Here is a 49,236-nt window from a genome sequence, read left to right on the forward strand (position 1 = left end):
GGCCGTGTTCCGGCTGGGACCAACGGGCTTGTTATATGTCCCAAAAGTGTCCGCGACACCATCGATCACGGAGCTGACGCGGATTTCTCGGTTGCAGATGTGCTGGGATTCCGTTTTCCGGGTCCCGACATGGTGGCCTCGGCGGCGACATTGTTTGAGCCCGCGCAGCCGTGGGCTTCTGGCCGGGATCGGCTTGGCCTGGAACCCGAATCCGGTCGGTTCCGAATCACTATCGGGCCTGGTGTCGTTCGGCTGGGCTGGACCCGGCCCGTTCGCGCCGAGAAGGCATCCGAGCGGTCGGTCGAACGGCACCGACTCGATGTGGCCAACGAAGAGGACCGCTTGAAGGCTGGCCGGGACGCGCCCGCTCCGCCTGTGCGCACGATCACCGAATGGTCCCGCAAATCACGAGCCGCGATGTGCCGTACGTTTGCCGAGCTCGATTACACGCCGCTGGTGGAAAGCGGGCGTGTGCCCGCGATGGTCACGCTGACCTATCCCGGCGACTGGGAATGCGTGGCGCCTGACGGGGCTAGCGTAAAGCGGCACATGGTTTTGTGGCGCAAGCGGTTTCAGCGGGAGTGGGGTGAACCGGCTCGCTACATCTGGAAGCTGGAATTTCAACGTCGCGGCGCACCGCATATTCACTTGTGGATGGCTCCGCCAAATGGCCTCGGTCGATCGGGCCGCAAATTCCGGGACTGGCTATCGCAGGAATGGGCCGACATCGTTGGCCATCCCGACGCCGAGCAACGATCGCGCCACCGGCTCGCTGGCACAGCTGTCGACATTCTGAAGGGATTGCGGGCCTTCGACCCTAAACGTCTCGCTGTTTATTTCACAAAACATTCCTCACCGAATATGTTGAGCGACAAGGAATATCAGCACATAGTTCCACAAGCGTGGCAAGAGCCGGGCCGGGGGCCAGGGCGCTACTGGGGAGTCCATGGGCTACAAAAGGCAATCGCAGTCGTAGAGATCTCCCAAGATGCCTACCTGATGGCCCGCAGGATCATCCGCCGCTGGTCACGCTCACAGATCGTCTACGGCAACGGCAACTTAACTCTTTCCTCCACGGCCGCGGCAAGAACCGCCCCACGCTCGGTTCGACGCCTGAGAATCACTACGGGAAACCTACGTCGCCGAACCGTCCGGCGACGACGTCTTCTGTGCGACCAAGGAGGACTAACCGGTGGGTACGCCCTCTTGAACAGCGGACCGGCATTCGCACTACAGCTTGCGGCGGCGTTGTACGGGCGGTCGCGAGCGCTACCTCGTTAGCGCTCGATGCGATAACGAGGTAGCGAACTTGTCAAGCTTTCAGCTTGTGGTCCTTCCTTCTCTGCGGTTCGGCGGCCGGCCACTCGGAAGTGGGCACACTCGCGCCTGCAATCAACCTCACCGATACGTTTGGCGCGTCGCTAGGCGATACCGGGTTCAGTTCCCAATCACCGGCACCCGAGTCGTTCTGGTCGCTTAACTCGGGCTTGGGCGGCGGGCGGCACGCTTGCGGGCATTGGGCTGCGCTGGCGGCTTATCAGCAGTGCGACGGTGGGCGGCAAGAAAGTCATCTACGATGCGTTCACAGTCCTGACGCTCGATTGCACGCAATCCGGTGAGGCGTGCGAACGCCACAGGACCTACGAGTTGGCACATCACGAGATCTACGTCGAAGTTGTCGAGTTCCGCTCGGGCGTTGGAGCTTTGGAGTAAAAGATCAAAGGGATGGCGATAGTGATCGACGATTCGCGTTCGTAACGCGTGCCGGTCAGAGGTGCCGCCGTCGGATGTCGGCCCCAGTGCGACCCAGGCCAGTGTGGTGACATGCAGCGGGGCTTCCTGGAACAGGGTGGCCTGTCGACTAAGCAGTTCAATGAGTTGATCACGTAGGGCTCCCGTGGCTGGTGCCGGCGTGACCTGTGGCAGCAATCTTTCGAATGTGGCGGCGAGTAGCTGCGTAGAGCTGCTGAAATGCCGATAGAGCGTGGTTCGCGCGACTTTGGAGGCTTTCGTGACCGCGTCTACGGTCACTGCTTCAATGCCCCCTGCGGTGAGCAGTTTCGTCGCGGCGTCTAGAAGTCGGGTCCGCGACCGCAGCAGGCGCGGGTCAGCCTCGTCGTCGGCCCGGAGTTCAACAACATCACGCTCCACGTAGGTCACCGTAACCCCACCGGCACCGCAGAGACGGCGAATCACCTTTGATCCCGCCAACAGTCCCTGTAGTATCGCTACGATACTGTTAGTATCGTAGCGATACCGTAAGTTTTGTTATCGGTTCGAGATCGACCTAAGGGGGACGAATGACAAGGCACTATCGGCCAGCAGAAAGTGGTGATGAGCGATGAATCTCCTGCACCCTTTGACTGGGAATCGAACATGGATCCGCGCTGTGGAGCGGTTCAATTCCGCCTTGCGCCACACGCTGGTGCGTAGGGACCAAACACACAGCACCAAGGGAGACCTCGTCGAACCGCGCCATTACCCGCGCCGGTCGTACTCGTTCTTAGATGACGACCTGATGAACCGGGAGATGTACAACCACGTCCACGAAGAACCGATAAGGCTGAGCTCGCGTATAGCGTTTCGCCTTCGTCGTTCGTGAGTTGTCGAAGCTGCTCATTCGTCAACTAGGGCTTCTTCCTGTACAGCCACGAGGTGTGGCGCATCTAGCTTATTTCGTTCGCAACATGCCGGCGCCGGCCTTCGCTGAGTGGATGGAGGCCAAATCCCGTTTCTGGCGCGTTTGACGTGAACCACGAACGGGTACGACCCGACGCAAACGGTACTCATAGTTTCGCTGAGATACCGTTGGTTTTGTTAGTAAATGGGGGGGACAGGGGATGGTAGACACCGGGTGGCTCACTTCGGGCGTGGCCACACTGAGCCGTCCCGTCCGACGGCAACTCCGCAAAGTTGCCGCAGGCGACGGCGCTTACAGCGAACGGCTGGCCCGGCTGGCGGAATTCAGCATCCGGCATAAGGCACTTGTCATCGGGGCCTGGGTGATGATGGCAGCAACCTTGGCTCTGTTGTTCCCACAGTTGGAGACCGTCGTTCGGCAACAGTCGGTGACCCTAATACCGCGGGATGCTCCGTCGCTGCAAACAGTGGAGCGCATGAGCGCAGCATTTGGTGAGCGCGGGTCGAAGACGAGCATATTTATCGCGATGGAAAATCCGGCGGGGCTGACTCCGCCAGTGCGCCAACGCTACAACTCGATGGTTTCGCGGTTGCGGGCCGACACTACCCATGTGCGCCTAGTCCAAGATCTATTAGCCGACCCGTTAACCTCCGCACAAGCCATCAGCGCGGATGGCAAGGCTTGGTACCTGCCGGTCGGGGTGGCGGGAACACTGGGCGATCCCAAAGCCGCGGAATCCGTGAAGGCGGTACGGGCCATCGCCGGCCAGGCATTCAACGACTCCCCCACTACCGTTCGTGTGACCGGACCACCGGCTACCTTCAGCGACCAAATCGATTCTGCTGAAAAGGATCTCGTATTCATCTCTGTGGTTACCGCTGGCCTGATCGCCTTAATCTTGCTGGTCATCTATCGATCCATATTTACCGCAGTGCTGCCGCTGCTGGTCATCGGGATCAGCCTGGCGGTCGGGCGCGGAGTGTTGTCGGCTCTCGGCGAATCAGGCATGCCGGTTTCGCAATTCACCATCGCCTTCATGACTGTGATCTTGCTAGGTGCGGGCACCGACTACTCGGTCTTCTTAATCAGTCGGTATCACGAGAAGCGCCGACAGGACATCTCACCGGATCGCGCGGTCGTTGACGCAACCGCCACCATCGGACGAGTGATTCTGGCGTCAGCCGCAACCGTGGCCTTTGCGTTCTTAGCCATGTTCTTCTCAAAGCTGAGCGTGTTCGGTGCACTCGGGCCAGCCTGCGCGATCGCAGTTTTCATCGGAGTGGCGGCCACAGTGACGTTGTTTCCCCCAGTGCTGGCTATGGCCGCTACACACGGCATCGGAGAACCTAAAGCCGACCGCACGCGTCGGTACTGGAACTGGATCGCCGTCGCCGTCGTTCGGCGACCCGCTCCTCTACTGATTGCCAGCTTGGCGTTAGTCGTAGGTCTAGCGGCCATCGCACTCACCATGCGCATCAGCTACGACGACCGCCAAGGACAGCCCGCCACGACCGCCAGCAACGAAGGCTATCAACTTCTGGACAGACACTTTCCTAAGGACACTGTCATCTCCCAATTCATGGTTGTTGAGTCGCCCACCGATCTGCGCACCAGCCGGGCACTGGCCGACTTGGATGAGATGGCTTCACGGGTATCGCAACTACCGGGCGTTACCAAGGTTTCCGGCGTCACCCGCCCCACCGGCGCGCGCATGGACCAGGCTCAGCTGTCATGGCAGAACGGCCAGATTGGCAACAAGATGGCTGGTGCGGTCGCCGACGGAGACGCTCATAGAGACGACCTGACCAAACTCACCGACGGTGCCGACCAGCTCGCCGGGGCGCTGGCAGAACTTGATACCACCGTACGCACAGCGTTGACGCCTCTGACGAGCCTCCTGACGCAAACCCAAGCCAGCGGCTCTCACGTACAGCGGTTGCGCCCGATGCTTCAACAACTTTCGGCTACCGCGCCAGCCGTGGATCAGGCCATCCGGGCGGGGCCCGGGCTACGACAACAAGCTGAGCAGGCCCAAAGCGCGATTACCACCATCGACCCTCTCGTTGGTGCACTCAACAACTCACCGTGGTGCGCGACTACGCCGGAATGCTCCCAGATCCGCGACCAGGTACAGATTCTGAGTTCCCTGCGCGATAACGGCTTCTTCAGTCAGCTCGCCACTCTCGGCGACTACTACCGTCCTGGCGCCGATACAGCGACCGGAACCTTGGCCGATCTGCAAAGCACCCTTAATGCGCTCGATAGAGCGTTCGGAGCACTAGGTGAGCCCGCCGACATAGCTGGCAATATCCGTCGTCTCCAAAGTGGCATCAGCCAACTCACGTCCGGCGCACAGGCACTAGCTACGGGCGTGCACACCCTTGCCGACAGCAACATCGAGATGCTGTCCGGCATGAGTCGAATCGCGACACAACTGCAAAATTCGGCGCGTGCTAGCGCTGGCTCAGATAACGCCAGTGGCTTCTATCTCCCACCTAACGCCTTTGAAGACCGCCAATTCGCGGGCATGGCAAGACATTTTCTTTCTGCTGATGGGAAAACCGCGCGCTTTGCCATCGAATCCCGCTTTGACCCCTATAGCAGCAAAGCGATGGACCTTGCCCATCAAATCACTGAAACAGCAAACGGCGCGCGACCAAACACTTCCCTAGCTGGCGCCACAATATCGATGGCGGGATTCCCCGCGGTCAACTCCGATATCCAACGCTTACTCTCGGCCGACTTTCACCTTCTGGCCATCGCCACCCTCGTTATCGTCGGTCTGATCTTGGTCGTTCTACTGCGGGCACTGGTCGCGCCGCTCTATTTGCTAGGAACCGTGATTCTCAATTACGGCGCCGCCTTGGGCATCGGAACCCTCGTCTTCCAATACGGCCTTGGCAAGGAGATCGCTTGGCCCGTACCACTTCTGGCGTTCATCATCCTGGTCGCCGTTGGCGCTGACTACAACATGCTGCTGATCTCGCGACTGCGCGAGGAATCCGCCAATAACATCCGAGTTGGCGTCCTGCGAACGGTCGCTAACACCGGTTCAGTGATCACCTCAGCTGGACTCATCTTCGCCGCCAGCATGTTCGGCCTCATGGTCGGATCGGTAGGCATCATGATCCAGACCGGTTTCATAATCGGCTGCGGTTTGCTCCTTGACACCTTCGTCGTTCGCACCCTCACTGTTCCCGCGATTGCTACGCTCATCCGCGACGCGAGCTGGTGGCCACAACGAACGGACTCGCGTTCTTTCCGCGGGGCCCATTGAAAATGATGTCGGGGTCTGAGGAGCAGCACATTCGTGGCGATGACGGCGTTACGCTGGTGGCAGATTATTATCGCCATCCCACTCCTAGTCCGGTCGTATTGCTGCTACATGGCGGCGGCCAGAACCGTCACGCGTGGACTGCCACAGCACGGCGGCTCCATCGCCACGGCTATACCGTCGTCGCCTACGATGCGCGCGGACACGGTGACAGCGACTGGGATCCGAGCGGACAGTACGACGTCGCACGATTGGTCGCCGATCTCATCGCAGTTCGAGGACATTTCACCGCCGAGAGTCGTCCCGCCGTCGTTGGCGCATCATTGGGCGGCATGGTCATTCTCGCTAGCCACCTGACACATTCGCCCAACCTCTGGACTGCTGTCGCACTCGTCGATGTCACCCCGCGACTTGAATTTCAGGGGGCTCACCGAGTTGTGTCCTTCATGTCCGCCCACCCAGCCGGATTTGACACCCTCGACGATGCTGCCGACGTGATCGCCGAATACAACCCGCACCGCCCGCGGTCCGGGAACCTCGAAGGCTTGCGCAAAGTTCTTCGTCAGCAAGCCGACGGCCGATGGACGTGGCGCTGGGACCCGGCGTTTATTAATTCCAATTTCAATGTCACGCAGGGAGAGCTCACGACGAGCTCCGAGCAGTTCGACGTCATTAGCGATTTGCTGTCTCAAGGAGCACGCCGAATCACTGCCCCCACGCTGCTGATTCGCGGCGCACTTTCAGATGTCGTGTCCGAGGACACAGTTCAAGAATTCTTAGAACTCGTACCTCATGCCGAAACAACGGATGTCAGCGGAACCGGGCACATGGTTGCCGGCGACGACAACGACGCCTTTACCGCCGCGCTGATCAACTTTCTCGACCGCACCCTGGGGGCTCCAACGTGAAGCGCCTGCCCTCTTAGTAGCCCAACTTGTCCGCTCGACGGCTAGAGGCCTGCGGTAATCCGACAATTCGCGCTAACCGCTTGGCATCAATACGCCCGCCAGGAGAACAGCCTGAAGAATCTCGCACCGATACGGCCGGTTTCGCTACGCTACTTCACGTACCATAGTGGTGAGCGCACTCGAAAAGCGATGCGGCGGGGGTGGTTGCATGCGATCGGTTACTAGTAGCCCATTGCAGACCAGGCGCCGCGCGCACCTTCTCTCACAGATCGAGGGCAACGCATATAAATTGTTCGCCGAACACGGCTTTTCTGCTGTGACGACCGAGGACATCGCCGTCGCGACAGGCATCTCGATTAGCACGTACTTTCGCCACGTGCCCGCCAAAGAAGATTTGCTCATCGCCCCGGTCCGGCAAACTATCGTTGAAATCGTTGAGTCGTATGAGGCAGGGCCAGACGGTGAATCGGCAGCAGAAACCTTGATCCGCCAGACTGTTGCAAGCGCTCGGCAGCGAACACAACATAGCGGCCTGACGCAATGGCGACAGGGCATCTTGACGGCTCCCCACCTATTAACGAAAGCGGTGCTGATTAGCGAAGACGTCGAACGGCGATTCACCGAAATGGTCGCCGCTCGTATGGGTGTTGACGCTCGTAGCGATATGCGCCCCAGTTTGCTGATCGCGACGAGTCTGGCGACTTCCAAGTTCGTCCTGATGAACTGGCTGAACACCGACCACTGGACGGCTATATCCCCACTGCACCTTCGGTTGGAACAAGCCTTGAGGATCACGCTGGCCGGCTTCGACTGAGACTCTGATGCTTCCAAGGCGCAGTCTGTCATCGATCAGTGGGCCGCAGTCGAGCCCGAGGGGAAGCAGTAGCTACCGTCAGATCAATACGATCCATCTATACGCCTTCGATCGACAGATCGCCGTGCCTAGCTAAAGGCCGAATCCGCTTGGAGCCGAGAATCTTCGAATCACACCAGACGCGAGGGCATCTTCGCGATCGAGGCCTTCCCAGCTAGCGGCGACCAACCCCAACAGCCGTTTCGTGCAGTCTTACACCGTACGTGCTGTGCGCGTACTGCTTTCGACGCTGAGAGCGCGCAGTCGACGTTTGTGACACTGCGAAGGCTGCTTCACCGATCTTCCCGGATACGAGTCGCCGCGCGGTGCGCAGATTTCTTCAAATTGATCCTGCTCGACCGTCGCGTAACTCCGGAACGCCATGTGAGAATCGGCATGGCTAAGAGCAGCAGACTTTCAAGAAAGGGTAGTGAATGGCAGTGCCCAAGTGGCTCAGTGTTTCTCACGCACAGGTGTTTCCGCACCGGGCGTTCGTCGTGTCCGACGTGACGGCGGTGATCGACTATGAGCGGTCGACAAAGGACAACAAAGTCCAGGCGGCCGACCGTGAGTCAGGATATCCGTTATGGCAGGTCGAAGTCCTCGACGGCGATCCGGCAGCGAGCAAACGGACTCGTACCCTCACCGTCAAGTTTGCAACGCCGACACCGCCTGAATGCCCGCCAAATGCCAACGGTATGCCTTTTGCCCCAGTAATTCTCGATGAATTGTGCATATTGCCCTATGTTGACCGTTCGAGTGAAGGCGGTCGCATTGCTTGGTCATTCCGAGCGTCGGGCATGACTGCTGACACAGGCAAGGCAACTTCGTCGGCGTCGGGCCGCGCATCGGCATGAGCCAGTTTGACGACCCCTATCCTGCAATACCCGATGACCCGTATTCGGTACCAGATGCTGATGTGGGTATTGACCTCGACTACCTTGCACACCTGTTAAAGCTCTGCACCGCATGGCTCTTCGGGACGATCGTCGCATTAGGTATCGGGCTCTTCATCTGGCGATTGCGATCCCCTGTCACATACGACCGCTACTTTGGCGTGCATGCACGACAGGCACGCTGGATGGTTTGGAGCTTGACCGCCTGGCCGCGAATCGCCAGGGACTGCGGTTTGTCAACTTCAAGGAGCGTCACTCGAAAAGACATCCAGGGCAAGCCAACCACGAAGACCGTCTGGACTCACCCCGAGATCCTCGGACTACGGATGGCCGATCACTGTCTACGCATGACTATCCGCACGCGGTCAGGCCAGACCGTCGACGACCTCGAAAGGGCGGTCCCCGCAATCCGCGATGCCGTCGGGGCACATTCCGGTCGGTCGACGGTCGTCGCACCTGGCACAGTGCGCATGGAGTTCGTTATGAACGAACAACTTTCGGCGATTGCGACAGCCAAAAGGCCAATCGGAACCGACGCAACTTCCGTCGACATCGGCCGACGCGAGAACGGATCGACCTGGCGTCTTCCCATAGCTGGGCTGCACACCCTGACGGTCGGGTGCTCCGGCGCGGGCAAGGGCTCTATCTTCTGGGGCATCGCCGGTGGACTGGGCCCTGCCGTCAAATCCGGCAGTGCCCTACTGTGCGCAATAGATCTCAAGTACGGGATCGAGGTGTCTGTCGGGTCTTCCCTCTTCGCCAGAGTCGCCACCACAGAATCTCAAGCCGCCAAACTCCTGGCCAAATTGGAAGAGATACTCGACATGCGTGGGCGAGCGATGGCCGGCCACACACGCTCTCACACACCAACCCGCACTGATCCGCTCGTCGTCCTGCTCATCGATGAACTGGCCGGTTTGACCGCTTACATCACGGACGCCGCGCTCAAGAAACAAGTCGCGGCTTCGCTTTCGCGCATCCTGACAAAGGGGCGTGCCGTCGGAGTCGTAGTCGCCGCATTCATGCAAGACCCGCGCAAGGAAATCCTGCCCATGCGCGGACTGTTCACCCAGACCGTCGCCTTAAGGCTTCGGTCACGCGACGAGGTCACGATGGTCCTCGGCGATGGGATGGCCGACCGCGCGCCAGCGCACCGCATCAGCCCCAACGAGCCGGGCACCGGATACGTCGTCACCGAAGACGGTTCAACGACGCGGGTTCGCGCCGACTACTGGCCGGACTCACTGATCCGTTCCGTCGCAAACGAATACAGCAACAAACGTCCAAGCAGCACCACTCCGGCTAAGAACTAAGGATCTTGACATGAGAACTTCCAATACCGCCGATACCGGGGCAGCAGCGTTTCCAACGCTTCTGACTGCAGAGCAGGTGGCCGACCTGTTCGGCGTATCCGCCGCGACGGTGAGCCGATGGGGCGCATTGCGCGATCAGGGAGTAGAAGTGGGGCCACCCTGCTACCCGCTGTCGGACCGCGTAAGACGTTGGGATGCAGCGGAAGTCCGTGCGTGGCTCAGCCAGGTGCGCCGCTGAATGGCCGGCTCGGTACCGCGCGGTATTCGAAAGCGGATCAATTCAGCGGGCCAGGCGCGCTATCAAGTGCGCTACTTGGTGCGTGATCCAGACTCTCCCTCGGGATGGGTTGAAACGTCATCGACATTCGCCACCATGCGAGAAGCGCGGGCCTTTAAAGCCGAGCGCGATGGCGAGGCGGCGATCGGCGCCAGACGTTTCGACCCAAGACTCGGCCGCGCAAGCCTTTCGGCTATCTGGAAGCAATTCACCGCATCGAAACACCCGGCCGTATCACCCAAGACGTGGAGCGGCTACACCCAACATTGGGAACTCCGCATCGGTCCGCGCTTCGGCCATGTCCCGGTCGACGAGATCACCCGCGAAGATGTCCAGCAGTTCATCGGCAGCCTCGCCGTTGGGCCGTGGGCCAAAGTCGCGACGCTGCGCCTGCTGCGGTCAATTCTCGACATGGCTCGCGAAGACGGCCGAATTCACACCAACCCGGCCCAGGGAGTGTCTTCCGGGCGGATGCCGGTGCGAGAACGCCACCGCTATCTCACGGCCGGCGAAGTCGTCGCCCTGGCAGCGGCATGCGGCGACCAGGGCGACATCGTCACGATCTTGGCCTTCACCGGACTTCGCTGGTCCGAACTGGTCGGCCTCCGCGTCGGCGACATCAACCTCGAGACGGGTCGGCTTGAAGTTCGCCAGGCCGCACCGGAAGTAGAAGGCCGAATAATTGTCGGACCGCCAAAGACACGCGCTGCGGTTCGAACCGTCCCACTCCCCCAGGTCGTCATCGACGCCCTCAAGCCACGAATTGCCGGCCGCGGGCCCCGGGAACAAGCGATTACCTCACCCAACGGCGGCTACCTCAGATCCAACAACTGGCGCAGACACACCCACTGGAACGAAGCCCTCAACAAAACCGAACTAGCGCCCCTGACGATTCACGACCTACGCCACACCTACGCCAGCCTGGCCCGGGCATCAGGCGCCGATCTTCGCTACGTACAGAAAACGATGGGGCATTCGACACCGACCGTCACCGCGAATATCTACAGCGACCTCTACTCAGACGAACTCGATCACGTAGCCGCGAATCTCGACCGGCTCTGCAGCACCGTCGCCAACCAGGTGAACGGACAGGAACCGGACAAGACAATCAATCCAAAGAGTGCTGTCACCGCATACAAGCAGGTCAGAGATGGTGGCCAGGGGCGGGATCGAACCGCCGACCTTCCGCTTTTCAGGCGGACGCTCGTACCGACTGAGCTACCTGGCCGGAAGCCGGCAGGCAGCGTGTGCCTCGCCGTGCTGGCGACCCTGACGGGACTCGAACCCGCGACCTCCGCCGTGACAGGGCGGCGCGCTAACCAACTGCGCCACAGGGCCTTGCTCTGCTCCACGGTAGCCCGCGTTGCAAGTACCCCCTACGGGATTCGAACCCGCGCTACCGCCTTGAAAGGGCGGCGTCCTAGGCCGCTAGACGAAGGGGGCCAGAACCGAATCTCTCCGGGGCACTCGCAACGTGATCATCGTTGGGAGCCAGGCCAGCTTAGGTCACCCCGGGCCCAATCCTCAAACGAGGCTCAGACCGGCACACAGTATCCTGAGTCTCCGCTGCCCCTATAGCTCAGTTGGTAGAGCTACGGACTTTTAATCCGCAGGTCGTAGGTTCGAGTCCTACTGGGGGCACCAAGCAAATTTGGGCGGTCCGTTTGAATGCTGCCCGCTTCGATATGCTCGCGGCTATGCTTCCGGACGTGAATCCCGCTGAGGTCCAACCCAACGCCCCCGTCGCCCTGGTAACCCTGGAAATCCGCCACCCGGCCACCGAGGCGCTCACTGAATCTGCAGCCCGCGAACTCAAGCGACAGCTGGTGACCGACCTGCCGATCGAACGCCAGGCCCAGGATGTCCAGTGGGGAATGGCTGCGCCCGGCCAGCCTCCCCAGCCCGTCGCTGACCGCTTCGTTCGCTTCTCCAACCGGGAGAACACCACCGCCGCGTCGCTGAAGAACCAGGCGATCGTGGTCGAGACCAGCGCCTACACAAACTTCGACACCTTCCTCGACGTCGCGATGCGGGTAGTCGACGCACGCTCCGGGGTCTCCTCCCTGGTGGGCATCGAGCGCATCGGCCTGCGGTACGTACTGGAGATCCGGGTGCCGGCCGGCGTCGATGGCCGCATCGAGTGGACCAACTGGATCGACGAAAGCCTGCTCGGGCCGCAACGACTGGCTCCTGGCGGCCTGAGCCTGACCGAATGGCAGGGCGCCGCGGTTTACCGCGAGGCACAACCCGGTCGTTCCCTGATCGTGCGTTACGGCCCCGGCGTCGGCCAGGCGCTCGACGCCAGCTACCACCTGCGCCGGGTGACTCCGGCTCAGACCGGCCAGTTCTTCCTGATGGACATCGACAGCTTCTGGACTCCGCCGACCGGCGCGATCCCGGAGTACAACCGGGACGCGCTGCTGTCCACGTTCCGGGAGCTGTACTCGCCGGCGCAGACGGTGTTCCAGGACATGCTCACCGCGCGACTGAAGGACGAGCTGCTCCGCAACCAGTAGGACCCTACGGGTTCAGTACCGCGCTGGTGTAGGTCACGTCGGCGAATGCCGTCGCAAGTTCGTCGTCGGGGTAGGCGAAGCCGTTGGCTTCGTGCAGCTCGGCGACGGTCATGGGAGACGTCCGCCAGCCGCGGCCGGACAGATAGTCCAGGATGTGGCTTCGCTCGGCGTGGTAGACGAGGTCGTTGAAGTCGATCTCGAATCCGAGCTCGCTCATCCGTTCGTGGTGTGACCGCCAGCGTTCGTCCTGGAAGATCCGCGTGTCCGGAACGAATTCGAAGGCCAGCCGGCTGCCGGTCGCGCTCAGCGCGGTGACGTTGTCGAACAGCGCATCCTGGGCATCGTCCGGCAGGTAGACGAGCAACCCCTCGGCACTCCAGGCCGACGGCGCCTGGGTGTCGAACCCGGCGGCTTTCAGCGCCGAGGCCCAGTCGTCGCGCAGGTCGACGGATACCGTCCGGCGCTCGGCGGTCGGTTCGGCGCCCAACTCGCCCAGCGTCACAGTCTTGAACTCGATGACCTCAGGCATATCGACCTCGTACACGACGGTGCCTGCCGGCCACGGCAACCGGTAGGCGCGCGCGTCCAGGCCGGCTGCCAGGATGACCGCTTGCCCGACACCGTTGCGGGCGGCTTCGAGGAAGAACTCGTCGTAAAACCGGGTGCGGCAGGCCATTCCCTGGGCCATTCGCTGAGGATCGAACTCGGACTCCTCCTCGACAGGAATCTGGCCGTTGACCAGCCGCGTGTAGACGTCGATGCCCACCGCACGTACCAGTGGCGCGGCGAACGGATCGTCGATCAGCGCGAACTGCGGATCGGAAGCCAACGCGCGCTGAGCGGCAACCATGGTTGCCGTCGCACCGACGCTCGTCGCGAGGTCCCAGCGATCCCGATCGGTACGCACCATTTGCTCCCTATGCTGTTTGAGAAAAATATAGACAATCTAGTTAGTATCACGGGCGTGACCGACTTCGCCCAGCGGACCATCGACCTCGCACGCCAGAACGTCGCCGAAGGCGGACGCCCGTTCGCAACTGTCATCGTCAAGGACGGGCAAGTGCTGGCCGAGAGCGCCAACAAAGTGGCGCAGACCAACGATCCGACCGCCCACGCCGAAATCCTCGCGATCAGGGCGGCGTGCACAAAACTCGGCACCGAGCACTTGGTCGGCACCACCATCTACGTGCTGGCCCATCCCTGCCCGATGTGTCTGGGTTCGCTCTACTACTGCTCCCCCGATCAGGTGGTCTTCCTGACCGCGCGCGACGCCTACGAACCGCACTACGTCGACGATCGCAAGTACTTCGAACTCGCCACGTTCTACGACGAATTCGCCAAGGACTGGCAGGACCGTCGACTTCCTATGCGCTACGAGCCTCGAGAGGCCGCAGTAGAGGTGTACCGGTTTTGGCAGGAGCGCAACGGCGGCGACCGTCGCGCGACCGCCGTTCCAGCCGGCTGAGGGGCGAGAGCCCTGCGACGCCGAGTGTGCGTCTCACGACGCGACACGCGGGCTGAGCGTCGCACGATGCACACTCGGCGCGTGGAGTTAGGCCTGGATTTAGGCCCGGATTTAGGCCTGGATTTAGACGACGGGGCAGTAGTGCTTGGGGTTGCCGCGCTCTGCCACTGGCGGCAGGTTACGCGCCGGCGTCTGTGGCAGCGGCGCGTCGGCCGGTAGGCGTCCAGTCGCGCGGTCGAGACCGGCCCGGGCGCGTGGATGCTTGCGGTACCTGGGCGGGACGAACGCGAAGATCACCCGCACCAGATTGCCGAACCGCCGGTGCACCCACTCATCACGGCTGGACCAGGTGTAGCCCAACCGCTCGCGAACGGCAGGGTGATAGAAACCCACGGTCAACCAGATGAACAGCGGCCGCGACAGCCTGGTCAGGCCGCCCCACAACCAGCGCGGCAGCCACGGAGCGATGGGCAGCTTGTCATACAGCGTCAGGTCCAGAACTGCCCGCGTCGCGTAATTGTCCTCTAACACGTTGCGGCACATGTGATCCCAGTAAGCCTGGAAATCCTCCCAGGTCTCCGGCACCGGCCGCATGCTCATTCCGTACATCCGGTACCACTGGACGTGTTCGTCGAAGAGTTGGCGCTTCTCCGCTTCGGTGAGACCACCGCCGAACCGTTCCGCCACCAGGATGGTTCCCATGAAGAATGTGGAGTGCGCCCAGTAGAAGACGTCGGGGTTCAACGCGTGATAGCGGCGCCCCTGGTCGTCGATGCCCTTGATGTCGGTGTGGTAATCACGCACCTGAGCACCGGTGACCGGGGCACGGTCACCGTCGAAGACGACCCCGCCGATCGGGTACAGCGACCGCATCACCCGCGGCAAGGGTTCCCGGAAGAAGGTCGAGTGTTGCTCGACCGCCGCGCCCAACTGGGGGTGCATGTTCTGCATGGATCCCGCGAACGGACCCTGCAGCATGCCGCGCCAGTCGCCGAAGTACTTCCAGGTCAGAGAATCCGGGCCCAGCGGTGTCGGCGGCACTTCATAGCCAGATTGCGAGACCGGGCACCCGCTGGCCAGGCGGGCAGAATCATCGGTTTCTGCATCGTCAGCGCTGGTCACTGGGCAGCCTGCGGACGTATCTTGAGTCACTGGTGATTTCCCTCGGTTATCAGCAAAACTGACTACGTACGTTGTCAGAATCAAGTCTAGGAGTGAAGTGCAGCCGGGTCAACGACAGGGCCGGTGGTCGGGCGTCCCCTTGGCGGACCGCCACGCCCTACGCCGGGACAAACTTGTCGCCGCCGGCGTGCACCTGCTCGGCAGCGAAGGTGGTCCTGCGCTCACCGTCCGCGCGGCGTGTCGCCACGCCGGTCTCACCGAACGCTATTTCTACGAGAGCTTCACCGACCGCGAGCACTTCGTCCGCGCTGTCTATGACGACGTCTGCACGCGGGCGATGGCAGCACTCACCTCGGCCAAGACCCCCCGGGAAGCCGTCGAGCAATTCGTCGCCCTGATGGTCGATGACCCGGTTCGCGGACGCGTGTTGTTGCTGGCGCCCGCTGTCGAGCCGGTTCTCACCCAGTCCGGTGCGGAGTGGATGCCCAACTTCATCGAGTTGCTCCAGCACAAGCTGTCCCGGATCGCCGACCCGGTGATGCAGAAGTTGGTGGCCACCAGCCTGGTAGGGGCCCTGACCGGCCTTTTCACTGCTTATCTGAACGGACGACTGGGCGCCACGCGCGGACAATTCATCGACTACTGCGTCGACATGCTGCTCAGCACAGTCGCGGCCCACGTGCCTTCGCTCGACCACCACTGAGAGCGGTTAGCCCGCGCCGGCATCGGGCACCCGATTGACTGGCGACAGTGCCCTAATCGTGATGCGCCACACCGCCGACAAACTTGAATGCTACTGACCGACACAGATATATTGACTGCAACTACGAGACACAGATAACTGGAGGGACCATGTCAGCTGAGCTGACCAACCTGCAGCTGCTTCAGGAACTTGAACCAGTCGTGGAGAAGTGCTTGAACCGGCACGAATCCATGCACAAGAACTGGAACCCGCACGACTACATCCCATGGTCGGACGGCAAGAACTTCTACGCGCTCGGCGGGCAGGACTGGGAGCCCGGACAGTCGCAGTTATCCGACGTAGCCCAGGTCGCGATGGTGCAAAACCTCATGACCGAAGACAACCTGCCGTCCTACCACCGCGAGATCGCGATGAACTTCGGCCTGGACGGCGCTTGGGGCACCTGGGTGAACCGCTGGACCGCCGAAGAGAACCGGCACGGGATCGCGTTGCGCGACTACTTGGTGGTGACCCGCGCGGTCGACCCGTACGAACTGGAGAAGCTGCGTATCGAGGTGGTGAACCGGGGCTTCAGCCCGGGTCAGAATCACCAGGTTCGCGCCGATCTGTTCGCCGAGAGTCTGTTCGACTCGGTCATCTATGTCACGTTCCAGGAGCTGGCAACCCGGATCTCGCACCGCAACACCGGCAGGGCGTGCGAGGAGCCGATCGCCGATCAGTTGCTGGCCAAGATCTCGGCGGACGAGAACCTGCACATGATCTTCTACCGCGACGTGACGGCGGCCGGGTTGGACGCTTCGCCGAATCAGGCGATGCGGTCGCTGCACAAGGTGCTGCGCAACTTCCAGATGCCGGGTTACCAAGTTCCCGAGTTCCGCCGCAAGGCCGTCATGATCGCCGTCGGCGGGGTGTACGACCCCCGCATCCACCTTGACGACGTGGTGATGCCAGTACTCAAGAAGTGGCGCATCTTCGAGCGCGAGGACTTCACCGGTGAAGCGGCCGCGCTCCGTGATGACCTGGGCAAGCTGGTCGAAGAGCTGGAAGAGTCCTGCGAGAAGTTCGAGATCTCCAAGCGGCGCCAACTCGAGCGGGAAGAGCGCACAGGTAAGCGGGTCTCCGCGGCCGAGCTGCACAAGACGGCCGGCAAGCTGGTGATGAGCGGGCGGTAATCGTTGCGTATCGGCGCCATTCAGCTGGCCAGCCCGGTGGTGCTGGCCCCGATGGCCGGAGTGACGAACGTCGCGTTCCGCACGCTGTGCCGCGAGCTCGAACAGTCCAAGGTCGGCACGATCAGCGGACTCTATGTCTGTGAGATGGTGACCGCGCGGGCGCTCGTCGAGCGTCACCCGGTCACCATGCACATGACCACGTTCTCCCCGGACGAGACGCCCCGCTCACTGCAGCTCTACACCGTGGATCCGGACACCACCTATGCGGCCGCCAAGATGGTCGCGGACGAGGGATTGGCCGATCACATCGACATGAACTTCGGCTGTCCGGTGCCCAAGGTGACCAAGCGCGGTGGTGGCGCGGCGCTGCCCTACAAGCGCCGGTTGTTCGGCCGGATCGTGGCCGCCGCCGTGCGGGCTACGGAAGGCACGGACATCCCGGTGACGGTCAAATTCCGGATCGGCATCGACGATGACCATCACACCCATCTGGACGCCGGACGCATCGCCGAAGCCGAGGGTGCAGCTGCGGTCGCACTGCACGCGCGCACCGCCGCTCAGCGTTACTCCGGCACCGCTGACTGGGATCAAATCGCGTGCCTGAAGCAGCAGGTCCGCACCATCCCGGTACTGGGCAACGGTGACATCTACGACGCCAGCGACGCCTTGGCCATGATGGCCAGCACCGGGTGCGACGGGGTGGTGATCGGACGCGGTTGCCTTGGTAGGCCCTGGCTTTTCGCGGAATTGTCGGCCGCCTTCACCGGCAGGCCGGCGCCTACCCCCCCGACGCTCGGTGAGGTTGCCGACATCATCCGCCGGCATGGTGAGCTGCTCGCCGCGCATTTCGGCGAGGACAAAGGCATGCGCGACATGCGTAAGCACATCGCCTGGTACCTGCACGGATTTCCGGCGGGCTCTGACCTGCGACGGGCATTGGCGCTGGTCAAAACACTCGATGAGCTTGACGCGCTGCTGCGTCGGTTGGACGGCAGCGTGCCGTTTCCCGAGTCCGGAAGCGGTCCGCGGGGGCGCCAAGGCTCGCCGGCGCGGGTGGCGCTGCCCGAGGGCTGGTTGGCCGACCCGGACGACTGCCGGGTGCCCGATGGTGCTGACATGATGCACTCCGGCGGGTAAGCCGCAAGTCAGGGTGGCCGAACCGAGACGCTCTTGAAATCGCGTCTCAGCCGATAAAAAAGTACGATATGGGCTTAATGCAGTTACGCGGCGTCAGCTATGGCGGCGCTGCGTTGACGTTTGCGCGTAAACCGCACGCAACCTCGCGGACGTCCAGCTAGACCCTCGGAGGCCGGTAGGACATGAGTGACGGCGGCAAAGACGCCACTCCTGCCCGGCGGCGCGCCTCCAGCGCCGACGGCGGTGATGATTTCAATACCTCAAACTCGCAGCCGATGCCAGGCGCCGCGCCGTGGGAGCGCTTTTCTGACACAGATCGCCCGCACGAGTTGCATCGCTGGTCACCCGGTCCGATTGGGAAATCGCAGGCGCCAGACGGTGACGGCAATAAGAACGACGGCGGCAATAAGAACGGTGACGGCAATAAGGACGGTGACGAGGCCGCGGCCGGAAACCGTAACGGTGGCGCGCTGAGCGTCGCTGAGCTGATTGCCCGGCTCGGTGCGACTGTCTCTGAGCGACCCGCCAATCATCACGTCGCCGAGGACTCCGACGACGACGCCGAGTTAGAACACCAGTCCCCGCCCGCCGACGAGGCCCACTCAGAACACCAGTCCCCGCCCATCGACGAGGCCGACTTCGAGATCGACGAGAAGCTCGACACGCAGGTCCTCCCGATTCCGGCGTACTCCCTACAACTGCTTTCCGAGTTGCCCGATCTGGGCGATGCCAATTACCCGCACGATCCTTCGGAGGACGAGGACGAGGACGAGGACGGGGAAACCCCGACGACCCGGAAACTGCGCAAGCGGCGTCGCAAAACCGCTGAACCCAGCGCCCGGGCCCCCAAGAACCGGCAGTCCAAAAAGCCCAAAGAAAAGCCCAGAGAAGAGCGCAACGAGAAGCCCCGCCGACGCCCGGTACTGATTGCGGGCCGCTCGGTACTGACGATCGTGGCGCTGTTGGCGTTGGTAATGACCGGCGGTGCTTGGCAGTGGAGCTCTTCGAAGAACGGCCAGCTCAACGTCGTCAGCGCACTGGACCCGGGTTCGGCCGACATCGTCGACCCCAATGCCCAATACGGCGACGAGAACTTCCTGATCGTCGGGATGGACTCCCGGCTGGGTGCGAACGCCAACGTAGGCGCCGGCGATACCGAGGACGCCGGAGGCGCACGCTCGGACACCGTGATGCTGGTGAACATTCCTGCGGACCGCAAACGCGTGGTCGCCGTTTCATTTCCGCGCGACCTCGCGATCAATCCCATCCAGTGTGAAGCCTGGAACCCCGAAGACGGGAAATACGGACCCATCTACGACCCGAAGACAGGTACGACGGGTCCCCGAATGGTCTACACCGAGACCAAACTGAACTCGGCGTTTTCCTTCGGCGGGCCCAAGTGCCTGGTCAAGGTGGTGCAAAAGCTCTCAGGCCTGAGCGTCAACCGATTCATCGCCGTTGACTTCGTCGGATTCGGCCGCATGGTCGAGGCGCTGGGCGGCGTCGAGGTGTGTAGCACCACGCCACTGAAGGACTACGAATTGGGCACGGTGCTCGCCCACGCCGGACGCCAGATCATCGACGGACCGACCGCGCTTAATTATGTGCGGGCCCGGCAGGTCACCACTGAGAGCAATGGGGACTACGGACGCATCAAGCGCCAGCAACTTTTCCTGTCATCGCTGCTGCGGTCGATGATCTCCGAAGACACGCTGATGAACCTGAACAAACTCAACAACGTCGTCAACATGTTCATCGGCAACAGCTACGTCGACAACGTCAAGACCAAGGATCTGGTCGAACTGGGCCGGTCGTTGCAGCATATGGCCGCCGGACACGTCACCTTCGTCACCGTGCCCACCGGCGTGACCGACCAGGACGGCAACGAGCCTCCCCGCACAGCGGACATGAAAGCGCTTTTCGCCGCGATCATCAACGACGACCCGCTGCCGTTGGAGAACGACCAGAACGCCCAAAGCCTGGGAGCCTCCCGTACGTCCACTACAACGCCGACGACCCCCAAGAAGGCGCCCGAGGCCGCACCCAACAACGAGACACACCACGAGCAGGTGACCACCACCTCCCCGCATGAGGTCACGGTGCAGGTCTCCAATGGGACAAGCACCGCCGGCCTGGCCGCTACAGCAGCCACCCAGCTCAAGGGCCACGGGTTCAACGTGATGACTCCGGATGACTATCCGAATTCGTTGAAGACCACCACCGTGTTCTTCTCCCCCGGCAACGAGCAGGCCGCCGCGACAGTGGCCGCAGCGTTCGGCACCTCGAAGGTCGCGCGGGTCACCGGGATCGGCTCGGTGATTCAGGTCGTGCTCGGACCGGACTTCAGCTCGGTCGGCACGCCGCCGCCCACCGGGTCCTCGATCAGCATGCAGATCAGTCGCAGCCCGAGCAGCACGCCGACCCGGCTGCCCGAGGATCTCACGGTCACCAACGCGGCCGACACCACGTGCGAGTAGCCGCCATGACGCGCGCCGCCTCACCGCATTCCGTATATGGAGAACGTAGGCTTTACCCATGAGGACCGCTTACCATGAGCAGCTCGCGGAACTGTCCGAGCGGCTAGGTGAAATGTGCGGGCTGGCTGGTCTGGCGATGGAGCGGGCCACCCAAGCCCTGCTGCAAGCCGATCTGGTGCTGGCCGAGCAGGTGATCACCGACCACGAGCGGATCTCGGCGCTCAGCAGCCAGGCGGAGGAAAGCGCCTTCGTCCTGCTCGCCTTGCAGGCGCCGGTCGCTGGTGATCTGCGAGCTATCGTCAGCGCGATCCAGATCGTCGCCGACATCGACCGGATGGGTGCGCTCGCGTTGCACGTCGCCAAGATCGCCCGTCGCAGACATCCCCAGCACGCGCTGCCCGAAGAGGTGAATGGCTACTTTGCTGAAATGGGCCGTGTCGCAGTCGAATTGGGCAACGGTGCGCAAGAAGTCCTGCAAACCCGCGACCCGGAGAAGGCCGCGCGGATCCGCGAAGATGACGACGCGATGGACGACCTGCACCGGCACCTGTTCAGCGTTCTGATGGACCGGGAATGGCGGTACGGCGTGGCCGCCGCCGTCGATGTGACGTTGCTCGGACGGTTCTACGAACGCTTCGCCGACCATGCCGTCGAGGTGGCGCGCCGGGTCATCTTCCAAGCCACCGGCACGCACTAACCGAATCGGCCGGAGATGTAGTCCTCGGTGGCTCGCTGGTTGGGGTTCGAGAAGATTTTCTCGGTGTCGTCGATCTCGACCAGACGGCCTGGTTTGCCTACCGCTTCCAGGTTGAAAAACGCCGTCTGATCACTCACCCGGGCGGCCTGCTGCATGTTGTGGGTGACGATGACGATGGTGTACTCCTGCTTCAACTCACTGATCAGTTCTTCGATCGCCATCGTCGAGATCGGGTCCAGCGCGGAGCACGGCTCGTCCATCAGAAGCACGTCTGGTTGGACCGCGATGGCCCGGGCAATACACAACCGCTGTTGTTGCCCGCCGGACAGTCCGCCACCGGGCTTGTCCAGCCTGTTCTTGACCTCGTCCCACAGGTTGGCTCCGCGCAGCGAGTGTTCGGCGGTCTCGTCGAGCACCTGACGTTTGCGCACCCCCTGCAACTTCAGTCCAGCCACCACATTGTCACGAATTGACATGGCCGGGAACGGGTTTGGCCGCTGGAACACCATGCCGATAGCTCGGCGCACACCGACCGGGTCAACGCGGGAGCCGTAGATGTCCTCGTCATCGAGCAGCACGCTGCCTTCCACCCGGGCACCAGGAATCACCTCGTGCATCCGGTTCAGCGTGCGCAACACGGTTGTCTTGCCGCAGCCCGACGGGCCGATGAACGCCGTCACACTGCGAGGCAGAACCGACAGCGACACGTCGGCGACCGCGTGGAACGCTCCGTAGTAGATGTTGACCTCTTTGAGGTCCAACCGTTTAGCCACGAAATACAGCTCCTGCCTTGTTACTGCCTTGCACGGTTCATGTCTTCTTGGGGGCGAAAATCTTCGCGACCACCCTGGCGCCGGTATTGATCATCGCAATGAGCAGGATCAGCGTCAGCGCGGCACCCCACAGCCGGTCCGTCGGAACCGAGTTGGTACCAGCACCGGCCGTAGTCTGGTCATACATCATGCCGGGCAGCGAACCCATGAACCCGCGGAACATGTCGAAGTTCATGTCGTGCGCATACCCGACCAGGATGAGCAGCGGCGACGTCTCTCCCAGCACTCGGGCCAGCGCCAGCAGGATACCGGTGAGGATGCCGGACAGGCCGGTCGGCAGCACCACCCTGGCAATGGTCTTCCACTTCGGAATTCCGAGTGCGTAACTGGCCTCCCGCAGGTCCACCGGAACGATACGCAGCATCTCCTCCGTCGCCCGGGCAATCACCGGGAGCATCAACATCACCAGTGCCAGCGCCACCGCAAACTGGGATCGCGGCAGCCCCAACGCCGCCACCCACACCGCATAGATGAACAACGCGGCCACGATCGAGGGCACTCCGGCCAGGATATCCACCGTGAAGGTGACCAGCCGGGCCAGTGGGCTGCGGCCGCCGTATTCGGCCAGGTAGATGCCTACCAGCACACCGATCGGGATCGAGATCACCGCGCACGCCAGGCCTAACAACAGCGTCCCTACGATCGCGTGGTAGGCCCCCCCTCCTGCCTCCAGGACCGTCATGCCCGCCTGCGAATGCGTCCACCAGTCGCGCGCGGCGAGCACCCGGAACCCCTTGACGACAACCGAGCACAACACCCATACCAGTGGCAGCAATGCGATCCCCATCGCGACGGTAACCAGGATGGTGGCCAAGCTATTGGCTATGCGACGGCGCCAGCCGAGGCCCGAGATAGTCCGCCACTTCAGCGGACGATCCAGCATCGACGTCATCCCTGCGGCCTTCCGGCGCGGGTGCCGGCCACCGCGCTGCGGGCCAGGGCGTTGACGACGAACGTCAGCAGGAAAAGCACCAGACCAGCTGCCACGTAGGCACCCGCTTTGTATTGGTTGTCGAATTCGGTCGTGGTCCCGGCGATCTTGGTGGCGAAAGTGTTACCGCCGTCGAACAGCGACCAGCCGAACGCTTCCTGGGTGCCACGCAGAATGATCAGGAGCGCCATCGTCTCCCCCAGGGCCCGTCCCAATCCCAAGATCGCGCCGCTGAGGAATCCGGATCGACCGAACGGCAGCACGGTCGTCTTGACCACTTCCCAACGGGTGGCGCCCAGCGCCAGCGCGGCTTCGATCTGTCCCTGTGGTGTCTGGACGAACACTTCGCGAGTGACCGCGGTGATGATCGGCAAGATCATCACCGCGAGCACGATCCCGGCGGTGAATATGGTGCCGCCACCGGCCATCGAGGCATTACCCGTGGCGAACAGAAAGCAGTGTCCCAGGTGGGTGTTCAACCAGCCGGCCAGCGGGCGCAGCTGCGGCGCCAGCACGTGCAGACCCCATACCCCGTAGATTATCGACGGCACCGCAGCCAGCAGATCGACCAGATAAGCGAGCAGGCCCGACATCCTCCGTGGCGCGTACTGGGTGAGGTAGATCGCCACCCCGAGGGCCACTGGCGTCGCCAGCAGCAGCGCAAACAACGACACGAAGACGGTCACCTGCAGCAGTTCCAGGATGCCGAACTGCATCGCCGAGGTATCGGTGGTGACCCACGTGCCACCGAAGGTGAAGAAGTTCACCGTATTGCGGGCCATTGCCGGCGCGGCACGCCACGCCAGAAACCCTCCGATGGCGGCGATCAGCAGCACGATCAGAAGGCCGGAGCCTTCCGACAGCCTGCGAAAGATTCGCTCGCCCAGCTGAGGTTTGCCGTAACCCCAGGGACTGATCGGAACGACGGGTGGTTCCGGGAAAGGCGCGGCCACGACCTCGCCCGAACCCGCGTCGGAGGGGTTTGGCGTCGTCACTGTGGGTCCCGTCAATACCGTTACCGCTGGCTCGGCCGAGCCACGGCGGCCCCTGGCGGCTTACTGCAATGCGTTGATCGCGGTGACCAGGCGCTCCTTGACCTTATCCGGCAGCGGGACATACCCGGCGGAGGGAAGACCCGTTTGGCCACGATTGACCGCGGTGTTGAGAAACGCCTTCACCGCCGCGGCGGTGTCTGAGCCGTAACCCTTCGAGCACACAATCTCGTAGGTGGCCATCACCAGGGGGTAGGCCCTGGGATCTGCGGAACCGAACATCGAGCGCAGCTCTAGGACAAGGTCATTGCCGTGGCCGGCGAAAGAGACGGAGTTGGTGGCGTTGCCGGCGCTTTCCTCGGTAAGCGCGACTACGCCGTTACCGGTAGCCAGTTGCGCGAACGGCACCCCGGCGCGATCGGCGAAACCCTTCTCCACATAGCCGATACCGCCGGGGGTGGCTTTCACGCCCTGGATCACGCCGGTAGACCGTTGGGCGCCTTCGCCGATGCCACCGACGAATTCGGTGCCGATCCCGCGTGTCCAACTCTGCGGAGCCGCGGCCGCGAGGTACCGCTGGAAATTGTCCGTCGTTCCCGACGAATCCTTGCGGTAGATCGGCGTGATCTTGCTGTTTGGCAGCGCCACACCGGGATTGAGGGCCTGCAGTATCGGGTCGTTCCACATCCGGATCCCGCCGCTGAAAATCTTGGCCAGCGCATCAGCGTCGACAACCAGTTTGGGCACGTCAGTCAGGTTGTACACCAACGCGATGGCACTGAACACCAGCGGCAGATCCCAGGCAGGATTTCCGTTGCAGCGCTGGGCGGCCGGGTCTATCTGAGCGGCGATCAAAGGTGAGTCGGAGCCGGCGAAGTCGACGTGACCGGCGACGAACTGGGTGCGGCCGGCCCCGGAGCCGGTTGCGTTGTACGCCACCGTTTTTCCGGGACATGACTGGTCCCAAACCTGGTTGAAGATGGCGACCGCGATCTGTTGTGCCGTCGAACCCTCGGCGGTCAGCTTGTTCTTGCCACCGCAGTCAGAGCCGCCGGACGAGGCTCCCTGAGCGGGTGCCGAGACGCGGTTGTCGTCGCTGCCACAGCCCGTCAGCGCTGCACCGCAGGTCGTCGCAGCCAATGCGATAGCCATTGCCCGCTTTACCGAGGCGAGTTTCACAGACTCCACTTCCTGAACGATTTCGACTCACCGTATGCCCGCCAGCGGGTGTCGCTACGCGCATCGATGCGTCCTGGCTCAGTTTTCGGAGGAACCTGCGGCATAGGCGGTGTCGACGCTGTAGACATCGAAACCGGTCTTTTCATAGGTCCGCACGGCGGCCGCGTTGTCGGACTCCACGTACAGCAAGGCGGTGGGATTGGGACGGTCGGCCAGCCGCCGAGCCAGCGATGACAGTCCGATCGACGTCAACAACTGTCCCAGGCCGCTGCCCTGCGCGGCGGGATCGACGCCCAGCACGTAGACCTCACCGAGTCCGGCGGGGTCGGAATGCACCTTGGTCCAGTGGAAGCCCATCAGCCTCTCGGATTCAGCCCCGGTTTCGGAGTTGGAGAACGCCAGGAACAGACCTTCCGGATCGAACCACGGCTCGTCGCGCCGCTCAGCTATGTCGGCCTCCGTCCATCCGCCCTGCTCCGGGTGGTAGGAGAATGCGGCATTGTTGACCCGCAGCAATTCAGCATCGTCGGCAGGGCCCCGGTAGGTTCGGACGTGCACATTCCGCAACCGATCTGGGGTCACCGGTTCGGTGATATCGCGCAGCGGGCGTCGCATCTGCAACAGCTCCCGGACAGGGACCAAGCCCAGTGCGGCGGCGGTCGCCTTGGCGGCCTCCAGCGTGCCATGTGCCCAGAATTGGTTACGCCCATCGGTTTTGGTCATTGCCGCTTGCGCCAGCACGGCGCCGATGCCACGACGCCGGGCCTGCGGGTGAACCACCAATTCGGCCATCCCGGCGGCTCCGTCGCGCGGCGGCGTGAGATTCAGGTAACCGGTCACGGAGTTACCGGCGGATCCATCCAAGACCAACAGGTGCTCGGTGCGATCGTGCGACAACTCCCGCAACACCTGCTCGCCTACCGGCGCCACATTGTCGAATTCCGTTGCTGCAGAGATAAGTTCACGAATGTTCTGTTGCTCTTCGGCGGTGAGTGCCGAGCGCCAGTCCGGCCGGTTCACTGGCTACGCAACGGTTCGTCCAGTGGTTCTGCCAAATCGTCGGCATCGGCGCCGGACTGGTCGCCCTCCGGCTCGGCCGCTGGTGTGCGGCCGCGAGCGGGCCGCACCGCCTTATAGCCGACGTTGCGTACCGTGCCGATCAGAGCCTCGTGCTCCGAGCCGAGTTTGGCGCGCAATCGTCGCACGTGCACGTCGACGGTGCGGGTGCCACCGAAGAAGTCGTATCCCCAGACCTCGTGCAACAACTGCGCTCGGGTGAAGACCCGACCCGCGTGCTGAGCCAGATATTTCAGCAGCTCGAATTCTTTGTAGGTGAGGTCCAACGGTCGACCGCGTAGCCGGACCGTGTAGGTGCCTTCGTCGATGACCAGCTCACCCAGGCTCACTTTGCCGGCGCTTTCCTGGTCCGCCAGGCCGCCACGACGCCCCACCACCAGCCGCAGTCGGGCGTCGATCTCTGCCGGCCCGGTACTGGGCAGCAGAATCTCGTCTAGACCCCAGTCAGCACTGACGGCCACCAGCCCGCCCTCAGTCACCACCGCAAGAACCGGCACCGAACGGCCCGCGGTGCTCAGCAGGCGGCACAGGCCGCGCGCCGCCGACAGGTCGTTGCGCGCGTCGACGAGCACCGCATCCGCATTGCCGGCCTCCAGCAACGAGGAAGCTTCCGCCGGCGCGGTCCGCACGCTGTGGGGAAGCAGCGAGAGGGACGGCAGGACTGGATCGGGATACAGCTCCGAGGTCAGCAGTAACAGGTCCAACAAGCCCCTCCAGCCTCGTGGGTAGGCCTCCCAAATTCATTCGCGCCATGACGTTAGCGGCCAGGTCATCTAACGATAACTTGCCACCTGGGCTTTCGCTCCATGACGAGGCGGTCCGAGATCGACGTCACCATCACGGCACAACCGAACGGCGATGTCACAATGTCCGGATGCGCAGGGTGCTGGTGAGTCTCACCGTCGCGACGATCGCCGTCGGTGTCCTGGCACTCGGTGCTCTCGGCATCGACTATGGCACCAGCATTTATGCCGAGTACCGGCTGTCCACCACCGTGCGCAAAGCCGCGAACCTGCATTCGGACCCGTTCATCGCCATCCTGGCGCTGCCCTTCATTCCGCAGGCGATGCGTGATCACTATGCCGAGCTTGAGATCAAAGCCAACGGCGTGGACCAACCGGAGGTCGGCCGGGCCACGCTGGAGGCCACCATGCACTCGATCGATCTGACCGACGCGTCCTGGCTGATCAGACCGGACGCGAAACTGGTGATCGGCAAGCTGGAGACCCGCATCATCATTGACTCCGTGCATCTGGGCCGGTTCCTGGGCATTACCGACCTCATGGTCGAGGCGCCGCCGCAGGAGTCCAACGATGCCACCGGCGGAACCACCGAATCCGGGATATCCGGCAGTCACGGGCTGGTGTTCAGCGGCACACCGAAATCGGCCGAATTCCACGACCGGGTCAGCATCTCGGTGGACCTCTCCATCGCCCCGGATGACCCGGCCACGCTGGTGATCACCCCCACCGGCGTCCTCACCGGACCGGATACCGCCGACCAGGCCGTTCCCGCCGACAAACTCGACGCGGTACTGAAGGCGTTCAGCGCCAGGTTGCCGCACCAGCGGCTGCCGTTCGGGGTGGCGCCGACGACGGTTGGAGCGCGCGGATCGGACGTCATCATCGAGGGAATCACCCGCAACGCCACCATTACCTTGCGCGATTTCCGCCCATCGTGACGTGTTGATAACCGCACTCGGACCGGCCTTTATCGAAGCCGCCGGGCGCTGTTGGCTTGATCACTATGTCATTGGGTAAGCTGACCGTCGTGTCAACCCGCATCGAGCACTTGCTCATCAACTGCCGCACGGCTCAGCCGTGCCGCAGCGCGGGTTGTTGCTGTTGCTGTAGCTGTTGAGTAGCCGCGCCGATCTGCGCAGCACTCGAAGCAGCCCCGGAGTCCCCACTGTGGCATGTCTTCCCGCGCAACAGGCGTACCTAGGAGTAATCCGTGCCGTGAACAACCACCACCCGCGTGCGTGGCCGGTCACCTTTTGGCACCTGGCTCCCGTCGCCTGAATACCTCAGAGAAAGAAATCGAAAGGATCCCACCATGGCACGCTCCGACGTCCTGGTCTCTGCCGACTGGGCTGAGAGCAATCTGGATGCCGCAGACGTCGTCTTCGTCGAAGTCGACGAAGACACCAGCGCCTACGACGGCGCCCACATCCCCGGCGCGATCAGGCTGGACTGGCGCACCGATCTGCAAGACTCGGTCAAACGCGACTTCGTCGACGCCGAGCAATTCTCCAAGTTGCTGTCCGAACGCGGCGTCTCCAACGACGACACCGTCATCCTCTACGGCGGCAACAACAACTGGTTCGCGGCGTACGCCTACTGGTACTTCAAGCTCTACGGCCACGACAAGGTCAAACTGCTCGACGGCGGTCGCAAGAAGTGGGAGCTTGACGGTCGTCCGCTGTCCAGCGAAGCGGTAAGCCGGCCGGCCACCTCCTACTCCGCGTCACAGCCGGACAACAGCATCCGCGCATTCCGCGACGACGTGATCGCCGCCATCGGCGAAAAGAACCTCGTTGACGTGCGCTCCCCGGACGAGTTCTCGGGCAAGATCCTGGCTCCGGCTCACTTGCCCCAGGAACAGAGCCAGCGGCCCGGCCATGTCCCCACCGCCATCAACGTGCCGTGGAGCAAGGCCGCCAACGAGGACGGCACCTTCAAGTCCGACGAGGAACTGGCCAAGCTGTACGCCGACGCCGGGCTGGACGGCTCCAAGGAAACGATTGCCTACTGTCGAATCGGGGAGCGTTCCTCGCACACCTGGTTCGTCCTGCAGGAATTGCTCGGACACAAAAACGTCAAGAACTACGACGGCAGTTGGACGGAATACGGCTCCCTGGTGGGTGCCCCGATCGAGTTGGGAAGCTGACATGTGCTCTGCACCAAAGCAAGGACTGACGTTGCCGGCCAGCGTCGACCTGGAGAAGGAAACGGTGATCACCGGTCGCGTCGTCGACCGGGACGGTCAAGCCGTCGGGGGTGCGTTCGTCCGCCTGCTGGACTCCTCGGATGAGTTCACCGCCGAGGTCGTCGCGTCAGCCACCGGCGACTTCCGGTTCTTCGCCGCTCCGGGGGCCTGGACACTGCGCGCCTTGTCCAGGGTCGGCAACGGCGACGCAGTGGTGACGCCGTCGGGCGCCGGTATCCACGAGGTGGACATCAAGATCGCCTGACGCACCCGCGCAGGCTGGTCCCCGTTGGCGTGGCGGGAAGAATAGAATCACTGGCGTGGTGCTGTTCTTCGAGATCATGCTCGTCTTGGCGACCGTGGCCATCTCCTGGTTTGCGCTGTATGCGCTGTATCGGCTGATCACCGACGAGTCGTGACCTCCTCCGAAGGCGCGGACGCTAGCGGCGTGTCGCAAGCGGCGGAGCGCGCGAAACTGACCGCGGCCCGCAACATTCCCTCATTCGACGATCTGCCGGTTCCCGCGGATACCGCGAATCTGCGCGAAGGCGCGAACCTCAACGACGCGCTGCTGGCGCTGCTGCCGTTGGTCGGGGTGTGGCGCGGTGAAGGCGAGGGACGCGGCACCGATGGCGACTACCGGTTCGGCCAGCAGATCATCGTGTCGCACGACGGCGGCGACTACCTGAATTGGGAAGCCCGGTCGTGGCGATTGGACGACTCGGGCGAGTACCACGAGACCGGATTGCGGGAAACAGGCTTCTGGCGGTTCGTCCGTGATCCAGACGATCCGAGCGAATCGCAGGCCATCGAGTTGCTGTTGGCACATTCGGCCGGTTACGTCGAGTTGTTCTACGGGCGGCCGCGTAACCAGTCGTCATGGGAACTGGTGACCGATGCCCTGGCGCGCAGCAGGTCCGGCGTGCTGGTTGGCGGCGCCAAGCGGCTGTACGGGATTGTCGAAGGCGGCGACTTGGCCTACGTCGAGGAGCGAGTGGATGCCGACGGCGGGTTGGTCCCGCACTTGTCGGCACGGCTCTCCCGATTCGTCGGCTGACGCGAATACTTCAATAGCACACCGCCCGCGGTACTGCCGAACCCCGGCTAAGCACGGTAACCCTGCAGTTGGGTAAGTGTTGCTGCCAGAAATGGAGCGGCCCCCGAGCCATATTCCGGTTGGACGGACCGGAAGCTCGGGGGCCGGGTGGCTACGGGAGATTCGCCAGCGCGATGGTCGAAGAATCTGCCGAGCCAATGCAGCTAGCTCGCAGCCACCTCACATGTCCATGAAGCTATCAATTTCGCGGACCACCTCCCTTCTTGTGTAAAGCCGACGCTACCGTGACTTCGGCGCGGCGACAACACAATTAAGCGTTCAGCGATCGCTGACTATCGCGGCGTCGACCAGTTCGGCGAACGTATCGGCGAAAGGGGCGCGCGGCAGGTACCGGCCGTCCAGGGTATGCACGCGGGCAGCCAGCGTCATGCTGGAGATAAGCCAGATACCTTGTGCGGCGGATAGATCCGCTACCCGCAACGCGCGGTAGTCGCAGTCATACCCTTTCGCGCGGGCCACGGTGAATAGTGCCTGCTGGGTGGTGCCTCGCAGAATCGGGTACCACGGGGGCGGGGTGAACAGACACGGGTTGCCGTCGCCGTTGTCGGTAGCGATCACCACCGTCGAACGGGGGCCTTCCAGCACGTACCCGTCGGTGCTGACGAAGATCACGTCGCCGGCGTTCTGCCGGGCGGCGTGTCGTAAGACGGCCATGTTGACCGCGTAGGACAGCGTCTTGGCGCCGGCCAGCAACCAAGGCATGGCGTCGATCCCTTGCGCCGGCAACCCCCGGTCGAGCGTGATCGCGGCGATACCGTCGCGGCGAACCGCGGCCACCCGGTCCGGGACGGGACTGACCATTACATATGCCGTTGGGGCAGAACCGCCCTCGCGGCCGCGGCTGTATACCAACCGCATCGCCGCCTCATCGGCGGTGCGTTCAACCCATTGGCGGGTCGCCTGGTCGATGGCGCGCCGCCAACCAGGGAGGTCCGGCTGCGGCAGGTCCATCAGCTTGGCGGAGTGAGTAAGCCTTTGCAGGTGCGACTCGATCAGGCACGCCCGGCCGTTGCGCACCAGCAATGTCTCGAAAATCCCGTCGCCGCGAACCGCTGCCAGGTCATCGGCGGAAAGCAGTGGCGTCGCCGGATCGAGGATCTTGCCGTCCAGCGTGACGACCACACCAGCTTGCTCAGCCATGATCGGCCAGCCTAATAGGGATCATCTCGCGCCGAACGTGAAGCTGCATGCACAGTGGGCGCCGAACGTGAAGCTGGCTTCACGCTGGGTGAAACTGCGCGAGCGCCCGTCGCCGTAGAGTTGACATGTCGCGCTGCGACGATGCAGAGCGAAGCGATGAGGAGAAGCAGCGCAATTGAACCCGCGCTGCGACGATGCAGAGCGAAGCGATGAGGAGAAGCAGCGCAAGTGAACCCAGTCCCTGCTCCCGATCCCGGGCCTGACGTCGGCGCCGTCTGGCATTACGGCGATCCGCTCGGTGAACAGCGCGCGTCCCAGACCGACGCCGTCCTGGTGGACCGCTCGCATCGCCCCGTGCTGGCGCTCACCGGAAACGATCGTCGTTCCTGGCTGCACAACATCTCCACCCAGCACGTCAGTGACCTGCCCGATGGCGCGACCGTGCAGAACCTGAGCCTGGACGGCCAGGGCCGGGTGGAGGACCACTGGCTGCAGACCGAACTCGGGGGAACCACCTATCTGGACACCGAGCCGTGGCGGGGCGAACCCCTGTTCGGTTACCTGCGCAAGATGGTGTTCTGGTCCGACGTGGCGGTGGAGCACGCCGATTTCGCGGTGCTGTCGCTGCTCGGGCCGCGCTTGGCGGACGCCGCGGTTCTTGCTGCGCTGGGCGTAGACGCGTTGCCGGCAGACTGGTCGGCCGTCCCACTGGCCGGTGGTGGATTCGTGCGTCGCCTGCCCAGCACTCCCGGTGGTCCGATCGAGTTGGACTTGGTGGTGCCGCGCGCCGATTCTGCCGCCTGGCGACGGCGCCTGGCCGAAGCGGGTGTGCTTCCCGCGGGTGTGTGGGCGTTCGAAGCACATCGAGTCGCCGGTCTGCGTCCGCGACTGGGCGTCGACACCGACGAGCGCACCATCCCGCATGAAGTGCGTTGGATCGGCGGTCCCGGTGAAGGCGCCGTCCACCTGAACAAGGGCTGCTATCGCGGGCAGGAAACCGTCGCCCGGGTGCACAACCTGGGTAAGCCGCCGCGGATGCTGGTGTTGTTGCACCTCGACGGTTCGGCCGATCGTCCGTCCACCGGTGACCCGGTCCTCGCCGGGGGTCGCGCCGTGGGACGCCTGGGAACGGTTGTCGAGCACGTCGATCTGGGACCGGTGGCGCTGGCGTTGCTGAAGCGAGGTGTGCCCGGGGATACCGCGCTGACCACCGGCGCCGACGGTGAAATAGCGGCTGCGATCGACGCCGATTCGTTGCCTGCCACCGATGAAGTGGGGGCCGGACGGCTCGCGGTGCAGCGGTTACGTGGCGGCGGCCGATAACTGTTGTGACATCCGCCATCTGTTGAGGCCGCGTGGCAGGGCGCGCCAACGTTAGGCGGCCCGGCACGGTAAGCTGTCGACAGGACAAAACGACACTAGAGATCGGAGCCGCCTACTCGTAGGCCGCTCCGTTATTTCGCGAGGGGGTTCCCCCATGGGCCGCGGCCGGGCTAAGGCAAAGCAGACCAAGGTTGCTCGAGAACTGAAATACAGCTCCCCCCAGACCGACTTCACGCGGCTTCAGCGCGAGCTGTCCGGGACGAGCACCGATGAGCCGGACCACTTGGACGGCGACTCGTGGGATGACGATGACAACTGGCGCCGCTGACGGTAGCCCGCTCTTACTTTTTTAAAACCTTGGATGCTGGCCGACGAGCTTGGCTCGCGGCCCTTCCTTTCCGCCCTTCCCGACGCTGCCCAGGACCCAGCAGTTGAGGTGCCTGGCGGTCAGGATCGCTTCGGCGCGGTCGGTGTCCTCGGCGGCGACCACCGCGACCATGCCCACGCCCATGTTGAAGGTCTTCTCCATCTCAGCTCGAGATACCCGACCGCGCTGGGCGATCATGCCGAACACCGGCGCAGGGGTCCAGGTGCCCCGGTCCACCTCGGCGACCAGACCCTGCGGGATGACTCTGGCCAGGTTGCCGGCCAGTCCTCCCCCGGTGACATGGCAGAAGGTGCGGACCTGCGTTTCAGCGGCCAGCGCCAGGCAGTCTTTGGCATAGATGAGCGTGGGCTCCAGCAGTTCCTCGCCCAGCGTGCGACCGAACTCTTCCACATAACCGGCGAGGTTCATCCGGTCGATCTCCAGCAGGATTGAGCGGGCCAGCGAGTACCCGTTGGAGTGCAGGCCCGAAGATCCCATCCCGATGATCACGTCGCCAGGTTTCACTCGGTCTGGTCCCAGGACGTCGTCAGCCTCGACGACTCCCACGCCGGTCGCCGAGATGTCGTAGTGGTCCGGCTCCATCAGACCCGGATGTTCGGCGGTCTCGCCGCCCAACAAGGCGCAACCGGCCCGCACACAACCCTCGGCGATCCCGCTCACGATCGCGGCGACGCGCTCGGGCACCGTGCGGCCCACGGCGATGTAGTCCTGTAGGAACAACGGCTCGGCGCCGCACACCACGAGGTCATCGACCACCATCGCGACCAGGTCGAGCCCGACGGTGTCGTGCTTGTCCATCGCCTGAGCGATCGCCAATTTGGTGCCGACGCCGTCGGTGGATGCGGCCAGCACCGGTTCCCGGTAGTCGCCGCGTATCGCGAACAGCCCAGCGAACCCGCCGAGCCCACCCCGCACCTCGGGTCTGGTGGCCTTGGTCGCCAGCGGCTTGAACAAGTCAACGGCGCGGTCACCGGCTTCAATGTCCACCCCGGCCGATGCGTAGGTGATGCCCTGATTACCCGCGCCTCGTTTGGAGCTCTGTTCAGGATCCGTCATCGCGATAAAGGCTACCGGTCGGCGCCCACCGCCGGTAACGCTTCCCACCGGTGTCGCGCTTCCAGCCGCCGAATAAGCCAGTCGTGTGCGCGGGTACCGCTTTTCAGTGGCTGACGGGGACTTCCGGAGCTTCCTGACCGGTGAGCTCACCGAGCCCGGCACCGCGCGCAGCATTCGCCAGCATGTGCTCGACGACGTTCTTGCCCAGCGCGCTGTCACCAGGCAGCTCGATCGGGTACGTGCCGTCGAAGCAGGCAGTGCACAAGCGCGAGGCGGGTTGCTCGGTGGCAGCGATCAGCCCACGCAGGGAGATATATCCGAGCGTGTCGGCATTGATGGCATGCCGTACCGCCTCGAGTACCTCGCCTTCGTCCTCCACGGCATTGGCGATCAACTCGGCTGGGGACGGGAAGTCGATGCCGTAGAAGCATGGCCACTTCACCGGCGGTGAGGCGATGCGCACGTGCACTTCCACCGCACCGGCTTCGCGCAGCATGCGAACCAACGCCCGTTGGGTGTTGCCCCGAACGATCGAGTCGTCTACGACGATGAGCCGCTTACCACGGATCACCTCTTTGAGCGGGTTCAACTTGAGGCGGATACCGAGCTGACGGATCGTCTGCGACGGCTGGATGAAAGTGCGCCCGACATAGGCATTCTTCATCAGACCCTGCCCGTAGGGTATGCCGGACTCCTGCGCGTACCCCACCGCGGCGGGGGTGCCGGATTCCGGTACCCCGATCACCAGGTCCGCCTCGACCGAGCACTCCCGAGCGAGTTGGCGACCGATGTCCAGCCGCGCACCATGGATGGAGCGGCCCCCGATGGTGCTGTCGGGTCGAGCCAGGTAGACGTACTCGAACACGCACCCCTTCGGCGAGGGATTGGCGAAGCGGGTGGACCGCACTCCGTCGGCATCGATCGCCAGCAATTCTCCTGGCTCGATGTCGCGGACGAAGGAAGCCCCGACGATGTCGAGCGCGGCGGTCTCGGAGGCCACCACCCAGCCCCGATCCAGCCGCCCGAGCGACAACGGCCGCACCCCATGTGGGTCGCGGCAGGCGTAGAGGGTGTTCTCGTCCATGAACGTCAGGCAGAATGCCCCGCGCACGGTCGGCAGGAGTTCCAGCGCCGCCTGCTCCAGGCTGGAGTCGGCCGCGCCGTGCGCCAGCAGCGCGCCGAGGATGTCAGAATCCGTCGTCGCCGGCGCCGGGCAACGTTTAGCAATCAACCCCGCGTCGCGGGCCCGCGCCGCCAACTCTGCGGCGTTGACCAGATTGCCGTTGTGGCCCAACGCAACCCCGGTACCCGCTGCGGTGTTGCGGAATACCGGCTGGGCATTCTCCCAAGTGGTGTCGCCGCTGGTGGAGTATCTGCAGTGTCCGATCGCGACGTGGCCCTCCATGGCCGCCAGCGTCTGCTCGTCGAACACCTGGCTGACCAGGCCTAGGTCCTTGAAAACCAAGACCTGCGATCCGTCGGCGACAGCAATCCCCGCGGCCTCCTGGCCGCGATGCTGCAACGCGTAAAGGCCGTAGTAGGTGAGCTTGGCGACGTCTTCACCTGGGGCCCAGACCCCGAATACACCACACTCTTCACGAGGCGAATTGAAGTCTTCTTCGGGCTGTTGAGCGGTCACGGTTCTGGCGGCTCCCTAGGGCGCGATTGGTGACGTACCGGAGTCTACGGGTAACTCGTCGTGAGCGACGAATTCAACGGGCGTGTTATTCCCGTTCGCCTCGGCGTGTCGCAGCGGAAACCCGAGGTCAGTCACACATTCACCACTGGTAACAAGTGGTCAATCTCACCCGCTCGTGCTCCGGACAGGGTCACCGATCCGTCAGCGTGCGCCTCCTTCAAACCCAGCAGTCCCGTGGCTACCAACAGCCACGTCCTGGGGTCGGTCTCCACCACGTTGGGCGGGGTCCCTCGGGTGTGCCGGGGCCCAGGAATGCACTGGACGGCCACGAACGGCGGGATGCGGACCTCCACGCTGGCACCCGGCGCCAAACCAGCCAGAGTGCGCGCGGTCAGTCGCACCGCCGCTGCCAAAGTGGCGCGGTCAGGCGGCGCGCAGTTCTCGTTGCGCAGCCAATCTGCGATGGACAGGACGAGCTGCCGAATCTGCGCCGGATCGACGCTATCGCGGGCCGCCATACCTTATGGTCTCAGAATCATGCAGCGTCGTCGTTCTGGCACGCACCCGCCATTCAAGGCCATCGGCCTGGTAGCGCTGATGGTGCTGATGCTTGTGCTGGGCGCGCTGTACTGGCAGTTCCGCGGGAATTTCACGCCGAAAATGAAGTTGACCATGGTGGCTCCGCGGTCGGGGCTGGTGATGGCACCCGGGGCCAAGGTCACCTACCACGGGGTACAAATCGGTCGGGTGTCGACGATTTCAGAGATCGACCGCGCCGGCCGGCCAGCCGCCCGGGTGATCCTGGACGTCTTTCCAAAGTACATCCCCCATATTCCGGCCAATGTGACCGCTGAGATCAAAGCGACCACCGTCTTCGGCAACAAGTATGTGGCTTTGAGTTCACCGAAACTCCCTGCGACACAACACATCACCCCGTCCGTCGAGATCGACGCAACGCAGGTGACCACCGAGTTCAACACGTTGTTCCAGACACTGACCGCCATCGCCGAAAAGGTCGATCCGGTGAAGCTCAACCTGACGCTGAGCGCAATGAGCGAGGCCCTAACCGGATTAGGCGATAAATTCGGCGCTTCACTGACCAACGGATCGGCGATCCTCGATGAGCTGAACCCGCAGCTGCCCCGCAGCCGCTACGACATCCAGCGCCTGGCTGCCCTGGGCGACGTCTACGCCGACGCCGCACCGGATCTGATGGACGCCTTGAACCGGGCTTCGACCACCGCGCACACCGCCAACCAGCAACAGGACGAACTGGATGCAGCGCTGTTGGCGGCGGCCGGCCTGGGTGGTAGCGGCTCAGACGTGTTCCGACGAGCGGGGCCGTATCTGGCTCGGGGGGCCGTGGATCTTCTTCCGACCGCCCAGCTGCTCGACGAATACAGTCCCGAAATAGCTTGCACCATCCGGAATTACGACGAAGTCGCGCCCCGCATTCGGGCCGCGCTGGGATTCAACGGATACGCGTTGGGAGCCAACTCCGGGGGCGGGATCGTCGGGGCACCATCTCCGTACATCTACCCGGAGAATCTGCCTCGGGTCAATGCCCGCGGCGGGCCGGGGGGAAAGCCGGGTTGCTGGCAGAGGATCACCCGGACTCTTTGGCCCGCACCGCTTTTAGTGATGGACACCGGTGCCAGCCTGGCACCGTACAACCATTTCGAGATCGGCTCACCGGTCGGCTTGGACTACGTGTGGGGCCGCCAGATCGGCGACTACACCATCAACCCGTGAGCTACGTCGTTGTGCCGCGACCGCGGCGAGTGCGCCCGAGGAGTTGATGGCCCAATGGGCCAGCATCGGCGCTGCCAGGCTGCCGCAGCGGTCGGCCAGCCAGCCGAACAGCCACCCCGCCGCGCCGGTGACCAGCACGACAGGCACCGTCGGCTGACCCGCCGCGCGAGCGTCGGCGATGTGCGACAGCCCAAACGCGGTGGCCTGCAGCACCCGGCCGCGGGATGGGCCGAACGCGTTGGCAGCAACGGTGCCCAGCGCCGCCCGGAACGCCGCCTCCTCCGCCCAGACCGTGCCAATCGGTATGTGCACCCCAAGCCAGTTCCGCACTGACGGCGGTAGTTCGCGGGCCGCCATCGACCTACGCACAATCGGAATCGGTGTTGTCGCACCAATTGTCGTCGACACCACGGTCGCGGCGACCGATCCCCACCAGAGTCCCGCCCACAGCTGTGGCGGACGAAAACCCAGTGGCGCACGGGTGGTCAACGCCAGCACCCCACCCAGGCCGGCCTGCGCCGGAGTCCGCCATCCAGTCGGCAGCCGGGGACCGATCAGGCTCCAACCGACCAGGCCGGCCGCCAGCAAAAGGGCGTGAAGTCTCAGGCGAAGAATTGCGGCAGCACCGCCTCGGATGTTTCGCGCAGCTCTGCCAGGGACACCGTGAACAGACCCTGAATCTCGATCGCATCCGACGCTTGATCGACGACGCCGATACGCGCCGCCGGCAACCCCCGCGCCTCGCACATCGATCGGAATCGGCTTTCTTCGGTGCGCGGCACCGCCACCAGCACCCGGCCCGCTGATTCGGAGAACAGCATGACGAAGGGATCGGCATCCTCGGGAAGCACGATGCGACAACCGGTCTCACCCGCCAGAGCGGCCTCGACGACGGCCTGGGCCAGCCCGCCTTCGGAGAGGTCGTGTGCGGCGGTGATCAGACCGTCTCGGGAACCGGCCGCCAGCACCTCGGCCAGCAACTTCTCCCGGTTCAGGTCGACCGCGGGCGGCATCCCCCCGAGATGATCGGCGGTCACCTGTGCCCAAACAGAACCGTCGAATTCGTCGCGAGTGTCCCCGAGCAACAGCAGGCTCTCGCCGGGCTCGGTACCCAGCGCGGTAGGCAACCGCCGACCGACGTCATCGATGACGCCCAGCACCCCCACCACCGGAGTCGGCAGGATCGCCGATGAGCCGGTCTGGTTGTAGAAGCTCACGTTGCCACCGGTGACCGGAATCTTCAGTGCCACACAACCATCTGCCAGGCCCCGGACTGCTTGGGAAAACTGCCACATCACCGCGGGGTCCTCGGGGGAGCCGAAATTGAGACAGTTCGTCACGGCGACCGGGGTGGCACCGGTGACCGCGACATTGCGGTACGCCTCGGCCAGTGCGAGCTGTGCACCGGTATAGGGGTCGAGTTGGGTGTAGCGTCCCGACGCGTCGGTAGACAAAGCGATGCCCCGGCCGGTTGCTTCGTCGATGCGCAGTACACCGCCGTCGGCATGTTCTGCCAGCACGGTGTTCCCCCGCACATACCGGTCGTACTGTTCGGTGATGTATGCCCGGCTGCACAAGTGCGGGCTGCCAAGCAACTCAAGCAAAGTCGCGCGCAGTTCGTCACCGGTTCTCGGGCGCGGCAGGATCTTCGACGAGTCCGCGTTCAACGCGTCCTGGGACTCCGGACGGGCGGCCGGGCGCTGGTAGACGGGGCCCTCGTGGGCAACCGTGCGCGGCGGCACGTCGACGACGGTCTCGCCGTGCCAGGTAATGCGCAACCGGTCACCATCGGTGACTTCGCCGATTACGGTGGCCAGCACTTCCCACTTGCGGCACACCGCCAGGAAAGCGTCGACGTTCTCCGGCGCGACGACTGCGCACATCCGCTCCTGCGACTCACTGCACAACACCTCCGCCGGTGTCATGTGCTTGGCGCGCAGCGGGACGGCATCTAGGTTGATCGCCATCCCACCGTCACCCGCAGATGCCAATTCAGATGTGGCACAAGCTAATCCGGCTCCACCAAGGTCCTGGATACCGATCACCAGCCCGTCGGCGTAGAGGTCGAGGCAGCACTCGATGAGCACCTTCTCCAGGAACGGATCACCAACTTGGACCGAAGGCAGTTTCTTGCGCGCAGAGTCTCCGGCGCCTTCACCGTCGAAGGTGTCCGACGCCAACACCGACACGCCGCCGATACCGTCGAGTCCGGTTCGCGCGCCGAACAGGATGATCTTGTTCCCGGTGCCCGACGCGAACGCCAGATGCAGGTCTTCCTGACGTAATACTCCGACGCACAACGCATTTACCAACGGGTTGCCGGCGTAGGAGGCGTCGAAGACGGTCTCGCCGCCGATGTTGGGCAAACCCAGGGAGTTTCCGTACCCGCCGATGCCGCGCACCACGCCGTCCACCACCCGGCGGGTGTCGGGAGCGTCGGCGGCACCGAACCGCAACTGGTCCATCACCGCCACGGGGCGGGCCCCCATAGCCATGATGTCGCGGACGATGCCGCCGACACCGGTGGCCGCGCCCTGGTACGGCTCGACATAGGACGGGTGGTTGTGCGACTCCACCTTGAACGTGACCGCCCAGCCGTCGCCGATGTCGACGACGCCGGCGTTCTCACCGATGCCGGCCAGCATGCCGGCACGCATGTCCTCGGTCGTGGTCTCACCGAAATAGCGCAGGTGGACCTTGGAGGACTTGTACGAGCAGTGCTCGCTCCACATCACCGAATACATCGCCAGCTCGGCGTCGGTGGGCCGACGGCCGAGGATCTCGCGGATCCGCTGGAATTCGTCTTCTTTGAGACCCAGTTCCTGGAATGGTTGCGGCTGGTCGGGGGTGGTTGCGGCGTGCTCGACGGTGTCAATCACGTGGGTGTGCGCGCTCGTCACGCAGCCAGTCTAGGTTCCCGGCGGAAATTGAGCTGATCGCACCGGTTGCCTCAGGACGTCACAGCAGAAAGGAAAGCTTGCAGCGCGGCCGCGTACGCAGCAACGTCGGCCGCGCCCATCAACTCACGGGCGGAGTGCATGGCAAGTTGCGGGGCGCCGATGTCGACGGTCGGGATACCGGTGCGCGCCGAAGCCATCGGTCCGATCGTCGAGCCACAGGGCAGATCTGCTCGGTGCTCATAACGCTGCAGCGGCACACCGGCCTGCTGGCAGGCGATGGCAAAAGCCGCTGCTGTGCGGCCATCGGTGGCGTACCGCAAATTCGGGTGCACCTTGAGCACCGGGCCACCATTGACCGCGATCAGGTGACCCGGCTCATGGCGTTCCGGATAGTTGGGGTGCGTCGCGTGCGCCATGTCCGCCGACGCCAGCATGGACGCGGGCAGCAGCCGCAGGAAGTCTTCACGGCTACCCCCGGCGGCCAGGACGATGCGCTCGAGGACGGTCCCCAGCAGGTTGGATTGCGCGCCGTGATCTGAGGTCGAGCCCACCTCCTCGTGGTCGAAAAGCACCAGCACCGGCAGAAATTCACTCGGCGTGGAGGGGCTCTGATCCCGGCCCAGCAACGCCTCCAGCCCCGCATAGCAACTGGCCTGATTGTCCAGCCGTGGCGCGCTCAACAGGTCACCCGAGGCACCGATCACCCCCGACGGGGTGAGGTCGTGCGTCATCAGGTCGGCGGCCAGGACATCGGTCTCGGGCACCCCGGCGCGTTCGGCCACGTAGCCGACGAATGAACCGCCCGCATCGCCCGCACCCCAAACCGCGTTGACGTGTCGCTGCGGGTCCAGGGTCAGCGACTTGCGGTCGTCGGTCAGGTGGATGGCGAGTTGGGGTACCCGCAGGATCGGCTCGTCGATGCGGACCAGCCGGTGTGTGATGCTCCTGCCGTCTCGCACCGACAACCGCCCGCTGATGCCCAGGTCCCGATCCAGCCATGAATTGAGCCACGCCCCGCCGTAGGGCTCCAGCGCCACCACCTTCCAACCGGCCACCAGGCGGTCGGGGTGCTGCTTGACCCGCAGATTGGGACTGTCGGTGTGCGCACCGATGATCCGGAACGGACTCAGGCCGGTCGCGCTGTCCCAGGCAACGAGCGAGCCGGCACGCACGACGAAGTACCTGCCGGGGCTTTCGGGCCAGCGATCGCGCTCGCTGAGTTCGGTGTATCCCGCGTCGAGCAGCCGGATCGCCACCGTGGCGCAGACATGGAACGGTGACGGCGACGCGTCGATGAATTCACCCAGGCCAAGGGCGGTGGCCACCATGTGCCATGTTTAGCATTCCCGGTCCCAGGAGCGTTAGGGTCTTCGCTGTGCCCGCTGTCCAACCGCAGCCGATCCTGGAGCCCTTGACGCCAGCAGCGATCTTCATGGTCGTCACGATCGGCAGCGGTGGTGAGGCCACCGTGCATGACGCGTTGGGCGACATTTCCGGGCTGGTGCGGGCGATCGGTTTCCGGGAGCCGGCCAAGCGACTGTCGGTGGTCACATCCATCGGTTCCGAAGCCTGGGACCGGTTGTTCACCGGCCCGCGGCCCGCCCAGCTTCATCCGTTCGTCGAGTTGAAGGGGCCGCGCCACGTTGCGCCGGCCACGCCCGGCGATGTGTTGTTCCACATCCGCGCCGAAACCCTCGACGTCTGTTTCGAATTGGCCGGCCGCATCCTCAAGTCGATGGCACCGGCCGTGACCGTTGTCGACGAAGTGCACGGGTTCCGGTTCTTTGATAATCGCGATCTGCTGGGTTTCGTCGATGGCACCGAGAACCCGGACGGCCCACTTGCGATCAGCGCCACTGCGGTTGGTGACGAGGATCCCGACTTCGCCGGTTCGTGTTACGTACACGTACAGCGGTACGTCCACGACATGACGTCGTGGGAATCACTGTCGGTAACCGAACAGGAACTGGTGATCGGCCGGACCAAGCTCGAGGACATCGAACTTGATGATGACGCCAAACCCGCCAACTCACATATCGCCCTCAATGTCATCACCGACGACGACGGCACCGAGTTGAAGATTGTGCGACACAACATGCCGTTCGGCGAGGTCGGCAAGGGCGAGTACGGCACCTATTTCATCGGTTATTCACGTACCCCAGACGTCACCGAGCAGATGCTGCGCAACATGTTCCTGGGCGATCCCCCCGGCAACACCGACCGCATCCTGGACTTCTCCACCGCCGTCACCGGTGGGCTCTTCTTCGCCCCCACCGTCGACTTTCTCAACAACCCGCCGCCGCTGCCCGCGCCGCAGGAGACCCCTTCCCCGGGTGGCTCAGCCACACTTTCCTCCGATGACGGATCACTCAGGATCGGCAGCCTGAAAGGAAAAACCCGATGAACAACCTGTACCGCGATTTGGCACCGGTCACCGAAGCCGCTTGGGCGGAAATCGAAGTGGAGGCATCGCGGACGTTCAAACGGCATATCGCCGGGCGGCGAGTGGTCGACGTCAGCGACCCGGGCGGTCCGGTGACCGCCGCGGTGAGCACAGGTCGGTTGATCGACCTGGAATCACCCACCGACGGTGTAATCGCCCACTTGCGCGACAGCAGGCCGCTGGTCCGGCTGCGCGTGCCATTCACTCTGTCGCGCAACGAGATTGATGACGTCGAGCGTGGTTCGAACGACTCCGACTGGGAACCGGTCAAGGTAGCCGCGAAGAAATTGGCATTCGCGGAGGATCGCGGCATCTTCGAGGGCTACGCGCCGGCGTCGATTCAAGGTATCCGCAGCTGCAGCTCCAACCCGCCGCTGGCCCTGCCCGAGGACCCCCGTGACATTCCGGACGTGATCACCCAAGCCTTGTCCCAGCTGCGGTTGGCGGGTGTGGACGGCCCGTATTCCGTGCTGCTCGCCCCCGATGTGTACACCAAGGTGAGCGAAACGACCGCGCACGGATATCCGATCCTGGAGCATCTCAACCGGCTCGTCGACGGCGACATCATTTGGGCACCGGCCATTGACGGCGCGTTCGTACTGACCACGCGAGGCGGCGACTTCGACTTGCAGCTCGGTACCGACGTCTCCATTGGATACCTCAGCCACGACGCCGACAACGTGCAGCTCTACCTTCAGGAAACGCTGACGTTCCTGTGCTACACCGCCGAGGCGTCCGTCGCTCTCAAACCCGTCGAGTAGGGGTGATCATGGCGGCCACACTGGCAGGTTCCACCGCACTGGTCACCGGTGCGACGTCGGGGATCGGGCGATCGATAGCGCGGCAGCGCGATAGTCAACCTCAGCACCATCGCCGCGTCGACGCCGAAGCGTAACGGCGGCATCTACGGTGCCACCAAGGCGGCACTCGAATTGCTCACCCGGGTCTGGGCAGACGAGTTCGGTGCTGCCGGGGTGCGGGTGAACGCGGTGGCGGCCGGTCCGACCGACACACCCGGAACCGACGCAACACCCGGATTACTTGAACAGCTTGCGGCAACTACCGCGCTACGCCGCCCAGCCGACCCTGACGAAATCGCCAGCGCGGTCACTTTTCTCGTCTCCCCGGACGCAAGCTATGTCAACGGCGCAATTCTGAATGCCACCGGTGGTGAGAGTTCGTTCGCCCCATGATGTGCCGCTAGATATCCAGCACCAAGTCACTTTGCGGCGCGGCGGAGCAGATGAGCACCTCGCTGGGATCCGGCAACTCCAGGGGCGACTGGACGTACTTTGCGGTTCCCGCGACCACCCCGGTCACGCAGACATGACACACGCCGCTGCGGCAGGAGAAGCGGGTGGGCACATCGCACGCTTCGGCGAGTTCGAGGATGCTGCCGTACGTTGACGACCAATGCACCGTCAGTCCGGTGCGTGCGAACGTGATCGTTGGCCCGGTGCCGGGTGGGCCGTCCGGCTGGTGCGGTGGACGATGCGGTGCACCGACAACTCCCGGATTGATCGGCGGCAGGGCACCGAACAATTCACTGTGGATGTCGGCCGCATTAAATCCAATGCTGGTCAATGCATCCCGTATGTCATCCATGAACTGCGTTGGACCACAGAGGTATACAGCGGCCTCGACGGGCAGCCGCAGCGCCGTGATGGCCTGGCGGTCCAAGCGCCCTTCGGCCTCGGTATAGAACACTCTCTGATGAGCGTGGGGCAGCGACTCGACCAGGACGCTCACTTCCCCAGCGAAGGCCTGGCTTTCGCGGCTTCTGGTGGTATGTACCCACCAGATCTCCCGACCGCTGGCGGTGGTCGAAAGCGCATGCAACATTGCCAGGAGGGGCGTCGCTCCGATGCCGGCGGAAATCAACACGATGGGGCGGCTGCCGTCCGCCAGCACAAAGTCACCGCGCGGTGCGGCGACGTCTAAGACCGATCCGGGTTGGATGTGATCGTGCAAATACCCGCTCACCGATCCGCGGTCTTCGCGCTTGACGCTGATGCGGTACTCCCCTGCCCCGGGGTCACCGGACAGGGAGTAGCTGCGCAGCTGCGCTCGGTGGCCCTCGCCCGGGATCCGAACCGTAATGTGCTGACCCGGCAATGGCGTCGGCAGCGGGGTATGGTCTTGCGCCGCCAACCGGATTGACAACACTGAAGCACTCTCCGGATGAACGCCGCTGACCCGCAAGGACCGAAAACCGTTCCAGGCTGGTTGATCTGGATGTGGCGCCGGTGCCGCCAGCATGTCGAGGAAGGACTGTCGCCAGCCCGGGCTCAGCGCCGGGACATCCACAATCGCGCGGAGTAGTCCGGCGTCGCGGTGGGGCAGGTACAACAAAGCGTCGATGTCGGCGACGGTGAGCTGGTGCGGCCCACGCCGAGTGCGCACGATGTCATCACCGCTTTGCACGCATCCCTCGGTGACGACCCGGAAATAGAACCCAGGGCGGCGCTGAGATACCAACAGACTGGGCATTTCGGGTTCGTCCAAACGCAGTCCCACTCGAAAGCAGGTAACGCGGGGTTGCGTGATTTCGAACTCGGCGTCACCGATGCGGTAGCGGTCACCGATGCAGACCTCGGCATCGGCCAAGCCGCTGACGGTGAAGTTCTCACCGAAATGGCCGAATTGGAGATCATCGCGCTTCAGGTAACGCTTCCAGAAGTCGTAAGACTCGGTCTGATACACCATGACAGCGCGTTGCTCGCCTCCGTGGCCGGCGAGGTCGCCCTGGCCGTCGCCGTCGATGTTGAGGCGGCGCACCATGACCGGTCCCTGCACGGGTGCCTTCCAGATTCCGGTTCGCACCAGTTCGCCGCGCCACGGCACATCCTTGGGCATGCCGACATTCACCGAAACCAGCTTGCCCACAGGCGCTCCTCGCCCTCGCTTCTTGCATGCCCACCATATCGGTGCATAATGGGTTGCACAACCCAAAATCAACCCCGGCGCAGGAGGACTGATGACGGTGGTCCACCATCGCTATGCAACCGTCGACGGACATCGGTTGTTTTTCCGGGAGGCGGGGGATCCGGATGCGCCGAAAGTGGTTTTACTGCACGGCTTTCCGACCAGTTCGTACATGTTCCGTGGACTGATTCCCGCACTAGCAGACAGCTACCACGTGATTGCTCCGGATCATCTGGGCTTCGGGCTCTCCGACGCGCCAAGCGTCGACGAGTTCGATTACACCTTCGACGCGCTCACCGAGTTGACGGCGGGTCTGCTTCGCGGCCTCGGCGTCGACAGGTACGCGATCTATGTCCAGGACTACGGCGCTCCGATCGGGTGGCGGCTCGCTCTGCAAGATCCGGCGGCGATAGCTGCGATCATCACCCAGAATGGCAACGGGTACGACGCCGGTTTCGTCGAAAGCTTCTGGAAAGTGGTGTGGGCCTACCAAACCCGGCCGACAGCCGATACCGAAGCCGCGGTTCGGCAGTTCCTCACTCTGGACGCCACCCGGTGGCAGTATCTGACTGGCGTGGCCGACGAGACGCTCGTGGACCCAGAATCGTGGCTGCACGATTATGCACTGATCTCCCGGCCCGGTAACGACGAGGTGCAGCTGAAGTTGTTCCGCGACTACGCCACGAACGCGCCTCTCTACCCGCGGTTGCACGAGTACTTCCGCACCACGGGTGTTCCGCTGCTTGCCGTGTGGGGCCGCGGCGACGAGATTTTCGGCCCCGCCGGCGCCCGGGCCTTCGCCGATGACCTGCCCGATGCCGAGCTCCACTTGCTCGACGGTGGCCATTTCCTGCTGGAATCGGCCTTGCCCGAAGTCACCGAACTCGTCCGAGCGTTCCTGGCCAGGGCTCGGGCAGATTAATGGGCTGTACATCCCAAAGATGCGGGCGGTTGCGGGTTAGCCTTGCGATATGGGGCATCCGGATGCTGACGACAAACGGCTGACCCCGAAGGGGCGGGCCACCCGGGATCGGATCATCGAGACCGCCGCCGATCTGATCGTCCACGAGGGACTGTCCGCGTTCAACATGGACAGCGTCCGCAAGGCCGCATCGGTCAGCGGCTCACAGCTGGCCCATTACTTCGCCGACAAGCGCGCGCTCCTTCGCGCCGTCATCGCGCGACAGACGGGTGTGGTGCTGGATTTTCACCGCCAACCGCAACTCGGGGGATTGCAATCGTTCGATGATTTCGAGCGGTGGATCGATCTCAACATGCGCTATCTACGCCGTATCGGCCATACCGGCACGCCCACCTATCATGCCCTGACGGCCAAGTTGGCCAAGCCCGATGACGCGACGCGCGAAGCCCTCGCGAGGGGCTACTGGCAATGGGTTGAGCTGCTCGAGCGGGCGATTCAAGGAATGAAGGACAACGGCGCCCTCACCAGCAATGCCGACCCACACCGGCTGGCCCTGGTGATCGTCAGCGCCCACCAGGGCGGCGGCACGCTGGCCTACACCTACGGTGCGGAATGGCCGCATGCCGACGCAATCCGATTCGCCGTCAACTATCTGCGCTCGTTCGCCACGGATCCTGCCGAACGGGTTCCCCGACCGGTAGGCCGCATCCGCGGCCGGCGCTCGGCCGCCGACCGATCGACTTGACCCATCCCGTGTCCGACAACAAGACACCAAGGCTCACCCAGAAGGGTCTGGCCACGCGGGCGCGCATCGTGGATGTCGCGGCGCGATTGATATTCGAGCGCGGTGTCGCCAACACCAGCATCGACGAAGTGCGCACCGCAGCGGGCGTGGGCGGATCACAAGTCGCACACTATTTTCGTGACAAGCGGGATCTGACCCGACACGTGATCGCGCTGCGCCGCAACAATGTTCGGACGTTTCACACCGAACCGCGGCTGGGCTCGCTGGACAGCTTCGAATCGCTGCAGCGGTGGGCAGACGCCTGCGCGACAGACATCGACACTGTGTATCGCCTCGGGGGTTGCGTCTACGGTTCGCTGGCAGGTGAACTCATCGACGCCGACCACGAGATTCACGCTGACCTGTCCGACGGGTATGACGAGTGGATCGAGTTGTTTCACGAGGGCCTCACCGCCATGCGGGCTCGCGGTGACCTACGGCCCGACGCCGACCCGCGGCACCTGGCGGTAGCCCTGGTCGCGGCACACCAGGGTGGTGCGATGCTCACCCAAGTCACTGGCGATGCCGAGCCACTGCGGGCAACGCTGGAAGCTGCGCTTGCCTATGTGCGGTCCTTCGCGACACCACGACGCCGCCGCAGATCCTGAGCATTCACCCCTGGACATTTTTGGGTTACTCAGCCCATAATAATGGGATGGCTGGCCCACTACGGCCTTCCGCTCGTGTGAATATCGCAGGAAGGCGTTTTTCATGCCGGTAATCGAAAGCACGCTCCCCACGGCGCCGGCCGTAGTCCGTGAGCAACACAACGATGAGCAGATGCGCGCAATCGTGCTGGACAAGTTCGGCGGACTCGAGAGCTTGGTTTACACCGATATCCCTAAGCCCCTGCCCAAGCGCGGCGAAGTGGTGATCAAAGTGAAGGGCTTCGGCATCAACCATGCCGAGATGCATATGCGCCGCGGTGAGTGGGCCGAGGCCGCCGAAGTCAGTGGCATCGAATGCGTCGGCGTCGTGGATTCCTGCCCGGACGGCGAATTCGCCGTCGGCGCAAAGGTAGCCGCGTTGATGGGCGGACTGGGCCGGACCGTCAACGGCAGCTACGCCGAATACACCCGGGTGCGTGCGGCGAACGTCGCGCTGATCGAGTCCGACCTACCGTGGTCCGTCTTGGCGGCCCTGCCCGAAACCTACGCCACGGCTTGGACATGCCTCTTTCGCAATCTTCAACTGACTGCGGGACAGACGCTGGTGATCCGCGGTGCCACATCGTCTTTCGGCCAGGCGGCGTTGAAGATGGCCGTTGCCGCCGGGGCGAACGTCATTGCCACCACCCGCAGCGGCAAACGTATCTCCATGCTTGAAGGCCTCGGTGCCAGGCGTGTCGAACTGGAGCGAACCGACCTCGCCGCCCACATCGCCGAGGCAAAACAACTCGACGCCGTCCTCGATCTCGTAGGCAACAGCACCATTCTCGATTCACTGGACATGCTCA

At 63.7% G+C, this 49,236-nt stretch carries 45 protein-coding genes, 4 tRNA genes and 1 pseudogene; 30 read left to right on the plus strand and 20 right to left on the minus strand.

Translation table 11 applies throughout. The features are described from left to right. The coding region (locus A5636_RS25695) for a rolling circle replication-associated protein (RefSeq protein ID WP_253900636.1) at positions 1–1,281 on the plus strand (1,281 nt) is incomplete at its 5' end. A gap of 195 nt (positions 1,282–1,476) precedes the next feature. Here the strand turns inward: A5636_RS25695 and A5636_RS18170 are convergent. Further along, positions 1,477–2,151: a TetR/AcrR family transcriptional regulator gene (locus tag A5636_RS18170; RefSeq protein WP_065160073.1), complete on the minus strand. Its 675-nt coding sequence runs from the start codon at positions 2,149–2,151 to the stop codon at positions 1,477–1,479. Between the two features lie 689 nt (positions 2,152–2,840). Between A5636_RS18170 and A5636_RS18180 the strand changes: the two genes are divergently transcribed. From A5636_RS18180 to A5636_RS27755, 7 genes and pseudogenes are all read left to right on the plus strand, one after another. Beyond that, positions 2,841–5,918: an RND family transporter gene (locus A5636_RS18180; protein ID WP_065160038.1), complete on the plus strand. Its 3,078-nt coding sequence runs from the start codon at positions 2,841–2,843 to the stop codon at positions 5,916–5,918. 5 nt (positions 5,919–5,923) lie between these two features. Continuing rightward, positions 5,924–6,823 (plus strand): alpha/beta fold hydrolase, encoded by a 900-nt coding sequence (locus A5636_RS18185; RefSeq protein ID WP_065160074.1) that lies wholly within the window; start codon positions 5,924–5,926, stop codon positions 6,821–6,823. A gap of 208 nt (positions 6,824–7,031) precedes the next feature. After that, positions 7,032–7,637: a TetR/AcrR family transcriptional regulator gene (locus A5636_RS18190; RefSeq protein WP_065151109.1), complete on the plus strand. Its 606-nt coding sequence runs from the start codon at positions 7,032–7,034 to the stop codon at positions 7,635–7,637. Between the two features lie 473 nt (positions 7,638–8,110). Continuing rightward, positions 8,111–8,533 (plus strand): plasmid replication, integration and excision activator, encoded by a 423-nt coding sequence (locus A5636_RS25700; protein WP_081287866.1) that lies wholly within the window; start codon positions 8,111–8,113, stop codon positions 8,531–8,533. Then, complete coding sequence (locus A5636_RS18195; RefSeq protein ID WP_065160039.1) at positions 8,530–9,885, plus strand: cell division protein FtsK; 1,356 nt, start codon at positions 8,530–8,532, stop codon at positions 9,883–9,885. Before A5636_RS25700 ends, A5636_RS18195 begins: the two co-directional genes overlap by 4 nt. A gap of 10 nt (positions 9,886–9,895) precedes the next feature. Further along, the gene (locus tag A5636_RS25705; protein WP_081287867.1) at positions 9,896–10,123 is read left to right on the plus strand and encodes a helix-turn-helix transcriptional regulator; all 228 of its coding nucleotides are present in this window, start codon (positions 9,896–9,898) and stop codon (positions 10,121–10,123) included. A 135-nt stretch (positions 10,124–10,258) separates the two neighbouring features. Next, a pseudogene (locus A5636_RS27755) lies at positions 10,259–11,119 on the plus strand (site-specific integrase); the annotation flags it as partial. 194 nt (positions 11,120–11,313) lie between these two features. Here A5636_RS27755 and A5636_RS18205 read toward each other — a convergent pair. The 3 genes from A5636_RS18205 to A5636_RS18215 form a co-directional block, all read right to left on the minus strand. Continuing rightward, positions 11,314–11,390, minus strand: a tRNA-Phe gene (locus tag A5636_RS18205). Between the two features lie 33 nt (positions 11,391–11,423). Then, positions 11,424–11,500: transfer RNA gene (locus A5636_RS18210), tRNA-Asp, on the minus strand. Between the two features lie 32 nt (positions 11,501–11,532). After that, positions 11,533–11,605 (minus strand) — tRNA-Glu (locus A5636_RS18215). A gap of 125 nt (positions 11,606–11,730) precedes the next feature. Between A5636_RS18215 and A5636_RS18220 the strand changes: the two genes are divergently transcribed. Next, positions 11,731–11,806, plus strand: a tRNA-Lys gene (locus tag A5636_RS18220). A gap of 53 nt (positions 11,807–11,859) precedes the next feature. Next, entirely contained in the window at positions 11,860–12,678 is an 819-nt protein-coding gene (locus tag A5636_RS18225; RefSeq protein ID WP_065160041.1) for a TIGR04255 family protein, read from the plus strand. Between the two features lie 4 nt (positions 12,679–12,682). On the opposite strand, the gene A5636_RS18230 is transcribed toward A5636_RS18225, so the two are convergent. After that, on the minus strand, positions 12,683–13,588 hold the full coding sequence (locus A5636_RS18230; protein ID WP_065160042.1) for an SAM-dependent methyltransferase: 906 nt from the start codon (positions 13,586–13,588) through the stop codon (positions 12,683–12,685). A gap of 54 nt (positions 13,589–13,642) precedes the next feature. On the opposite strand from A5636_RS18230, the gene A5636_RS18235 reads away from it, so the two are divergent. Next, entirely contained in the window at positions 13,643–14,143 is a 501-nt protein-coding gene (locus A5636_RS18235; protein ID WP_216638853.1) for a nucleoside deaminase, read from the plus strand. A 123-nt stretch (positions 14,144–14,266) separates the two neighbouring features. Here the strand turns inward: A5636_RS18235 and A5636_RS18240 are convergent, their stop codons facing one another. Beyond that, entirely contained in the window at positions 14,267–15,295 is a 1,029-nt protein-coding gene (locus tag A5636_RS18240) for an oxygenase MpaB family protein (RefSeq protein WP_065160044.1), read from the minus strand. Between the two features lie 67 nt (positions 15,296–15,362). Here A5636_RS18240 and A5636_RS18245 point away from each other — a divergent pair, with 67 nt between their 5' ends. The 5 genes from A5636_RS18245 to phoU all read left to right on the plus strand — a co-directional run bounded on the left by A5636_RS18245 (position 15,363) and on the right by phoU (position 21,451). After that, positions 15,363–15,968, plus strand: coding sequence for a TetR/AcrR family transcriptional regulator (locus A5636_RS18245; protein ID WP_065160045.1), 606 nt, complete (start codon positions 15,363–15,365; stop codon positions 15,966–15,968). Between the two features lie 149 nt (positions 15,969–16,117). Further along, complete coding sequence (locus tag A5636_RS18250; RefSeq protein WP_065160046.1) at positions 16,118–17,140, plus strand: acyl-ACP desaturase; 1,023 nt, start codon at positions 16,118–16,120, stop codon at positions 17,138–17,140. Between the two features lie 3 nt (positions 17,141–17,143). Continuing rightward, positions 17,144–18,277: a tRNA dihydrouridine synthase DusB gene (dusB, locus tag A5636_RS18255; protein WP_065160047.1), complete on the plus strand. Its 1,134-nt coding sequence runs from the start codon at positions 17,144–17,146 to the stop codon at positions 18,275–18,277. 182 nt (positions 18,278–18,459) lie between these two features. Then, positions 18,460–20,754: an LCP family protein gene (locus A5636_RS18260; protein ID WP_065160048.1), complete on the plus strand. Its 2,295-nt coding sequence runs from the start codon at positions 18,460–18,462 to the stop codon at positions 20,752–20,754. 58 nt (positions 20,755–20,812) lie between these two features. Beyond that, positions 20,813–21,451 carry a phosphate signaling complex protein PhoU gene (gene phoU, locus A5636_RS18265; protein ID WP_065160049.1) on the plus strand — a complete coding sequence of 213 codons (639 nt, stop codon included), beginning with the start codon at positions 20,813–20,815 and terminating at the stop codon, positions 21,449–21,451. Here the strand turns inward: phoU and pstB are convergent. The 6 genes from pstB to A5636_RS18295 form a co-directional block, all read right to left on the minus strand. Continuing rightward, complete coding sequence (pstB, locus tag A5636_RS18270) at positions 21,448–22,224, minus strand: phosphate ABC transporter ATP-binding protein PstB (protein WP_065160050.1); 777 nt, start codon at positions 22,222–22,224, stop codon at positions 21,448–21,450. The genes phoU and pstB overlap by 4 nt on opposite strands. A 37-nt stretch (positions 22,225–22,261) precedes the next feature. Next, a complete protein-coding gene (pstA, locus tag A5636_RS18275; protein ID WP_065160051.1) occupies positions 22,262–23,176 on the minus strand; it encodes a phosphate ABC transporter permease PstA in 915 nt (304 codons plus the stop codon). Further along, positions 23,173–24,210 (minus strand): phosphate ABC transporter permease subunit PstC, encoded by a 1,038-nt coding sequence (gene pstC / locus A5636_RS18280; RefSeq protein ID WP_437339842.1) that lies wholly within the window; start codon positions 24,208–24,210, stop codon positions 23,173–23,175. Before pstC ends, pstA begins: the two co-directional genes overlap by 4 nt. A gap of 60 nt (positions 24,211–24,270) precedes the next feature. Beyond that, positions 24,271–25,359, minus strand: coding sequence for a phosphate ABC transporter substrate-binding protein PstS (pstS, locus tag A5636_RS18285; protein WP_065160075.1), 1,089 nt, complete (start codon positions 25,357–25,359; stop codon positions 24,271–24,273). A 105-nt stretch (positions 25,360–25,464) separates the two neighbouring features. Next, on the minus strand, positions 25,465–26,406 hold the full coding sequence (gene mshD, locus A5636_RS18290) for a mycothiol synthase (protein ID WP_065160053.1): 942 nt from the start codon (positions 26,404–26,406) through the stop codon (positions 25,465–25,467). Continuing rightward, a complete protein-coding gene (locus A5636_RS18295) occupies positions 26,403–27,170 on the minus strand; it encodes a winged helix-turn-helix transcriptional regulator (protein WP_155763879.1) in 768 nt (255 codons plus the stop codon). Before A5636_RS18295 ends, mshD begins: the two co-directional genes overlap by 4 nt. Positions 27,171–27,337: 167 nt before the next feature. Here A5636_RS18295 and lmeA point away from each other — a divergent pair, with 167 nt between their 5' ends. The 4 genes from lmeA (at position 27,338) to A5636_RS18315 (ending at position 30,448) form a co-directional block, all read left to right on the plus strand. Next, positions 27,338–28,144 carry a mannan chain length control protein LmeA gene (gene lmeA / locus A5636_RS18300; protein ID WP_065160054.1) on the plus strand — a complete coding sequence of 269 codons (807 nt, stop codon included), beginning with the start codon at positions 27,338–27,340 and terminating at the stop codon, positions 28,142–28,144. A 374-nt stretch (positions 28,145–28,518) separates the two neighbouring features. Continuing rightward, entirely contained in the window at positions 28,519–29,352 is an 834-nt protein-coding gene (locus A5636_RS18305; protein ID WP_065160055.1) for a sulfurtransferase, read from the plus strand. 1 nt (position 29,353) lies between these two features. Then, on the plus strand, positions 29,354–29,656 hold the full coding sequence (locus tag A5636_RS18310; RefSeq protein ID WP_065160056.1) for a DUF1416 domain-containing protein: 303 nt from the start codon (positions 29,354–29,356) through the stop codon (positions 29,654–29,656). A 150-nt stretch (positions 29,657–29,806) separates the two neighbouring features. Next, on the plus strand, positions 29,807–30,448 hold the full coding sequence (locus tag A5636_RS18315) for an FABP family protein (protein WP_065160057.1): 642 nt from the start codon (positions 29,807–29,809) through the stop codon (positions 30,446–30,448). A 318-nt stretch (positions 30,449–30,766) separates the two neighbouring features. On the opposite strand, the gene A5636_RS18320 is transcribed toward A5636_RS18315, so the two are convergent. Beyond that, a complete protein-coding gene (locus A5636_RS18320; protein ID WP_155763881.1) occupies positions 30,767–31,630 on the minus strand; it encodes an aminodeoxychorismate lyase in 864 nt (287 codons plus the stop codon). A 246-nt stretch (positions 31,631–31,876) separates the two neighbouring features. Between A5636_RS18320 and ygfZ the strand changes: the two genes are divergently transcribed. After that, the gene (ygfZ, locus tag A5636_RS18325) at positions 31,877–32,971 is read left to right on the plus strand and encodes a CAF17-like 4Fe-4S cluster assembly/insertion protein YgfZ (protein WP_065160059.1); all 1,095 of its coding nucleotides are present in this window, start codon (positions 31,877–31,879) and stop codon (positions 32,969–32,971) included. A gap of 154 nt (positions 32,972–33,125) precedes the next feature. Beyond that, positions 33,126–33,299: a DUF3073 domain-containing protein gene (locus A5636_RS25720; RefSeq protein WP_081287869.1), complete on the plus strand. Its 174-nt coding sequence runs from the start codon at positions 33,126–33,128 to the stop codon at positions 33,297–33,299. A gap of 21 nt (positions 33,300–33,320) precedes the next feature. Here the strand turns inward: A5636_RS25720 and purM are convergent, their stop codons facing one another. The 3 genes from purM to A5636_RS18340 all read right to left on the minus strand — a co-directional run bounded on the left by purM (position 33,321) and on the right by A5636_RS18340 (position 36,572). Beyond that, a complete protein-coding gene (gene purM / locus A5636_RS18330) occupies positions 33,321–34,415 on the minus strand; it encodes a phosphoribosylformylglycinamidine cyclo-ligase (RefSeq protein WP_065160060.1) in 1,095 nt (364 codons plus the stop codon). Between the two features lie 103 nt (positions 34,416–34,518). Next, positions 34,519–36,054 carry an amidophosphoribosyltransferase gene (purF, locus tag A5636_RS18335; RefSeq protein WP_065160061.1) on the minus strand — a complete coding sequence of 512 codons (1,536 nt, stop codon included), beginning with the start codon at positions 36,052–36,054 and terminating at the stop codon, positions 34,519–34,521. A 131-nt stretch (positions 36,055–36,185) separates the two neighbouring features. Further along, on the minus strand, positions 36,186–36,572 hold the full coding sequence (locus tag A5636_RS18340; protein ID WP_065160062.1) for a sterol carrier family protein: 387 nt from the start codon (positions 36,570–36,572) through the stop codon (positions 36,186–36,188). A gap of 19 nt (positions 36,573–36,591) precedes the next feature. Here A5636_RS18340 and A5636_RS18345 point away from each other — a divergent pair, with 19 nt between their 5' ends. After that, complete coding sequence (locus tag A5636_RS18345) at positions 36,592–37,806, plus strand: MCE family protein (protein WP_065160063.1); 1,215 nt, start codon at positions 36,592–36,594, stop codon at positions 37,804–37,806. On the opposite strand, the gene A5636_RS18350 is transcribed toward A5636_RS18345, so the two are convergent. The 3 genes from A5636_RS18350 to A5636_RS18360 form a co-directional block, all read right to left on the minus strand. Next, on the minus strand, positions 37,744–38,412 hold the full coding sequence (locus A5636_RS18350) for an Rv0804 family intramembrane glutamic endopeptidase (protein WP_437339843.1): 669 nt from the start codon (positions 38,410–38,412) through the stop codon (positions 37,744–37,746). The genes A5636_RS18345 and A5636_RS18350 overlap by 63 nt on opposite strands. Further along, positions 38,409–40,685 carry a phosphoribosylformylglycinamidine synthase subunit PurL gene (gene purL / locus A5636_RS18355; protein ID WP_155763882.1) on the minus strand — a complete coding sequence of 759 codons (2,277 nt, stop codon included), beginning with the start codon at positions 40,683–40,685 and terminating at the stop codon, positions 38,409–38,411. Before purL ends, A5636_RS18350 begins: the two co-directional genes overlap by 4 nt. Before the next feature lie 71 nt (positions 40,686–40,756). Next, positions 40,757–42,034, minus strand: coding sequence for a M18 family aminopeptidase (locus tag A5636_RS18360; protein ID WP_065160065.1), 1,278 nt, complete (start codon positions 42,032–42,034; stop codon positions 40,757–40,759). 5 nt (positions 42,035–42,039) lie between these two features. Here A5636_RS18360 and A5636_RS18365 point away from each other — a divergent pair, with 5 nt between their 5' ends. The 3 genes from A5636_RS18365 to A5636_RS18375 all read left to right on the plus strand — a co-directional run bounded on the left by A5636_RS18365 (position 42,040) and on the right by A5636_RS18375 (position 44,342). Continuing rightward, on the plus strand, positions 42,040–43,110 hold the full coding sequence (locus A5636_RS18365; protein WP_155763880.1) for a Dyp-type peroxidase: 1,071 nt from the start codon (positions 42,040–42,042) through the stop codon (positions 43,108–43,110). After that, entirely contained in the window at positions 43,107–43,910 is an 804-nt protein-coding gene (locus A5636_RS18370; RefSeq protein ID WP_065160067.1) for a family 1 encapsulin nanocompartment shell protein, read from the plus strand. The genes A5636_RS18365 and A5636_RS18370 overlap by 4 nt, the downstream gene beginning before the upstream one ends. A 90-nt stretch (positions 43,911–44,000) precedes the next feature. Continuing rightward, the gene (locus A5636_RS18375; RefSeq protein ID WP_081287870.1) at positions 44,001–44,342 is read left to right on the plus strand and encodes an SDR family NAD(P)-dependent oxidoreductase; all 342 of its coding nucleotides are present in this window, start codon (positions 44,001–44,003) and stop codon (positions 44,340–44,342) included. A gap of 7 nt (positions 44,343–44,349) precedes the next feature. Here A5636_RS18375 and A5636_RS18380 read toward each other — a convergent pair whose 3' ends face one another. Then, the gene (locus A5636_RS18380; protein WP_065160068.1) at positions 44,350–46,035 is read right to left on the minus strand and encodes an MOSC and FAD-binding oxidoreductase domain-containing protein; all 1,686 of its coding nucleotides are present in this window, start codon (positions 46,033–46,035) and stop codon (positions 44,350–44,352) included. A gap of 91 nt (positions 46,036–46,126) precedes the next feature. On the opposite strand from A5636_RS18380, the gene A5636_RS18385 reads away from it, so the two are divergent. From A5636_RS18385 to A5636_RS18400, 4 genes are all read left to right on the plus strand, one after another. Then, complete coding sequence (locus A5636_RS18385; RefSeq protein ID WP_065160069.1) at positions 46,127–46,996, plus strand: alpha/beta fold hydrolase; 870 nt, start codon at positions 46,127–46,129, stop codon at positions 46,994–46,996. Between the two features lie 49 nt (positions 46,997–47,045). Then, on the plus strand, positions 47,046–47,741 hold the full coding sequence (locus A5636_RS27420; RefSeq protein ID WP_065160070.1) for a TetR/AcrR family transcriptional regulator: 696 nt from the start codon (positions 47,046–47,048) through the stop codon (positions 47,739–47,741). Between the two features lie 8 nt (positions 47,742–47,749). Then, the gene (locus A5636_RS27425; RefSeq protein ID WP_065160071.1) at positions 47,750–48,388 is read left to right on the plus strand and encodes a TetR/AcrR family transcriptional regulator; all 639 of its coding nucleotides are present in this window, start codon (positions 47,750–47,752) and stop codon (positions 48,386–48,388) included. A gap of 103 nt (positions 48,389–48,491) precedes the next feature. Further along, a partial coding sequence (locus tag A5636_RS18400; protein WP_065160072.1) for an alcohol dehydrogenase catalytic domain-containing protein occupies positions 48,492–49,236 on the plus strand: 745 nt, incomplete at its 3' end.

Source organism: Mycobacterium asiaticum (genome assembly GCF_001673315.1).
In the GTDB taxonomy this organism is placed as follows: Bacteria; Actinomycetota; Actinomycetes; order Mycobacteriales; family Mycobacteriaceae; genus Mycobacterium; species Mycobacterium asiaticum_B.

What these genes read in the sequence shown, in the direction of transcription:
- A5636_RS25705 (WP_081287867.1), top strand. Translation starts at nt 9,896, where the DNA reads ATGAGAACTTCCAATACCGCCGATACCGGGGCAGCAGCGTTTCCAACG.
- A5636_RS18385 (WP_065160069.1), top strand. Translation starts at nt 46,127, where the DNA reads ATGACGGTGGTCCACCATCGCTATGCAACCGTCGACGGACATCGGTTG.
- A5636_RS18225 (WP_065160041.1), top strand. Translation starts at nt 11,860, where the DNA reads ATGCTTCCGGACGTGAATCCCGCTGAGGTCCAACCCAACGCCCCCGTC.
- A5636_RS18185 (WP_065160074.1), top strand. Translation starts at nt 5,924, where the DNA reads ATGTCGGGGTCTGAGGAGCAGCACATTCGTGGCGATGACGGCGTTACG.
- A5636_RS18370 (WP_065160067.1), top strand. Translation starts at nt 43,107, where the DNA reads ATGAACAACCTGTACCGCGATTTGGCACCGGTCACCGAAGCCGCTTGG.
- A5636_RS27420 (WP_065160070.1), top strand. Translation starts at nt 47,046, where the DNA reads ATGGGGCATCCGGATGCTGACGACAAACGGCTGACCCCGAAGGGGCGG.
- A5636_RS18305 (WP_065160055.1), top strand. Translation starts at nt 28,519, where the DNA reads ATGGCACGCTCCGACGTCCTGGTCTCTGCCGACTGGGCTGAGAGCAAT.
- A5636_RS18230 (WP_065160042.1), bottom strand. Translation starts at nt 13,588, where the DNA reads ATGGTGCGTACCGATCGGGATCGCTGGGACCTCGCGACGAGCGTCGGT.
- A5636_RS18365 (WP_155763880.1), top strand. Translation starts at nt 42,040, where the DNA reads ATGTTTAGCATTCCCGGTCCCAGGAGCGTTAGGGTCTTCGCTGTGCCC.
- A5636_RS18360 (WP_065160065.1), bottom strand. Translation starts at nt 42,034, where the DNA reads ATGGTGGCCACCGCCCTTGGCCTGGGTGAATTCATCGACGCGTCGCCG.
- lmeA (WP_065160054.1), top strand. Translation starts at nt 27,338, where the DNA reads ATGCGCAGGGTGCTGGTGAGTCTCACCGTCGCGACGATCGCCGTCGGT.
- pstA (WP_065160051.1), bottom strand. Translation starts at nt 23,176, where the DNA reads ATGACGTCGATGCTGGATCGTCCGCTGAAGTGGCGGACTATCTCGGGC.
- purM (WP_065160060.1), bottom strand. Translation starts at nt 34,415, where the DNA reads ATGACGGATCCTGAACAGAGCTCCAAACGAGGCGCGGGTAATCAGGGC.
- A5636_RS18345 (WP_065160063.1), top strand. Translation starts at nt 36,592, where the DNA reads ATGCAGCGTCGTCGTTCTGGCACGCACCCGCCATTCAAGGCCATCGGC.
- A5636_RS25700 (WP_081287866.1), top strand. Translation starts at nt 8,111, where the DNA reads ATGGCAGTGCCCAAGTGGCTCAGTGTTTCTCACGCACAGGTGTTTCCG.
- A5636_RS25720 (WP_081287869.1), top strand. Translation starts at nt 33,126, where the DNA reads ATGGGCCGCGGCCGGGCTAAGGCAAAGCAGACCAAGGTTGCTCGAGAA.
- A5636_RS18190 (WP_065151109.1), top strand. Translation starts at nt 7,032, where the DNA reads ATGCGATCGGTTACTAGTAGCCCATTGCAGACCAGGCGCCGCGCGCAC.
- pstS (WP_065160075.1), bottom strand. Translation starts at nt 25,359, where the DNA reads ATGGCTATCGCATTGGCTGCGACGACCTGCGGTGCAGCGCTGACGGGC.
- A5636_RS18340 (WP_065160062.1), bottom strand. Translation starts at nt 36,572, where the DNA reads ATGGCGGCCCGCGATAGCGTCGATCCGGCGCAGATTCGGCAGCTCGTC.
- A5636_RS18195 (WP_065160039.1), top strand. Translation starts at nt 8,530, where the DNA reads ATGAGCCAGTTTGACGACCCCTATCCTGCAATACCCGATGACCCGTAT.
- A5636_RS18250 (WP_065160046.1), top strand. Translation starts at nt 16,118, where the DNA reads ATGTCAGCTGAGCTGACCAACCTGCAGCTGCTTCAGGAACTTGAACCA.
- phoU (WP_065160049.1), top strand. Translation starts at nt 20,813, where the DNA reads ATGAGGACCGCTTACCATGAGCAGCTCGCGGAACTGTCCGAGCGGCTA.
- A5636_RS18310 (WP_065160056.1), top strand. Translation starts at nt 29,354, where the DNA reads ATGTGCTCTGCACCAAAGCAAGGACTGACGTTGCCGGCCAGCGTCGAC.
- A5636_RS18180 (WP_065160038.1), top strand. Translation starts at nt 2,841, where the DNA reads ATGGTAGACACCGGGTGGCTCACTTCGGGCGTGGCCACACTGAGCCGT.
- A5636_RS18260 (WP_065160048.1), top strand. Translation starts at nt 18,460, where the DNA reads ATGAGTGACGGCGGCAAAGACGCCACTCCTGCCCGGCGGCGCGCCTCC.